This window comes from Mycobacteriales bacterium (assembly GCA_035550055.1).
Classification (GTDB): Bacteria; Actinomycetota; Actinomycetes; order JAFAQI01; family JAFAQI01; genus DASZTV01.
Genome location: DASZRO010000055.1, coordinates 1 through 44,512, shown reverse-complemented (window position 1 = coordinate 44,512; position 44,512 = coordinate 1). Strand labels below are relative to the sequence as shown.

The 44,512-nt window shown below is 69.3% G+C and carries 41 protein-coding genes; 32 read left to right on the top strand and 9 right to left on the bottom strand.

The window, feature by feature from the left end:
* Together atpD and VG899_08850 are read left to right on the top strand one after the other, a co-directional pair.
* Positions 1-859: F0F1 ATP synthase subunit beta (gene atpD / locus VG899_08855; GenBank protein ID HWA66462.1), on the top strand; the 859-nt coding region annotated here is incomplete at its 5' end.
* A 10-nt stretch (positions 860-869) separates the two neighbouring features.
* Positions 870-1,139 (top strand): F0F1 ATP synthase subunit epsilon, encoded by a 270-nt coding sequence (locus VG899_08850; protein ID HWA66461.1) that lies wholly within the window; start codon positions 870-872, stop codon positions 1,137-1,139.
* 230 nt (positions 1,140-1,369) lie between these two features.
* Here the strand turns inward: VG899_08850 and VG899_08845 are convergent, their stop codons facing one another.
* Positions 1,370-1,972, bottom strand: a complete 603-nt coding sequence (locus VG899_08845; protein ID HWA66460.1) for a cob(I)yrinic acid a,c-diamide adenosyltransferase — start codon at positions 1,970-1,972, stop codon at positions 1,370-1,372.
* A 33-nt stretch (positions 1,973-2,005) separates the two neighbouring features.
* On the opposite strand from VG899_08845, the gene murA reads away from it, so the two are divergent.
* The 4 genes from murA (at position 2,006) to VG899_08825 (ending at position 5,549) form a co-directional block, all read left to right on the top strand.
* Complete coding sequence (murA, locus tag VG899_08840) at positions 2,006-3,271, top strand: UDP-N-acetylglucosamine 1-carboxyvinyltransferase (GenBank protein HWA66459.1); 1,266 nt, start codon at positions 2,006-2,008, stop codon at positions 3,269-3,271.
* Between the two features lie 110 nt (positions 3,272-3,381).
* The gene (locus tag VG899_08835; GenBank protein ID HWA66458.1) at positions 3,382-3,714 is read left to right on the top strand and encodes an STAS domain-containing protein; all 333 of its coding nucleotides are present in this window, start codon (positions 3,382-3,384) and stop codon (positions 3,712-3,714) included.
* A gap of 37 nt (positions 3,715-3,751) precedes the next feature.
* Entirely contained in the window at positions 3,752-4,783 is a 1,032-nt protein-coding gene (locus VG899_08830; protein HWA66457.1) for a hypothetical protein, read from the top strand.
* Complete coding sequence (locus VG899_08825; GenBank protein HWA66456.1) at positions 4,770-5,549, top strand: SDR family oxidoreductase; 780 nt, start codon at positions 4,770-4,772, stop codon at positions 5,547-5,549. Before VG899_08830 ends, VG899_08825 begins: the two co-directional genes overlap by 14 nt.
* Here the strand turns inward: VG899_08825 and VG899_08820 are convergent.
* Positions 5,534-6,445 carry an ATP-binding protein gene (locus tag VG899_08820; GenBank protein ID HWA66455.1) on the bottom strand — a complete coding sequence of 304 codons (912 nt, stop codon included), beginning with the start codon at positions 6,443-6,445 and terminating at the stop codon, positions 5,534-5,536. The genes VG899_08825 and VG899_08820 overlap by 16 nt on opposite strands.
* Positions 6,442-8,148 carry a SpoIIE family protein phosphatase gene (locus tag VG899_08815; protein HWA66454.1) on the bottom strand — a complete coding sequence of 569 codons (1,707 nt, stop codon included), beginning with the start codon at positions 8,146-8,148 and terminating at the stop codon, positions 6,442-6,444. Before VG899_08815 ends, VG899_08820 begins: the two co-directional genes overlap by 4 nt.
* An 85-nt stretch (positions 8,149-8,233) precedes the next feature.
* Between VG899_08815 and VG899_08810 the strand changes: the two genes are divergently transcribed.
* The 6 genes from VG899_08810 (at position 8,234) to nucS (ending at position 14,276) form a co-directional block, all read left to right on the top strand.
* Complete coding sequence (locus VG899_08810; protein ID HWA66453.1) at positions 8,234-9,091, top strand: metal-dependent hydrolase; 858 nt, start codon at positions 8,234-8,236, stop codon at positions 9,089-9,091.
* Positions 9,092-9,157: 66 nt separating this feature from the next.
* Positions 9,158-10,237, top strand: coding sequence for a glycoside hydrolase family 6 protein (locus VG899_08805; GenBank protein HWA66452.1), 1,080 nt, complete (start codon positions 9,158-9,160; stop codon positions 10,235-10,237).
* Between the two features lie 45 nt (positions 10,238-10,282).
* A complete protein-coding gene (locus VG899_08800; GenBank protein HWA66451.1) occupies positions 10,283-11,368 on the top strand; it encodes a glycoside hydrolase family 6 protein in 1,086 nt (361 codons plus the stop codon).
* 87 nt (positions 11,369-11,455) lie between these two features.
* Positions 11,456-12,241, top strand: coding sequence for a cyclic nucleotide-binding domain-containing protein (locus tag VG899_08795; protein HWA66450.1), 786 nt, complete (start codon positions 11,456-11,458; stop codon positions 12,239-12,241).
* A gap of 30 nt (positions 12,242-12,271) precedes the next feature.
* On the top strand, positions 12,272-13,513 hold the full coding sequence (locus tag VG899_08790) for a hypothetical protein (GenBank protein ID HWA66449.1): 1,242 nt from the start codon (positions 12,272-12,274) through the stop codon (positions 13,511-13,513).
* A gap of 103 nt (positions 13,514-13,616) precedes the next feature.
* On the top strand, positions 13,617-14,276 hold the full coding sequence (gene nucS / locus VG899_08785; protein HWA66448.1) for an endonuclease NucS: 660 nt from the start codon (positions 13,617-13,619) through the stop codon (positions 14,274-14,276).
* Positions 14,277-14,282: 6 nt separating this feature from the next.
* Here nucS and VG899_08780 read toward each other — a convergent pair whose 3' ends face one another.
* Entirely contained in the window at positions 14,283-16,799 is a 2,517-nt protein-coding gene (locus VG899_08780) for an ABC transporter permease (GenBank protein ID HWA66447.1), read from the bottom strand.
* 10 nt (positions 16,800-16,809) lie between these two features.
* A complete protein-coding gene (locus tag VG899_08775) occupies positions 16,810-17,547 on the bottom strand; it encodes an ABC transporter ATP-binding protein (GenBank protein ID HWA66446.1) in 738 nt (245 codons plus the stop codon).
* A gap of 177 nt (positions 17,548-17,724) precedes the next feature.
* On the opposite strand from VG899_08775, the gene VG899_08770 reads away from it, so the two are divergent.
* From VG899_08770 to VG899_08740, 7 genes are all read left to right on the top strand, one after another.
* Complete coding sequence (locus VG899_08770) at positions 17,725-18,705, top strand: ABC transporter permease (protein ID HWA66445.1); 981 nt, start codon at positions 17,725-17,727, stop codon at positions 18,703-18,705.
* A 7-nt stretch (positions 18,706-18,712) separates the two neighbouring features.
* Positions 18,713-19,639, top strand: coding sequence for an ABC transporter permease (locus VG899_08765; protein ID HWA66444.1), 927 nt, complete (start codon positions 18,713-18,715; stop codon positions 19,637-19,639).
* Positions 19,636-21,747, top strand: a complete 2,112-nt coding sequence (locus VG899_08760; protein HWA66443.1) for an ABC transporter ATP-binding protein — start codon at positions 19,636-19,638, stop codon at positions 21,745-21,747. Before VG899_08765 ends, VG899_08760 begins: the two co-directional genes overlap by 4 nt.
* A 36-nt stretch (positions 21,748-21,783) precedes the next feature.
* Positions 21,784-23,514 carry an ABC transporter family substrate-binding protein gene (locus tag VG899_08755; GenBank protein HWA66442.1) on the top strand — a complete coding sequence of 577 codons (1,731 nt, stop codon included), beginning with the start codon at positions 21,784-21,786 and terminating at the stop codon, positions 23,512-23,514.
* Between the two features lie 94 nt (positions 23,515-23,608).
* A complete protein-coding gene (locus VG899_08750) occupies positions 23,609-25,171 on the top strand; it encodes a 3-hydroxybutyryl-CoA dehydrogenase (protein ID HWA66441.1) in 1,563 nt (520 codons plus the stop codon).
* A gap of 6 nt (positions 25,172-25,177) precedes the next feature.
* A complete protein-coding gene (locus tag VG899_08745) occupies positions 25,178-25,444 on the top strand; it encodes a hypothetical protein (GenBank protein ID HWA66440.1) in 267 nt (88 codons plus the stop codon).
* Positions 25,414-26,142, top strand: coding sequence for a hypothetical protein (locus tag VG899_08740; GenBank protein ID HWA66439.1), 729 nt, complete (start codon positions 25,414-25,416; stop codon positions 26,140-26,142). Before VG899_08745 ends, VG899_08740 begins: the two co-directional genes overlap by 31 nt.
* A 105-nt stretch (positions 26,143-26,247) precedes the next feature.
* On the opposite strand, the gene mce is transcribed toward VG899_08740, so the two are convergent.
* On the bottom strand, positions 26,248-26,679 hold the full coding sequence (gene mce, locus VG899_08735) for a methylmalonyl-CoA epimerase (protein ID HWA66438.1): 432 nt from the start codon (positions 26,677-26,679) through the stop codon (positions 26,248-26,250).
* Positions 26,680-26,753: 74 nt separating this feature from the next.
* On the opposite strand from mce, the gene VG899_08730 reads away from it, so the two are divergent.
* The 5 genes from VG899_08730 (at position 26,754) to VG899_08710 (ending at position 32,260) form a co-directional block, all read left to right on the top strand.
* Positions 26,754-27,938 (top strand): acetyl-CoA C-acetyltransferase, encoded by a 1,185-nt coding sequence (locus VG899_08730; protein HWA66437.1) that lies wholly within the window; start codon positions 26,754-26,756, stop codon positions 27,936-27,938.
* 55 nt (positions 27,939-27,993) lie between these two features.
* Positions 27,994-28,950 (top strand): methylmalonyl Co-A mutase-associated GTPase MeaB, encoded by a 957-nt coding sequence (gene meaB / locus VG899_08725; GenBank protein HWA66436.1) that lies wholly within the window; start codon positions 27,994-27,996, stop codon positions 28,948-28,950.
* A gap of 2 nt (positions 28,951-28,952) precedes the next feature.
* Positions 28,953-29,468 carry a MarR family transcriptional regulator gene (locus VG899_08720; protein ID HWA66435.1) on the top strand — a complete coding sequence of 172 codons (516 nt, stop codon included), beginning with the start codon at positions 28,953-28,955 and terminating at the stop codon, positions 29,466-29,468.
* Between the two features lie 91 nt (positions 29,469-29,559).
* Complete coding sequence (locus VG899_08715) at positions 29,560-31,233, top strand: methylmalonyl-CoA mutase family protein (GenBank protein HWA66434.1); 1,674 nt, start codon at positions 29,560-29,562, stop codon at positions 31,231-31,233.
* A 73-nt stretch (positions 31,234-31,306) separates the two neighbouring features.
* Positions 31,307-32,260 (top strand): tetratricopeptide repeat protein, encoded by a 954-nt coding sequence (locus tag VG899_08710; GenBank protein HWA66433.1) that lies wholly within the window; start codon positions 31,307-31,309, stop codon positions 32,258-32,260.
* A gap of 7 nt (positions 32,261-32,267) precedes the next feature.
* On the opposite strand, the gene VG899_08705 is transcribed toward VG899_08710, so the two are convergent.
* On the bottom strand, positions 32,268-33,056 hold the full coding sequence (locus tag VG899_08705; GenBank protein ID HWA66432.1) for a class I SAM-dependent methyltransferase: 789 nt from the start codon (positions 33,054-33,056) through the stop codon (positions 32,268-32,270).
* Positions 33,057-33,073: 17 nt separating this feature from the next.
* On the opposite strand from VG899_08705, the gene VG899_08700 reads away from it, so the two are divergent.
* Genes VG899_08700 through VG899_08690 form a run of 3 tightly spaced genes read left to right on the top strand, consistent with a single transcriptional unit; the run spans position 33,074 to position 37,535 of the window.
* Positions 33,074-33,853 (top strand): enoyl-CoA hydratase-related protein, encoded by a 780-nt coding sequence (locus VG899_08700; protein ID HWA66431.1) that lies wholly within the window; start codon positions 33,074-33,076, stop codon positions 33,851-33,853.
* Positions 33,854-33,903: 50 nt separating this feature from the next.
* A complete protein-coding gene (locus tag VG899_08695) occupies positions 33,904-35,694 on the top strand; it encodes an ABC transporter ATP-binding protein (protein HWA66430.1) in 1,791 nt (596 codons plus the stop codon).
* A complete protein-coding gene (locus VG899_08690) occupies positions 35,691-37,535 on the top strand; it encodes an ABC transporter ATP-binding protein (GenBank protein HWA66429.1) in 1,845 nt (614 codons plus the stop codon). Before VG899_08695 ends, VG899_08690 begins: the two co-directional genes overlap by 4 nt.
* Before the next feature lie 22 nt (positions 37,536-37,557).
* Here the strand turns inward: VG899_08690 and VG899_08685 are convergent, their stop codons facing one another.
* Positions 37,558-39,084 (bottom strand): helix-turn-helix domain-containing protein, encoded by a 1,527-nt coding sequence (locus VG899_08685; GenBank protein HWA66428.1) that lies wholly within the window; start codon positions 39,082-39,084, stop codon positions 37,558-37,560.
* Between the two features lie 136 nt (positions 39,085-39,220).
* On the opposite strand from VG899_08685, the gene aceA reads away from it, so the two are divergent.
* Entirely contained in the window at positions 39,221-40,501 is a 1,281-nt protein-coding gene (gene aceA, locus VG899_08680; GenBank protein ID HWA66427.1) for an isocitrate lyase, read from the top strand.
* A 111-nt stretch (positions 40,502-40,612) separates the two neighbouring features.
* Here the strand turns inward: aceA and VG899_08675 are convergent, their stop codons facing one another.
* Positions 40,613-40,759: a hypothetical protein gene (locus VG899_08675; protein HWA66426.1), complete on the bottom strand. Its 147-nt coding sequence runs from the start codon at positions 40,757-40,759 to the stop codon at positions 40,613-40,615.
* A gap of 145 nt (positions 40,760-40,904) precedes the next feature.
* On the opposite strand from VG899_08675, the gene VG899_08670 reads away from it, so the two are divergent.
* The 4 genes from VG899_08670 to VG899_08655 form a co-directional block, all read left to right on the top strand.
* Complete coding sequence (locus tag VG899_08670) at positions 40,905-41,684, top strand: electron transfer flavoprotein subunit beta/FixA family protein (GenBank protein ID HWA66425.1); 780 nt, start codon at positions 40,905-40,907, stop codon at positions 41,682-41,684.
* 30 nt (positions 41,685-41,714) lie between these two features.
* Positions 41,715-42,668, top strand: coding sequence for an electron transfer flavoprotein subunit alpha/FixB family protein (locus tag VG899_08665; GenBank protein ID HWA66424.1), 954 nt, complete (start codon positions 41,715-41,717; stop codon positions 42,666-42,668).
* Between the two features lie 29 nt (positions 42,669-42,697).
* Complete coding sequence (locus tag VG899_08660) at positions 42,698-44,083, top strand: hypothetical protein (protein HWA66423.1); 1,386 nt, start codon at positions 42,698-42,700, stop codon at positions 44,081-44,083.
* A 35-nt stretch (positions 44,084-44,118) separates the two neighbouring features.
* Positions 44,119-44,512, top strand: a 394-nt coding sequence (locus tag VG899_08655) for an aminotransferase class V-fold PLP-dependent enzyme (GenBank protein ID HWA66422.1), incomplete at its 3' end; no start/stop codon positions are given.

Here is a 44,512-nt window from a genome sequence, read left to right as displayed (position 1 = left end):
CGGTGTCGGTGAGCGCACCCGCGAGGGCAACGACCTCTACCTCGAGATGGAGGAGGCGGACGTCCTCAAGGACACCGCCCTCGTGTTCGGTCAGATGGATGAGCCGCCGGGCACCCGCCTTCGGATCGCGCTCGCCGGCCTCACGATGGCGGAGTACTTCCGCGACGTGCAGAAGCAAGACGTGCTGCTGTTCATCGACAACATCTTCCGGTTCACCCAGGCGGGCTCCGAGGTCTCGACGCTGCTCGGCCGCATGCCCTCCGCCGTCGGTTACCAGCCGACGCTGGCTGACGAGATGGGCGAGCTGCAGGAGCGGATCACCTCGACACGTGGTCACTCCATCACGTCGCTGCAGGCGATCTACGTCCCCGCGGACGACATCACCGACCCGGCGCCGCACACCACGTTCGCCCACCTCGACGCGACCACCGTTCTGTCGCGGTCGATCTCGGAGAAGGGCATCTACCCGGCCGTCGACCCGCTCGACTCGACCTCGCGGATCCTTGACCCGCGCTACGTCGGTGACGAGCACTACCAGGTCGCGCGCCGTACCCAGGAGATCCTGCAGAAGTACCGCGACCTGCAGGACATCATCGCGATCCTCGGTATCGACGAGCTCTCCGAAGAGGACCGCATCGCCGTCAACCGGGCCCGGCGCATCGAGCGGTTCCTGTCGCAGCCGTTCTTCGTCGCCGAGCAGTTCACCGGCATCCCCGGCAAGTTCGTGCCGCTGGCTGAGACGATCGACTCCTTCAAGCGGCTCTGTGACGGCGAGTTCGACGAGCAGCCGGAGCAGGCGTTCTTCATGTGTGGTGGCGTCGAGGACGTCGAGGCCAACGCCAAGAAGCTATCCGAGTAGGTCGAGCTAGATGGCAACGATGCAGGTCGACCTCGTCGCTCCCGACCGGATGGTGTGGTCGGGGGAGGCGGAGTTCGTGCGCGCGCGCACGATGGACGGCGAGATCGGCATCCTGCCGCGGCACATCCCGCTGCTGGGGGTGCTGGTCGAGGCTCCGGTGACCATTCGGCGCAGCGGCGAGGGCGAGCTCGTCGCCAACGTGACCGGCGGCTTCCTGTCGGTCAGCGCCGACGGGGTGAAGATCCTCGCGGAGTCCGTCGAGGTCAGCGGCGAGTCCTGACCGTTGGCTGACCGTTCGGTCAAAAGCAAGAAGCAGCATTGACTGGGATGGCTCCCGGCGGGGGTTGCGTTTCGCTGCCCACTTGCTTCTTGCGGTCACAAATCAACCGTTTCGGCGTCTTGAAACCGTTCATTTGCGACCGTTCGACGCAACCGGCGGCTGGAACGCGACCAAGCAGCCCAGCCGGCCTCCAGTCATCGCTGGTTTCGACTTTGACTTTGACCTGACGCCTAGCGCCGACCGGCCTGAGGGGTCCACTTCACGTCGCCGGTTGTGAGGTTGGCGACCCGGGCGAGGATGAACAGCAGGTCTGACAGGCGATTGAGGTACGTCGCGGTCAGCGCGTTGGTGAGCTCGGGCTCATCGGCGAGCAGCGTCCAGACCGCGCGCTCGGCGCGTCGGGCCGCCGTGCGTGCCACGTGCAGCAGCGCCGCCCCCGTCGTACCGGCCGGCAGCACGAACGAGTCGAGCGGTGCCAGCCGGGCGTTGTGTTCGTCGCAGGCGGCCTCGAGCCGATCGATATAGGAAGCGTCGATCCGCAGCGGCGCCCACTTCGGCTCGGGGTCGATCGGCGTACACAGGTCAGCACCCACGTCGAACAGGTCGTTCTGCACTTCGGTGAGCAGCGCGACCACCGCGGGTTCGAGGTCGCCGAGGGCAAGCGCGACGCCGATCGCGGAGTTCGTCTCGTCGACCTCGCCGTAGGCCACGACCCGTGGGGCGGTCTTCGGCACCCGGCTCATGTCGCCGAGGGCGGTGGTGCCGTCGTCCCCCGTCCGGGTGTAGATCCGCGTGAGGTGGACCGTAGACGTCTTCCGCTCGCGAGGGCTCACGTCTCGACCCTATTCGGCAACTACCCTTCGCTCGTGGAGCAGTTCGAGGTCGTCGGCGGCGCCAGGCTCGCCGGCGAGGCCACCGTGTCCGGGGCGAAGAACAGCGTCCTGAAGGTGATGGCCGCGTCGTTGCTGGCGACCGGCACCACTCGGCTGTCCAACGTGCCCGACATCGGCGACGTGCCGATCATGGCCGAGGTGCTGCACGGGCTCGGCGCGGAGGTGTCCGGAATGGCGCCTGACATCGCGATCGCGGTTCCCGAGACGCTCGGCTACGAGGCCGACTACGAACACGTACGCCGCATCCGCGGCTCGGTCTGCGTGCTCGGCCCGCTGATCGCACGTGCCGGTCGCGCGAGGGTGGCGTTGCCCGGCGGCGACGCGATCGGTTCCCGCGCCCTCGACCTGCACGTGATGGGCCTCGAGCGGCTCGGGGCGGTGTTCGACAACACCCACGGCTATCTGGTCGCGGAGGCGGCGCAGCTGTCAGGGGCGCAGATCTGGCTCGACTTCCCGAGCGTCGGTGCGACCGAGAACATCCTCATGGCAGCGGTTCTCGCGAAGGGGACGTCCGTCATCGACAACGCCGCCCGTGAGCCCGAGATCGTCGATCTCTGCGACATGCTGGTCGCGATGGGCGCCCAGATCGGCGGCATCGGCACCTCGACCCTGGAGATCGACGGCGTCGACGAGCTGCGCCCCGTCGAGCACCGTGTGGTCGGCGACCGGATCGTCGCCGGCACCTGGGCGTTCGCCGCGACGATGACGCAAGGGGACATCCGGGTGCGCGGCGGCAGTCACGAGCACCTCGAGCTCGCCTTGGACAAGCTCGCACAGGCCGGCGCGCAGATCACGACGTACGACGACGGGTTCGCCGTCTCGTGTCAGACGCGGCCGCGCGCCGTGGACATCGTGACCCTTCCGTACCCGGGCTTCCCGACCGACCTGCAGCCGATGGCGATCGCGATGAACTCCGTCGCCGAGGGCGTCGCCTTCGTGACCGAGAACATCTTCGAAGGCCGCTTCATGTTCATCGACGAGCTGGTACGTCTGGCAGCCGACGTCCGCACCGACGGGCATCACGCGATCGTGCGTGGCCGCGAACGGCTCTCCGGAGCACCGGTTCGCGCCACTGACATCCGGGCGGGGGCGGCGCTCGTCCTTGCCGGCGTCGTCGCAGACGGCGTCACCACGATCTCCGACGCCTTCCACGTGGATCGCGGCTACCAGTGTTTCGTCGAGACACTCACCGGTCTCGGCGCGAACATCCGCCGGGTGCCGGACGACACCCTGCTCTGAACCGGTTTCGCCGATCGAGGCAACCTTCGCGGCCGCTGGCGCGTCTTAGTTGACGAAGGGGGACGACCTCGGCGTGAGAGGGCTGATCCGTGCAAGTGGTGCAGGACCGAGTGACCCCCCGAGGCGGGTCCGCTCACGTCGTCGTGTCACTCGACGAGGCGGGCAGGTCGGTGTCGATCTCCGGCTGGGTGGCCGCCTCGACCGTTGCTGAGGTGCGTCAGGTGCTGATGGCGGCCGCGGAGAACGGCACCGGCGACCTGGTCGTGGACCTCGGGGGCGTGGAGCGCATCGACGCCAGCGGCCTCGGGGTCCTCGTCGGAGCCCATCGTCTTGCGATGCGCCAGGACCGTCGTCTCGTGCTCCGCAGCGTCCCGACGCGCATCGAGCGGATACTCGCGGCGACCAGGCTCAACCGGGTGCTGACCGTCGAGGCGGCCGGATAGCCGCCCAACGAGGCGGTATGCCCGCTACGGTCACGGAGTGGGCAAGAGATTGCGCAGTCTCGTCGGGCTCCTGGCGCTCGCCGTACCGGCCGTCGTAGCCGGCGCGTCCGGCGGCGCGGCCGCCGCCGCCGCTCATCACATCACCGTCGGTGCGGCGAAACCGATCCCGCACGCGTTGACGCTGTTCGACCTGAGCTGTCCCAGAGGGCATGCGGTGACGCACACCGTCTGCGGCGTGGCGCTGCAGACGGACTACAACCCGTACGGGCTCTCGCTGGTCCGCAACGGGGTCCCCGGGCCGGCGCGGGTCGTGCCGCCGAACGGCATCGCGATCGCCTGCCCGACCACGTCGACGTGCGTGCTGGCCGACCGCGGCGGTGTCGGCTGGGTGGTCGACGGGAACTCGGCGGGCATCATCGCGCTCGGCGGCATGGACGTCCTCAACGCGATCGCCTGCCCTGAGGTCAGCCGCTGCATCGCGGTCGGCAACTCCGGGTCGGCGGACAACCAGCACGCCGTCTATGCGGTCCTCGACCGCGGATCCGAGGTCGCCAACGCGAGAAGAGTCGCCGGGGCGAGCTTCCTCAACGCCATCTCCTGCCTCGGTGGTCGCTGCATCGCGGTCGGACAGAGCGGCCAGGCCACCGGCACCCAGCACGGGGTGGTCGTCGGGTTCGCCGGCGACGCACCGCAAAAGGTACGTACGGCGCGGTCGCTCACGACGTTGGTCGACGTGTCGTGCGGTGGCCGAGCCACCTGCTACGCCGTCGGCAACAGCCTGCAGAAGGGCGCGCAGGTGCCCTACGTGCTCCCGATCTCGCACGGGAAGCCGGGCAAGCCTGCTCGCGACGCGGCCGGGGTGACCGCTTTGTCGTGCTGGGACGCGACGGACTGCCTCGGCATCAACAACCAGGCGGCCGCGCGCCTGCACAGCGGCAAGGTGGTGGCCACGAAGCGCATCAAGGTGCCGAGTCCGGTGCAGCACGTCGCCTGCCCGACAGCGGCAGGCTGCCTGGTGTCCGGCGGCAGCTACAGCGGCAAGCAGGACGTCGCGGTTGTCCGCCCCTGACGCGCAGGCCGTGTCCTTCGACCTCGCCGGCAAGCTGGCGGTCGTCACGGGCGGCAGCCGTGGCATCGGGCGGGCGATCGCGGCCGGCTTCGCGGCCGCGGGTGCCGACGTGGTCATCGCCAGCCGCAAGCTCGACGCGTGTCAGCAGGCCGCGGCCCAGATCGCGGAAACGACCGGCAGGCGCACCCTCGCGGTGCAGTGCCACGTCGGCGACTGGGACTCCTGCAGCGCGCTGGCCGACGCGGTGTACGCCGAGTTCGGGCACTGCGAGGTGCTGGTCAACAACGCGGGCATGTCGCCGCGGTACGACGGCCTGCCCGCGGTGAGCGCCGAGCTGTACGACAAGGTTCACGCGGTCAACGCGCGCGGCCCGTTCCGACTGTCAGCGTTGTTCGGCGAACGGATGGCTGGCGCCGACGGCGGCTCGATCATCAACGTCTCGACGGCTGGGTCGCTGCGTCCGACCGCGGTGGAGCTGCCATACGCGATGGCCAAGGCCGGGCTCAACGCGCTCACCCTCGGCCTGGCAGGGACGTGGGCGCCGAAGGTGCGGGCGAACGTCATCCTGCCGGGTGCGTTCGAGACCGACATCACGCTCGCCTGGCCCGCCGGCTTCAAGGAGCAGGCGGCGGCGATGAACCCGATGGGCCGCATCGGCGTACCCGGCGACCTGGTCGGTCTCGCGGTCTTCCTCGCAAGCGACGCGTCGAGCTACATCAACGGCGCCCAGATCCTCGCCGACGGCGGTCTCTACCGGTCGCTGTGAGCGGCGGGGTACGGCGTCGGCGCGGCACCGGCCGACTGCGCCACGAGCTCGGAGTTGATCCACTCCCGTAGCGCGAGGACCTCTGCGCCGACCGCTGCCGCCTCGATCTCGCTCTGCGTCGCCAGCCGGGCGAGCAGCGCGCTCAGCTCGGCGAGGGCCCCTGCTTCGGCCAACGTGGTCCGCAGTGCCATCGCATACCGCTGTTTGCCTTCGGCCGCGGCGTTGAACGCCTGTTGCCGGCCGACCAGGCGCGGTCCGGCGGAGCGGTCCAGCAGCGCGTGGAGCTGGTCACGATCCGCCGCGTCGAGGCGAGCGCGGTCGAGCTGGAGCTCGCGGACGAGCTCATCCACCTGGATGCCGCTGGCGATCGCTGCGCGCACCGGCATGTCGATGAGCCGGAGCGTGAAGGCCGGCGCCGCACGCTCGCGCTCGACGATCTCCACGATGGGAGCCGTCGGCTCCTCGGGTTCGTCCGACGACACCTCGAACCAGATCGTCTTGGCGACGTCGGTCGTGAAGTAGCCCCAGCGGCGCGCGATGGCGGCGACCAGGATCAGCCCACGCCCGGTGATGCCGGTGTCCAGCGGCTCGAAGGAGTCCGGCACGACGACGGGCAGCCGCTCGGGCCGGTCGTCTTGGACGTCCACCCGGGCGCCGGAGAGGCTTCTGCGGATCGAGATCGTGAAGGTTCCGCGCGAATGCAGGATCGCGTTGGTCGCGAGCTCGGTGGCACACAGCGCCGCATCCTCGGCAAGGTCGGCGACACCCCAGGCTCGCAGCGCATCCACGACATGGTGCCGTGCCATCACTGCGCTCTCCGGCGTCGCGGGCAGCCGCAGCGGCCGGATCGTCGAGGCGAGGTCGCGAGCGGCGCCGGCGACGGATGGCTCGCTCACTGCAGTGCCGCCGACGAGGCGCCCACCCGGCGTACGACGACGACCGCGACGTCGTCACTGCGGTCCGGCGTGGTCAACGCCTCGAGGATGCGATCAGCGAGGGCCTCGGGGTCGCCCGGGCCAACATGGCGGCAGACCTCGATCAGGGCAGCGGTGCCTTCGTCGACGTCGCGTTCGCTGCTCTCGACGAGGCCGTCGGTGTAGAACACGACCGCCGCGTCGGCGGGAAGCACGCCGTCCCACTCGACCGCGGGCGTCGCGGGTGCGCCGAGCGGCGGCACCGGTTCGACCGCGACGACGAAGGCATCGTCCGCCTCGACCACCACCGGTGGGGGATGCCCCGCCGAGGCCAGTCGTAGTCGTCCCGATGCCGGTTCGAACCTCGCGAACACCGCGGTGGCGAGACGATCGAGATCAAGGTGTTGCCAGACCTGCTGGACGGCATCGAGCAGAGCCGCCGGACCGTCGGTCTGGATCGCCCGGCAGACGCTTCGCAGCTGTGCCATCTGGGCGGCGGCGACCATGTCGTGGCCTGCGACGTCGCCGACCACGAGCGCCACCTCGCCGCCCGCCAGAGCGGCGTAGTCCCAGAAGTCGCCGCCGACCTCGGCGTGGCGGGTACCGGCCAGGTAGCGGACCGCCACCTGCATGCCTGGTACGGCGAGCTCGTGGCGCGGCAGCAGGCTGGACTGCAGCAGGTGGGAAGCCTCGCGCTCTCGGTCGTAGCGGCGTTCCTTGTCCACGACCAGAGCCATGCGCGTCGCCAGGTCCTCGGCGAGCCGGAGGTCTTCGACATCGAAGACGCGCTGCGATCCGGACGAGACGAACGTCACCGCACCGAGCACCTGGTCCTGCGCGATCAGCGGGACGGCCATATAGCTGTGGAACTCCAAAGCGCCGAGCACCTCGAGATGCTCCGCATTGCGAGTAGTGGCTGCCAGGAAGTCCTCGGCCATCTCGGTCGACCAGTGCGACCGTCGCTCACGCATCACCACGACACTCGGATGATTGCCCTCCGGATCCGGTGGCCAAAACCGAAGCCGGTCGGCGAGCGCCCGGCGGCTGGGATCGGCGTGCACCGCCGCCATCCGGGCCACCCCGCCGGAGTCAACGGCCACGTCGATCAGGCAGAGGTCCCCGAGCGTCGGCACCGCGACCTCGGCGAGCGCCTGCAAGGTGTCGGAGAACCCCGAGGTCCTGGCGAGCGCGTCGGCGGCGCGGAGCAGGAAGCGCTGGGATCGCTCGGCGGCCGCGAGCTGCTCGGTCAGCGCCTCGCGTTCTCGTTCGACTGCCCGGCGAGCCGTCGCGTCGTGCATATACCAGACCCGGCCCAGATAGGTGCCGTCGTCGTCGACCAGGCCGTCGGCATACCCCTCGAGGGTCCGTCCGTCGGTGAGGTGCAGCTCCAGGGTCTGCGACATCGTGGGATGGTCGTGCCCCCACTGCAGGGCCGCTTGGTAGGCCTCGATGTCGGCGATCAGCCGGCGCTGGTCGGCGGTGAAGACGGGTGAGATCTCGCCGATCTGGACCGCCGAGTCCGGCAGTGACCACATCTGCTGGAACCGGCGGTTCACCGCCAGGATGCGGCGGTCGGGAGACACCGCGATGACGGCGTCGGGCGAGGCTTCGACGATCGCCTGCAGGAAGCTCGACAGGATCAGGCCGGGACGTCGGCCTGGCGCCGGCTGGTCGGGCCCCGTCATGGGCCGAACCTACAAGGCAGCCGCGAGGCGTCGTGTGACGCACCTGACGGTGACAGTGCGCTGCCGGTCGTGACACCGTGAGCGGATGACGACCTCGGTCCCGGTACGCCGTCTTGCCCTCGAGCCGACGTTCGCCCACGTCCCGCGCCACTTCGGCGCGGGCGGGGATCTCATCTCGAGCCACATCATCGCGGCGCTGTCGGCGGTCTTTCCCGACGGCGAGGACTTCTTCGTCCGGTCGGTTCGCCACTATCGCGAGCAGATCACCGACCCGGTGCTCGCCGAGCAGGTGTCGGGTTTCATCGGCCAGGAGGTGACCCACGGCCGCGAGCACCGGGCGTTCAACACGCGCCTGGACGAGATGGGCTACCACACGAAGTTCGTCGAGCGGTTCGTCCGGCGGGCGATCGGGTTCCGCGAGCGCCACACGCCGGCGATCACGAACCTCGCGGCGACGGCGGCGCTCGAGCATGTGACCGCGACGCTCGCCGAGCTGGTCCTCACCAGCAGCGAGACGCAGGAGTCCTTCGGTGACGAGGCGGTCCGCAACCTGTTCATGTGGCACGCCCTCGAGGAGAGCGAGCACAAGGCGGTCGCCTTCGACGTCTACCGGGCGGTCGGAGGCAGCGAGCGGATGCGCATTTTCACGATGAAGATCGCCCGCTGGGGGTTCGCGATCTCGACGGCCATCCAGGTGATCGCCTCGCTGGCGACCGACCGTGCGTCGTACCGGCCGGGAGCGCTGAGCAAGAGCTGGCGGTACGTCCGCACTCAGCCGTTCATGAGCAAGGAGGTCTGGCACCGGCTCAAGGCCTACGAACGCCGGGGCTTCCATCCCAGCGACGTCCCGAACGACGATCTGGTCAGCGAGTGGCGGGAACGGCTTTTCGGCACCACCGGCCTCATGGTCGACACGCTCAAGGGACCGGCGCTCGCGTCCTGAGCCAGCCCTGGAAATAGTGCTTTTGAGCCATTTTCGCGGCGGCTCGGGCTGGGTTCACTGGATCGTGTGCATCCGGTCAAGGCCCACCTGCGGCGGCTTGCGGTCCTCGGGCTGACGCTCGCCACCCTCACTGCGATCGCGCTGCCCGCCGGCGCAGGTACGTCGGTGAGCGACCCGGTCGCGGGAACGCGCTGGGGCATCTACCAGGGGTCGGGTGACGGCTTGTGGCCGGCCTACCAGCACTCGACCGGTACGACGCACGCGTTGCTGGGCCGGATGGCTCTTCATGCGCGGGTCCGGTCGTACGGTTCGTGGATACCGACCGGGGACGTTCGCGAGCTGATCTCGTCCGACATCGCGCAAGAGCAGGGCGGCAACCCGAACGTCCTCGTCTGGATGGCGATCTTCCGGCTCTGGCCGCACGAGGAGGCCGCCAACCACGTCCCGATGACCGTCGAGCAGCAGCAGGCGTATCGCAACTGGGTCGACGCAGCCATCCGCGGCATCGGTACGGCGAAGGTCGGTGTCGTGCTCGAGCCGGACCTGCCGCTGACGCTGGTCAGCTGGGGGCCGAAGGTGCGGGCCGGACTCGTCCGCTACGCGGCACAGCGCCTGTCGAGCCTGCCGAACGCGAGCGTCTACATCGACGGTGGTTCTGCCGACTGGCTGAGCGTCCCTGACCTCGTGAAACTGCTCGAGTCCGCCGGGATCAAGTACGCCCGCGGAGTCAGTCTCGGTGCGTCTCACCACGACTCGACCGGCTCAGAGGTCCGCTACTGCCGCCTGGTCGGCCTCGCGCTCGCGCGGGACGGCTACCCCGGCAAGCACTGTGTCATCGACACGTCCGACAACGGCCATCCGTACACGAACAAGCAGTTCTACGAGAAGTACCCGCGTGGCGAGTACAACGCGGACAACCCTCCGGCGTGCACGAGCAAGACGCAGCGGGTCTGTGTGGCACTCGGCATCCCGCCGACGACCGACGTCTCAGATCCGAAGTGGGGCCTGCCCACCGGTGTGGCGAAGATGGCGGCGCACTGGGTCGATGCCTATGTCTGGACCGGCCACCCGTGGAAGGTCGACAACGGACACGACTTCGATCTGCAACATGCGATCGAAGCCGCCAGCACCGATCCGTACCTGTAACCCACGTCGGTTTACTGCGGCCGCCCCGCGGCCAGACAATGACGTGTGCCCAAGGTCTCCTCCTTCGTCCGACGCTGCGCGGTTGCCGGCGCGGCGCTTGCCGCAACCGCTGCGCTCACCGTCCCCGCGTTGCCTGCAGCCAACGCGACCGCTGCCAACCCCGTCGCCGGCGTGCCGTGGGGCATCTACGAGGGCAACGGGGACGGCCTGTGGCCGGCGTACGAGTCCTCCACCGGGACCGACCGCGCGCTGCTCGCGAAGGAGGCGCTCAACCCGCGCGTGCGGTCGTACGGATCGTGGATCCCGACCAACCAGGTCGCCGGGATCATCTCCAAGGACATCGCTCAGGAGCAGGCGGGCAACCCGAGCACGCTGGTGTGGATGGAGCTGTTCCGGCTCTATCCGCACGAGGAGGCCAACAACCGCCAGCCGCTGTCGAGCGCTGACCAGCAGGCCTATCGCGACTGGATCAACGCGGCGATCCAAGGCATCGGCTCGGCGAAGGTCGGCATCGTGCTGGAGCCGGATCTGCCGCTGACGCTGGTCAGCTGGGGTCCGAAGGTACGCGCAGCCCTGACCCGCTACGCCGCACAGCAGCTCGCGGCCGTGCCGAACGCGACCACCTACATCGACGGCGGGTCGGCGGACTGGCTGTCCGTGCCGGCCCTGACGAAGCTGCTCATCTCGGCAGGCATCCAGTACGCCCGCGGGTTCAACCTCGGCGCGTCTCATCACGTAGCGACGGCGTCCGAGATCCGCTACTGCGCCGCGGTCGGTCGGGCGCTTGCGCGCCGCGGGTTCCCGGACAAGCGGTGCGTCATCGACACGTCGGACAACGGTCACCCGTACACGAACAAGCAGTTCTACGCCAAGTACCCGCGCGCCACGCACAACGCCAACAACCCGCCCACCTGCCGGACGAAGACCCAGCGGGTCTGCGTTGCGCTCGGCATCCCGCCGACGACCGACGTCACCAACCCGCGGTGGAAGCTTCCGGCGCCGGTGGACAAGCTAGCCGCGACGTGGGTCGACGCGTACGTGTGGGACGGCCACCCGTGGAAGATCAACAACGGGCACGACTTCGACATGTCGGCCGCCCTCAACGCCGCCCGCACGGATCCGTTCTTCTAGGAACGCGCGCCTGCGCCGCGTCGAACATCGTGTGAACACACGGCGCAGGAGGGTTTGCGCGGCTGGCCCGCCGCTAAGTTCGGCGACGTGACGACGGCATTCACCAAGGAAGCCGGCGTGATGCCGCTCGGCTTGGTCAGCTACCTGCGACTGCATCACGTGGTGACCGTCTCGACGTCATCGTTCACCGGGATGCCGCACGCCGACACGGTGGTCTACGCCAACGACGACCGCCGGATCTACTTCCACGTCGCGCCCGACACGCAGATGCACCGCAACATCAGCGACAGCCGTCACGTGTCGGTCACGATCGACGACTACACGACGGACTGGCGCAAGGTTCGCGAGCTGCAAGGGGTGGGGCGATGCGGCCTCGCCACCGCCGAAGAGCAGCAGCAGGCCGAGCGGCTGTTCGTGCAGAAGTTCGGCCACCATCACCTCGCCCCGAATGGCGCGCTCTACCGGATGACGCCTTCCGAGCTGCACTTCGTGGACTACGAGTACGCGACGGTCGCCGGCGCCAAGGGTCCGTTGGAGCAGACCTTCGATCTCGGTGGGGCGGATGCGTCGCCGGCCACGGCGGCGGTGGCGACGAACCTCGACCGCTTCACCTTCCAGCCCGGTGAGGTGATCTTCCAGCCCGGCCATCGAGCCGGTCAGTTCTTCGTGGTGCTCGAAGGCCTGGTGGAGATCCGCGGCGAGGGGTTCGGCGTGGACCAGACCGTCGTACGCGCCGGGCCCGGCGAACTGTTCGGCGACCAGGCCGCGCTGCGCGGCCAGCGCGGGGCGCTGACCGCTCACGCCGTCGAGCGCACCACAGTGTTCGGCGTGGCTCGTTCGGCCCTGCGCGATTTGGCGATGACCGCTTCCTGATCGCCCCGCCCGGTCGCGTACGTTACGGGCGTGGACCGGGGGAGGCGATGGGCGGTCGCGGCTGCGCTTCTCGCCGGGGTTGCGGCGTCGCCGGCCGTCGCCGCTCCTGCTCGCGCTGTCCACGCCGCTCGCATCGAGTCACCGAGCACAGCGGTCGCGCAGAGCGAGCCGGTCACCGTCGTACCGTCGGCGGGGCTGCCGGCGAAGGTTCAGGTCAACCGATCCAACGCCAACCTCGCGGTGGCGCGCTACCGGGGTCGTTACTTCCTGGTCTTCCGGACCGCCAAATGGCAGATCTCGGACGACAACACCCGCCTGTACGTCGTGAGCAGCCGCGATCAGGTCCACTGGCGCTACGAAGGCGTGTTCCGCTACGGCCGGGACCTGCGAGAGCCTCGGTTCCTGGTGTGGCGAGGCCACCTCTACCTCTACTTCGCTCTGCTCGGTCAGAACGCGGCCGCCTTCCAGCCCGGTGGCGAGCTGGTCAACAGGTACCGCTCGCCGGGGCGTTGGAGCAAGCCCGTCAAGGCGATGCCACAGCCGGACTTCATCGCCTGGTCGTTCAAGACCTACGACGGCACGGCGTACATGACCGGCTACACCGGCGGCGGAGACACCTTCACCCCGAACCCCGCACCGAAGCTCGTCTACTGGATGACCTCGCGCGACGCGATGCACTGGCATCCGGTGCATCGCGGCACGCCGGTGGTCTACCGCGGCCAGTGCGGTGAGACCGACTTCGCATTCCTGCCCGACGGCGGCCTGGTGACGGCCTGCCAGACCGAGGAGGTCGACAAGCTGGGCTGGGGCGCGAAGGTGTGCACCGCGCCGGCGGCGGCGACCTGGCGCTGGACGTGCCGCGGTGATCGCCGGCGCCTGGACTCGCCGTACGTGTTCGTCGATCGCGGCCGGGCATACGTCCTGGCGCGTCGGCAGGTCGCGTTCGGCGGCAACTACGACTTCCTCGGGTCGAATCTGGCGATGACGAACACCCAGTTCGCGTTGTACGACGGGACCTACGCCGCGACCACCAAACGCTGCTCGCTGTGGCGCATCGACCTGAGCACCCGTGACTTCACGCCGATCGCCGACGTACCGGGGACCGGCGACACTTGCTACCCGCAGCTCGTCCCGCTGGGCGGCCACCGCTACTTGGTCTACAACTACACCTCGCCGTTCGGCAGTGACCCGCCCTGGGGCACCGCCCTGTTGACGGGCAGGACGCTGATCTATCGCGAGACGCTCCACCTCCCCGCCCCCCGTTCGAAGTAGCACACAAGTGGGCCCCGAAATCGGGCACTCGGCGGCGAATGGGGCATTTCGCGGCGACTTGTGTGCTACTTCGAACCGGGGAGGGATCGAATAGGTTGGCGCGGTGAGGCTGGTCATCGCGCGATGCTCCGTCGACTACTCGGGGCGGCTGACGGCGCATCTGCCGATGGCGACGCGGCTGCTCGTGGTCAAGGCCGACGGATCGGTTCTCGTGCACTCCGACGCGGGTGGTTACAAGCCCCTAATGTGGATGACGCCTCCGTGTTCACTACGTGAGGACGAAGGAAGCTGGACCGTCACCAACAAGGGCGGAGAGCAGCTCCTCATCACCGTCGAGGAGGTGCTCTCGGAGTCGAGCGCCGATCTCGGCATCGACCCCGGTCTGGTGAAAGACGGAGTCGAGGCGCATCTTCAGGTCCTGCTGGCGAGCAACTGCGCGACCCTCGGCGAGGGGTTCACGCTGGTACGCCGGGAGTACCCGACCGACATCGGGCCGGTGGACCTGCTGTGCAAGGACGGCGCGGGACACACGGTCGCGGTCGAGATCAAGCGACGTGGGGAGATCGACGGCGTCGAGCAGCTCACCCGTTACCTGGAGCGGCTGGACCGCGACCCGCTGTTGCGGCCGGTCCGCGGCATGTTCGTGGCGCAGGAGATCAAGCCGCAGGCGAAGGTGCTGGCGGCAGATCGCGGCATCCTGTGCCTGGAGGTCGACTACGACGAGCTGCGTGGACTGGACAACGCCGAGGACCGCCTCTTCTGAGCGAGGTCAGTCGGTCGCGATCGCGGCGAGTACGTCGAGCCGTGCCGCGCGCCGCGCCGGGAACGTCGCGGCGAACAGGCCGAGCAGCGCTGCCAGCACGAGGAACCCGATCAGCTCCGGGACCGGGACCGAGGTCTCACTGATGCCTTGGGAATGCAGCGACGACACGAGCGCGATCCCGAGACCGGTCCCGATGACGATGCCGATCAGTGCTCCGAACAGTGCCAGGATCACCGACTCGACCCGCACCATCGACCTGATCTGCCGCCTGGTCATCCCGACCGCGCGCAGCAACCCGATCTCACGAGTGCGTTCGAAGACCGAGAGCATCAAGGTGTTGACGATCCCGATCAGCGCGATGATGACGGCGAGCGCGAGGAGCGCGTAGACCAGGCCGAGCAGCTTGTCGACCTGCTGCTTCTGCGACTTCTCGAACTCCGCGCGCGACTGCACCTGCACGTTCGGGAAGTCGGACAGTGCGCTCGTGACCGCCTGCTCGCTGGCGGTGCCGCCAGTGGTACGGGCGAGTACGGCGATGGGCAGCGTCTGGTCGAAGTGCGACAGGAAGAAGTCGTTGCTGACGACGTACGAGCCGAGCAGCGCGTTGGTGTCGAACACGCCGCCGATGCGCATGTCGACGACGCCGGTCTTGGCGAACTTCACCGGCAATGTGTCACCGACAGACAGATGCTTCGACGACGCGGTCGTGTTGTCGATCAGCAGGTCCCCGGCAGACAGCGACGCGGCGCTGCCCGACTCCATCCGCAAGATGACGGTCTGCGCCAAGCTGCCGGTCCCGATCGCGGTCAGGTCTTTGAGGCTGTCGCCCACCTCGACCTGGCCGTCGTACGCCGTGTCCGTCACGGTGACGCCAGGCACCTTCCCGACCAGACCGGCGATGGCGTTGCTGATGCCTGGCTGCGACTGGCTCGAGTTCGTGATGATCAGATCGGCGCTGATCGCCTGGTCGACGGCGCTCGTCGCGGACTTGGACAGCGAAGCTCCGAACACGGTGATCGCCGACACCAGGGCGAGTCCGATCATGAGCGCCGATGCGGTCTGCGCGGTACGCCGGGGGCTGCGCATCGAGTTCTCCCGACCGAGTCGGCCGGACACCTTGAACCACCGTGCCAGGGGCCGGCCGATCACGCTCGACACCGGACGGGCGAACACCGGCGCGAGCATCGCGGCGGCGAGGAAGATCGCTGCCGCACCGACACCCACCAGGGGCAGCTTCGACGCGCCGAGCCCGATCGCGAGCAGCACGATCCCCGCCACGCCGAGGAAGCCGCCGCTGGAGAGCCGGCGGCGGCTGGAGATCTCCACCCCGGTCTGGTGGGAGCTGATCGCTTCGATCGGCGAGATGCGTACGGCGCGCCGGGCCGGGCTGATCGCAGCGACGACCGTGACGCCCACTCCGACCAGCAGCCCGATGACGGCGGTCCGCGGACGGAACACCAATGACGCCGAGGGGAAGGAGATTCCGAACACGCGCAGCAAGCCTTCGAGCCCGACGGCTGCGCCGATGCCGACGCCGAGCCCGATGATGGATGCAACCAGACCGACGAGTGCCGCTTCGGCGAGCACCGAGCGGAAGACCTGACGGCGGCTCGCTCCGACGATTCGCAGCAGCGCGAGCTCGCGAGTGCGCTGTCCCACGATGATCGAGAACGTGTTGAAGATAGTGAAGGCGCCGACGAACAGCGAGATGAAGGCGAACACCAGAAGCGCTGTGTTGAAGATGCCCAGCGCCTGATCGACCGAGTCGGTCTGCTCGTTCGCGACCGTCTGTCCGGTGACGACCTGGACTCCGGACGGCATCGCCGCTTCGATCGCACGCTGGACGGCCGCCTGGTCGGTGCCGGACTTGGTGAGGACGTTGATGTCGTCGAGGTGCCCGGGCTCGTCGAGCACCTGCTGCGCGGTCGGCAGCGCGAACGCCGCAATGGAGGCACCGGCGATGTTGTCGGCCGTGCCGAACTTCACGATGCCGACCAACGTCATGGTGCGGGTGGGCCCTGCCAGCAGCACCTTCACCTGCTGTCCGACCGAGAAGTGGTACTTCTTCGCGGTCCCGGCGTCCATCACGACGTCGTCCGGTCCGGTCGGTGCCCGGCCGGACACGACGTGGAGCGAGCTCAGGTCCGGGTTCGGGTCGAAGCTCAGCCCGATGCTTCCGGCGTTGCCGCTGATGGCCTTGCCCTCGGGCGAGACGAACTGGGCGTAGCCGGTCAGGCCACCCTCGGCGGACTCGACACCCGGGACGGCGCGCACGGTCGACAGCAGTGACTCGGGGATCGGGTTACGGGTCGCGGTCTCCCCGATGCTGGTGTGGTTGAACTGCGCAACGCCGCGGACCTGCAGGTCGACCTTCGCGTAGATGTTCCCGATCAGGTTCGAGAACGTGTTGTGCAGCGTGTCCGTGAGCACGAACGTGCCCGTCACAAACGTGACGCCGAGCACGATCGCAAGCGCGGTCAGCGTCAGGCGCAGCTTGTGCGCCAGCAGGCCTTTGAGGGTCACTCGCCACATGTCAGACCCCGAGGGTTCGCATCCGCTCGAGCACCTTGTCCGGTGTCGGTTTGGGGAGCTCGCCGACCACGCGGCCGTCTGCCAGGAAGACGACCCGGTCGGCGTACGACGCGCCACGCGGGTCGTGGGTGACCATCACGATCGACTGGCCGAACTCGCGGACCGACTGCTGCATGAAGGCGAGGACCTCGGCGGAGGAGTTCGAGTCGAGGTTGCCCGTCGGCTCGTCGGCGAAGATCAGATCCGGCCGCCCGACCAGCGCGCGGGCGCAGGCCACGCGTTGCTGCTGTCCGCCGGACAGCTCGGTCGGCCGGTGGGTCAGCCGGTCCCGGATGCCCAGCTGGTCGACCAGGTAGCCCAGCCACTCCTGGTCGACCTGCTTGCCGGCGAGGTTCGCCGGCAGCGTGATGTTCTCCTCGGCGGTCAGCGTCGGCACGAGGTTGAACGACTGGAAGACGAACCCGACCCGGTCCCGGCGAAGCTGCGTGAGGCCGGTGTCGTCGAGGCTGCCGATCTCGTGCTCACCGACGAAGGTCTGACCGGAGCTCGCCCGGTCCAGACCCGCCATGCAGTGCATCAGCGTCGACTTGCCCGAGCCGGACGGGCCCATCACCGCGGTGAACTCGCCGCGCGGGAACGTCACGTCGACGCCGGCGAGGGCGTGTACGGCGGCGGCCCCTGACCCATAGGTCTTGCGGAGATCGATCGCGCGAGCGGCTGGTATGGAAGCTTCGTCCACTTTCGTCACGACTCCCAATACTTGCACAGCGGTAGGAAGTGTTGCGGGATCGTGAGGCGGTCGACGCATGCTTCGCGATTCGCAGTGGCACGATGGTTTCTGGAGATCCCCAACGGTTCTCCGAGGCTTCACGGCGATGTGGCTGTTCGTTCAACCCGCTGAGAGCGAGGCGAGTGCGTGGCGAAGTTCCTGCTGCGGCGCTTCGTCAACTATCTGGTCCTGGTGTTCGTGGCGACCTCGATCGCCTATCTGCTCGCCGCGGTCAGCCTGCATCCCGCGTCCAACTACACCGCCCGCGCCCACCCGCCGTCTCCGGCGGTGATCACCGAGAAGCTGAACGAGCTGAACTCGAATCCAGACGTTCCGCTGCTCGACCGTTACGGTCACTGGCTCGACGGGGTCATCCACGGAAACCTCGGCCTCGAGGTGCAGGGCGGCACCGTCAACTCCGACGTCGGGCGCCGGCTGTGGGTGAGCGGTCAGCTGCTGCTGATCGGCACGGTGCTCGGCGGTGTGATCGGGATCGCGATCGGGGCCATCGCGGCGGTCAAGCAGTACAAGTGGCCGGATCGACTGTTCTCCGGGATGTCGTTCGTGATCCTCGCGCTGCCGACGTTCGTGATCGCACCGACACTCGAGCTGATCGCGGTGCGGATCAACGACGCCAGCGGCCATCAGGTGATCCAGTACACCGGCCAGTACGACCCCACGATCACCGGCGGGTGGGCGCAGATCGGGAATCGCCTCAACCATCTGATCCTCCCGACGATCACGCTCGTGCTGATCGTCGCGGCAGCCATCTCGCTCTATCAGCGCAGCGCAATGCTCGACGTGATGGGCAGCGACTACGTGCGCACGGCTCGCGCCAAAGGGCTGTCCCGTCGCCGCGCGCTGACGACACACGCCCTGCGTACCGCTCTGATTCCCGCGATCACGATCTTCACCTACAACGTGGCGCTCATCTTCACCGGCGCGACGGTTGTCGAGATCATCTTCGGCTGGCACGGCATGGGCGAGCTGCTGATCACGGCGATCCAGAGCAACGACATCAACGCGACGGCCGCTGTGACGCTGTTCGTGGCGGCACTCGTGCTGCTGGCCTCCACGCTGCAGGACTTCATCATCGCCCTGCTCGACCCGCGGGTCAGAGCGAGTTGAGGGCGTCATGACGTCAGCCGCAGGAGAGCTGCTGCTTCAGGGCGGGAACAACGACCCGTCCGGCACCGTGGACGAGACGGCGGTGCCCTCTCGTTCGCGCGTCGTGTTGCGGCGGTTCCTGCGCAGCCCGGTGGGCCTGATCGGGCTGGTGTTCGTCGTCATCCTGGTGCTGCTCGCGTACGTCGGGCCGCTGTTCGACCACTGGAAGTGGAACGAGATCGACCTCAACGCGCCCTACGCAGTCGCGCCCAGCTCGGCGCACTGGTTCGGCACGGATGCGGTCGGTCACGACATCTTCGCGACGACCATGCGGGGCGCGCAGAAGTCGATCCTGATCGGCCTGCTGGTGGCGCTGCTCGCCACCGGGATCGCCGCAGTCGTCGGAAGTGCGGCGGGGTACTTCGGCGGGTGGGCAGATCGCGTCCTGATGTGGTGCGTCGACCTGCTGCTGATCCTGCCGTCGTTCCTGATCATCGCGATCATGTCCGGCCAGTTCGACAACCACTGGTGGCTGCTCGTCGTACTGATCGGGATGTTCATCTGGCAGATCACCGCACGGATCGTCCGCGGGCAGACGCTGACGCTGAAGGAGCGCGAGTACGTCCTGGCGGCGAAGTACATGGGCGTGCCGAGGTGGCGGATCATCGGCCGCCACGTCCTGCCGAACCTGGCCTCGCTGCTGATCATCGACGCCACCGTCAACGTCGCGACCGCCATCCTGACCGAGGCGTTGCTGTCGTTCTTCGGCTTCGGGATCCAACCACCCGATGTCTCGCTCGGAACCTTGATGGCGGACGGCCAGAACGCCGCGCTGACCCAACCGTGGCTGTTCTACTTCCCGGCCGGCTTCCTCGTGTTGTTCGTGCTCGCGATCTTCCTGGTCGGCGACGGCCTGCGTGACGCGATCGACCCGTCGTCAGGAAAGTCGCAATGACCGGCCTCGAGGTGACCCCGGCACCTCCGTCGCGCCCCGCTGAGGACGGCGAGATCCTCACGGTCTGCGATCTGTCGGTGACATTCCCCGGCGGTGCCGGGCCCGACGTGCTGGCCGTCCGTGGGCTGTCCTTCGGGCTTCGCGCCAACGAGGTCCTCGCAATCGTCGGCGAGTCCGGCAGCGGCAAGTCCGTGACGTCGCTCGCGGTGATGGGCCTGCTTCCCACCGACGCCCAGGTCAGCGGCTCGGTGACCCTCGACGGCCGGGAGCTGATCGGGCTCGACGACCGCTCGATGTCGAGCATCCGCGGCCGCGACCTCGCGATGATCTTCCAGGAGCCGCTGTCCGCGCTGACACCCGTCTACACCGTTGGCCAGCAGATCGCCGAGGCGTTGCTGATCCACCAGGACATCTCCAAGGAGCAGGCAAAGAGCCGGACGGTCGAGCTGCTGGACCTCGTGGGGATCCCGAACCCGCAGCAGCGGGCGAACGCGTTCCCGCACGAGTTCTCCGGCGGGATGCGCCAGCGCGTGATGATCGCGATGGCGATCGCCAACGACCCCAAGGTGATCATCGCCGACGAGCCGACGACCGCGCTCGACGTGACGATCCAGGCGCAGATCCTCGACGTGCTGCAGACCGCCCGGCGCGAGACGGGCGCCGGGATCCTGATGATCACCCACGATCTCGGAGTGGTCGCCGGTCTCGCCGACCGGGTGATGGTGATGTACGCCGGCAAGCCGGTCGAGGTCGGTACGACGGACGACATCTACTACCAGCCGCGCATGCCCTACACGATGGGCCTGCTCGGCTCGATTCCCCGCCTCGACGCCCGAGGCGTGACGGCGCTCACCCCGATCGAGGGCAGCCCGCCGTCCCCGGCCGCGTTGCCGCATGGCTGTCCGTTCACGCCGCGCTGTCCGCTGGCGATCGACCCGTGCCGCCAGCAGGAGCCCGAGCTCGAGCGAGTCGGCGCGCCGAGCCACGTCGCCGCCTGTCACCTCAAGCAGAAGATCGAGCACGAGGCAATGTCGATCGCCGAGGTGTTCCCGACACCCGAGATCGCCGTGTCCGACGTCGAGCGCGTGCCGCGTGACCAGCGGCCGACCGTTCTGCGGCTGAGTGCGCTCGAGCGGCACTACCCGTTGCTAAAAGGGGCGGTGATCAAGCGTCAGGTCGGCGTGGTGCGCGCCGTGGACGGCATCGACCTCGACATCCGCGAGGGCGAGACGCTCGGTCTCGTCGGGGAGTCGGGATGCGGCAAGACCACGACGCTGATGGAGGTGTTGGAGCTCGCCGAGCCGCAGCACGGCGAGATCGAGATCGCCGGGAAGACCACCGGCAACCTGACGCGCGCGGACCGTCGCCGGCTGCGCGGCGACCTGCAGGTCGTCTTCCAGGATCCCCTCGCCTCGCTGGATCCGCGGCTGCCGGTCAGCGACATCGTGACCGAGCCGCTTCGCGCTCAGGGAATGTCACGCGGCGAGGCCGGGCAGCGGGTGGCTGGGCTGCTGGAGATGGTCGGGCTCGACCGATCGATGGCCGGCCGGTTCCCGCAGGAGTTCTCCGGCGGCCAGCGTCAGCGCATCGGGATCGCGCGCGCACTTGCGTTGGAGCCGAAGCTGCTCGTGCTCGACGAACCGGTGTCGGCGCTCGACGTGTCGATTCGCGCGGGTGTGGTCAACCTGCTCATGCAGCTGCGCAACGACCTCTCGCTGTCCTACCTGTTCGTGGCTCACGACCTGTCCGTCGTACGCGTCATCGCGAACCGAGTCGCGGTGATGTACCTCGGCAAGATCGTCGAGATCGGTGACGTCGACTCGGTGTACGACCGTCCGTCGCACCCGTACACGCAAGCGCTGCTGTCGGCCGTCCCCATCCCGGATCCGGCGAAGGAGCGGCAGCGCGAGCGGATCCTGCTGAAGGGTGACTTGCCGAGCCCGACCCACGTTCCGTTGGGATGTCGCTTCCGCAGCCGCTGTTTCAAGTACGAAGCTCTCGGCGATCATGACCGCAAGCGCTGTGAGGAGGAGGTGCCACCGCTCTACCCGCAAGGCGACGACCACGCCGCGGCATGTCATTACGCCGAGGCGGTACAGGTCGTCTGAGATGCAGAACCGAACCAACAAGGAGGACGCGTGAAGATGCATCGTGGCGGTGCCGCCTTCTCGGTGTCGATGCTGGTGGTCGCGATCGCCGCGAGCGCCTGCGGAGGATCGAGCAGCGGTGGCAACCCAAGCAACGGAAGCACGGCGTCGACCGGCCCGAGTGGGCAGGTCAGCGGTCTCGTCCAGGAGGACATCAACCCGCAGCCGGTATCGAATCTCAAGCAGGGCGGCACGCTCACCTACAGCCTCGACGAGTTCGCGACGAACTGGAACTACAACGAGGTCGACGGCACCGAGTCGTCGATCAACAGCGTCCAGCTCGCTGTCATGCCGCAGCCGTTCATCTCCGACGAGAAGGGCAACGTCTCAGCGAACCCGGACTACATCACGTCCGCGACTGAGACGAACACCAACCCGCAGACGATCGAGCTGAAGCTCAACCCGGACGCGAAGTGGTCTGACGGCTCGCCGATCACGGAGAAGGACTACGCCACGCAGTGGCAGGCGCTCAACGGCAAGAACAAGGCCTACCAGGTCTCCAGCTCGACCGGCTACAGCCAGATCAAGAGCGTCTCGGAGGGCTCCGGCGGGCAGTTCGACGTCGTCGTCGTCTTCTCCAAGCCGTTCGTGGACTGGAAGGCGTTGTTCACGCCGCTGTATCCGGCGAAGTACCAGAGCTCGCCGAAGCTGTTCAACACCGGCTACGTCAACGCCTTCCCGCTCACCGGTGGGCCCTTCGGGAACGTCACCTTCAACAAGTCGGCGCAGACCGTCACGGTGACACCCAGCTCCAACTGGTGGGGCGACAAGCCGCTGCTGTCGAAGATCGTCTACCGCGCGCTGACGTCGGACGCCGCCAACCAGGCTTTCGTCAACGGCGAGCTGAACTACGACTTCGACGTGGCGGTCGACACGGCCGACTACGACACGGTCAAGAAGGCGAAGGACGGCGACGTCACGCTCGCGGTCGGGCCTGACTACCGCCAGATCACGGTCAGCAGCAAGCACGGCTTCATGAGCGACGAGAAGGTCCGCCAGGCGGTCGAGATGGGCATCAACCGCGACACGCTGATCAAGTCCGACCTCAACGGCATCCCGTGGCCCGTCGTACCCCTGGACAACCACTTCTTCATGAACGTCCAGACCGGCTACCAGGACAACACCGGTGACCTCGGGACCTACAACCCGACGGGTGCGGAGCAGCTGCTGCAAAGTGACGGGTTCACGAAGGACAGCAACGGCTACTACGCCAAGGGCGGCAAGGAGATCAACCTCGACTTCATGATCCCGGCTGGCATCCAGTCGTCGAAGAACGAGGGCGAGCTCACCCAGGCGATGCTGAAGCAGGTCGGCATCAAGGTGCACATCAACTCCGTGCCGGTCAACGACTGGTCGGACAAGTACCTGGTGCCGGGCAACTTCGACCTCGCGCCGTTCTCGTGGCTCGGGACGCCGTTCCCGATCTCGAGCAGCGTGTCGATCTACTCCTCGCCGAAGAACGGCGGCGGGCAGAACTTCACCGGTACGTCGAACCCGACGGTCGACAAGCTGCTCAAGCAGGCGATCACGGAGACCGACCCGACGCAGGCGATCTCGGTGACGAACGAGGCCGACAAGGACCTGTGGCAGGAGGTGCACACCATCACGCTGTTCGAGCGTCCGCAGATGTGTGGTGTGACCAAGGGTCTGGCGAACATCGGGTCGTTCGGCTTCGCCACGCCTGACTTCACCAAGATCGGATGGATGAAGGGGCAGCCGAACGGCTGACGCCTCGCGCCACGTGGGCCCGGCCGGGCGAGTCTGCCGGCCGGGCCCACCGCTGTCTTCGGCACTCCGCGCGCGGTAGGACAGACTGGCCGACGTGGAGATTCGCACTGCCGGAGTGGTCGGACTCGGCACGATGGGCGCCGGCATCGTCGAGGTGTTCGCGCGGGCCGGTCTGGACGTCATCGCCGTCGAGGTCGACGAGCCGTTGCTCTCCGCCGGCCGGAAGCGGGTCGAGACCTCGCTCGACAAGGCGGTCGAGCGCGGCAAGCTCGACGGCGGCGAACGAGACGCCATCCTCGGCCGCCTGACCTGCACGACGGACCGCGCCGACCTGGCCCGGGCCGATCTGGTGACGGAGGCCGTCCCGGAGCGGCTGGACATCAAAGCCTCGCTGTTCGCCGAGCTCGACCGGATATGCCCTGCGCACACCGTCCTGGCGACGAACACGTCCTCGCTGCCGGTCACCAAGATCGCGACGTCGACCACCCGGCCGTCGCGGGTCGTCGGGCTGCACTTCTTCAACCCGGCACCGGTGATGAAGCTCGTCGAGGTCGTCCACACCGTGCGGACCGACCAGGAGGTCACCACCGCGGTCCATGACCTCGCCAAGCGGTGTGGCAAGACGCCGGTGGTGGTCGGCGACCGCGCCGGGTTTGTCGCCAACGCTCTGCTGTTCGGATATCTCAACGCCGCTGCTCGCGCCGTCGAGACCGGACAGGCCGCGGCAGGCGACCTCGACGCCGCGATGGTCGCCGCGTGCGGGCTGCCGATGGGTCCGTTGACGTTGATGGACCTGATCGGGCTCGACGTCTGCCTCGACGTCATGGAGACCATGTTCGACGAGAGCCGCGACCAGCGGTACGCCCCCGCGCCCCTGCTGCGCCGGCTGGTGATGGCCGGCGACCTCGGCCGCAAGACCGGGAGCGGGTATTACCAGTACGGCGACGGCGGGGCGGCGCAGTGGCTGCCGGTACCCGAGTTCGCGACCGGCACCGCCCGGGCCTCGACGACCGTGGTCGCGGTCGGGGAAGGGTCCTCACGCGTGTTCGACGCCTTGCCCGGAGTGCCACGCGTCGCCCCATCCGAGGTCGGCGACGCCGACGTCGTACTCGTCGACGGCGGATCGCGGGGTGCGTCGGCCGACCTGCTCGCGCGCGTGGCGCGGGCCGCGAAGCCGGACGCGGTGCTCGCCGTCGCCACCACCGACGAGGCGCCGGTCGCTGCGCTGCTGGCCGGGATCGAGCGCGCCCGTGACGTGGTCGGCGTCCACGTGCCGCGCACCCCGCGGGCGGGTGTCGTGGAGGTGGTGGCGACGGTACGCAGCGACCCCGCTGCCGTCGCGACCGTGGTCGACCTGGTGCGCGGGGCGGGGCAGACCGCGTTGGCCTGTCGCGACCGGCCGGGCCATGTCGTCGACTACCTGTTGCTGCCGCATCTCGGCGACGCCGTGCGCATGGTGGACGACGGGTACGCGTCGGCCGACGACGTCGACGTCGCGATGCGGCTCGGCTGCGGCTACGGCGACGGCCCGTTCGCGATGCTCGCTGCCGTCGGTCCCGATGAGGTCCGTTCGGTGCTGTCGCACCTGGCCGCCGCGACGCACCTGCCGTCGGTGGCCCCGTCGCCATTGCTGGACGAGCTCGCCGCGCTGGGCTAGTGACCGATGAGCCCACGCAAGTCCCGTCGCCGCGACGAGACGCCGCCGCCCCTTCGTACCGGTGGTTGGGCGGTCGCGGAGTCTCATCCTGACGGGGAGTGGATGGTGCGCCCGATCTCCGCGGACGCAGCGGTGAAGGAGTACCGCTGTCCGGGTTGTCAGCAGGAAGTCCGCCCCGGCCTGGCCCACATCGTCGCGTGGCGTCCGGGCGAGGAGTCCCACCGCCGACACTGGCACACGCCGTGCTGGCGGGCGAGGGCGCGACGGCGGTGAACCCGATCCGGGCGAACACCGTGCTGCCGGCGCGCCGAGAGCCGGTCAGCCTGCGCACTGCCGACGGGCTCTCCCTCGTCGGTGAGCTGGCACTTCCGGCGGCGACGCCGCCCATCGCCACGCTGGTGTTGCTCCATCCGCTCCCCACCATGGGCGGGATGATGGACAGCCACCTGTTCCGCAAGGCCTCCTACCGGCTGCCGGCCCTCGCCGACCTGGCCGTGCTGCGCTTCAACAGTCGTGGGACCGAAAGCGAAGCAGGTCGCAGCGAGGGCGCCTTCGACAACGGCGAGGGGGAGCGGTACGACGTCGCGGCGGCGCTGGAGCTGGTTGAGTTCCGCGAGCTGCCCTCGCCGTGGCTGGTGGGCTGGTCATTCGGGACCGACCTCGCATTGCGGCACGGGTGCGACCCGACGGTGGTCGGCGCGATCCTGATCTCACCGCCGTTGCGGTTCTCGACGTCGGCCGACCTGGCGACCTGGGCGGCCTCCGGCAAGCCGGTCGTGGCGATCGTCCCGGAGCTCGACGACTACCTGCGTCCGGACGAGGCGCGTGACCGCTTCGCGGCGATCCCGCAGGCGCGGGTCGTCGCCGTACCTGGCGGCAAGCACCTGCTGGTCGGACGTACCGAAGAGGTGCTCGACATCATCGTGGACACCGTGGCGCCCGGGCGCGCCCCGCTACCCCGCGCCTTCTGACCGCCCCAAGAAAACACAAACGTTGCGGGAGTCACATTCTCGCGAGCGGACCGTCTGCCGAGAACGGGCATCCGCAACGTTTGTGTGTTCTTCGGTACAGCCGGTTCAGTGGGTCGTTTGGACGAGCTCGGTGAGTACGCCGCCGACGCTTTTCGGGTGAAGGAACGCGATGGAGGCGCCGAGAGAGCCGTGACGGGGCCGCTCGTCGATCAGCCTGATGTCCTTGCCACCGAGATCCGCGAGCGCCGCGGTGACGTCGACGACGCCATAGCCGATGTGGTGCACCCCCTCGCCGCGCGAGTCGAGGAACTTCCCGACCGGGGTGTCGGGCGAAAGCGGCTCGAGCAGCTGAACGTACGACGCGCCGCCCGGTGCGTCGGCGACGTGCAGCATCGCCTCCTTCACCCCCTGCGTCTCGTTCGTCTCGCGTCCGGCGACAACGAGACCGAACGTCGCGACGTAGAACTCGATGCTCGACTCGAGGTCCCGGCAGGCGATGCCGACATGGTCGATACGGGTGAGCAGGGGTGCGTCCATGCGACACATCCTCCACCTCGCGCGGCGCTGGCCTGTCGCGGTGGCTGCGCCGGTGCGAGATTAGGGTGTCAGCCATGCCAGGTTCGGTAATCGTGTCGGGCGCTCGTACGCCCATCGGCAAGCTGCTCGGCTCGCTCGCGGACTTCTCGGGCGCAGACCTCGGCGGCATCGCGATCGAGGCTGCGCTGGCTCGCGCGGGCGTACCCGGCGACGTTGTCGACTACGTGGTCATGGGCCAGGTGCTGCAGGCCGGCGCCGGCCAGATCACCGCGCGGCAGGCCGCGGTCAAGGGTGGCATCCCGATGACCGTGCCGTCACTGACGATCAACAAGGTGTGCCTGTCGGGTCTCGACGCCATCGCCCTCGCCGACCAGCTGATCTCGGCAGGGGAGTACGACGTGGTGGTGGCCGGCGGCATGGAGTCGATGACCAACGCGCCGCACCTGCTCCCGAACTCCCGCAAGGGGTTCAAGTACGGCGACACCGCGATGGTCGACTCGATGGCCTACGACGGCCTGTTCTGCGCGTTCGACCAGTGCGCGATGGGCGAGTCGACCGAGGCGCACAACGCGAAGCTCGGCATCGGCCGGGCCGAGCAGGACGAGTTCGCGGCGCGGTCGCACGAGCTGGCCGCCGCGGCGCAGAAGAACGGGCTGTTCGACGACGAGATCGTGCCGGTGATGATTCCGCAGCGCCGCGGCGAGCCGGTCGCGTTCACCGCCGATGAAGGGGTGCGTGCCGAGACGACGGTCGAGGGGCTCGCGCAGCTCAAGCCGGCGTTTGCGAAGGACGGCACCATCACGGCCGGCTCGGCCTCGCAGATCTCCGACGGAGCGTGCGCCGTCGTCGTCATGTCGCGGGAGGCCGCCGAGCGTCACGGCGCGACTGTGCTGGCCGAGATCGGCTACCACGGCGTCGTCGCCGGCCCGGACGCCTCCCTGCAGGCGCAGCCGGCGAACGCGATCAACAAGGCGCTCGGGCGGGCGGGCCTCGGCGTCGCCGACCTCGACCTCGTCGAGATCAACGAGGCCTTCGCCGCGGTGGGGGTTCACTCCGCCAAGCTCCTCGACGTGGCGTGGGACAAGGTCAACGTCAACGGCGGGGCGATCGCGCTCGGCCATCCGATCGGCGCCTCGGGTGCTCGGCTCGCGCTGACGATGGCGCTCGAGCTGCGCCGGCGTGGTGGCGGCCTCGGTGCCGCCGCGCTTTGCGGCGGCGGCGGGCAGGGTGACGCGCTGCTGCTTCGCGTGCTCGCCTAGAGCGCATGGCACATGCGCATCGCGATAGCGACACCTATGTGACATCCGCCCGCGGATGAGCGTTGACGTCGACGGCCTGGTCGCCCGGGCGCGCGAGGGCGACCATCGCAGCGTTGCTCGGCTGATCACGCTCGTCGAGAACGCCGCCCCGGAGCTTCGCGAGGTGATGGCCGCCCTCGTCCCCTCGTCCGGCAACGCCCGGCTGCTCGGCATCACCGGCTCGCCGGGCGTGGGCAAGTCGACGACGACCTCCGAGCTGCTGGCGGCGTACCGCCGGCGCGGCGAGCGTGTCGGCGTCCTCGCGATCGACCCGACCTCGCCGTTCTCCGGCGGCGCGTTGCTCGGTGACCGGGTCCGGATGCAGGACCACGCCACGGACGCCGGCGTGTACATCCGCTCCATGGGCACCCGCGGCCACCTCGGCGGGTTGTCGTGGGCCACGCCGCAGGCGGTGCGCGTCCTCGACGCGGTCGGGTGCGACGTCGTCATCGTGGAGACGGTCGGGGTCGGCCAGGCCGAGGTCGACATCGCCGCGCTCGCCGACACCACCGTGGTGATGCTCGCCCCGGGCCTCGGCGACGGCATTCAGGCGGCGAAGGCCGGCATCCTCGAGATCGCCGACGTACTCGTCGTGAACAAGGCCGACCGCGACGGCGCGACGCAGACGGTTCGTGACCTCAAGGCGATGCTGGCGCTCGCCGGTACGCCGGCACCCGGTGACTGGCGCCCGCCGGTGCTGAGCACCGTCTCGGTCAAGTCGGAGAACATCGACCAGCTCGTCGAGGAGCTCGACCGTCACCGCGACTGGCTCGGCGCGTCTGGGCAGCTCGAGGTACGCCGGCAGCGGCGGGTCGTCGAGGAGATCGAAGGCCTCGCGGTCGCCGCGATGCGCAACCGCATCGCAGAGCTACGGGGTGGCGCCCTGGTGACCGACCTCGCGGCAGAGGTGCTGCGAGGGACCACTGACCCGTACGCCGCGGCTGACCGGCTCGTCGCGGCGGTCGACCGCTAGCCGTGTCGCGCGAACCGCTGGACCTCCCGTTCGACCCGATCGCGCGGGCGGGCGCGATCTGGGAGACCAAGTTCGGGCCGGCGGCCGCGATGCGAGTCGCCACCTCGGTCATGCGCGCGCAGCAGCTGCTGCTCAGCCGCTTCGACGAGATCCTCAAGCCGCACGACCTGACGTTCGCCCGCTACGAGGCGTTGGTCCTGCTGCACTTCAGCCGCGCCGGCGAGCTGCCGCTGTCGGTGATCGGGCAGCGCCTCATGGTGCACCCGACAAGCGTCACCAACATCGTCGACCGGCTCGTGGCGCAGGGCTTCGTCGAGCGCCGGCCCAACCCACGTGACGGCCGTGGCGTGCTCGCCCGGCTGACCGCGCCCGGGCGCCGTACGGTCAAGCGGGCCACGACCGACCTCATGGCCGACGGGTTCGGCCTGGCCATGTACGACGAAGCCGACCTCGGCACCCTCTTCGACCAGCTCCGCCGCCTTCGCGTGGCCGCCGGAGACTTCCAAAACCCCGCGTGATCTTGACGCTTTCGGCCTGAAGACGCCGCCATCAGGCCGAAAGCGTCAAGATCACCGAGGATTTAGTAGGACGTCCTAGTAAACTGGCGGTATGACGCCCGAGGAGATTGCAGCGGGTCGCGCCCGCTGGCAGGCGCGGTTCGAGGCGTCGAAGGTGCGCGACGCCGACTTCACGACGCTTTCCGGCGTCGAGGTGGCGCCGGTCTACGGGCCGCCGGAGGGTACGGCGGACCCGCGCTTCGAGCGCATCGGCTGGCCCGGCGAATACCCGTTCACCAGGGGTCTGTACGCCACTGGCTACCGCGGCAAGGCCTGGACGATCCGCCAGTTCGCCGGCTTCGGCAACGCCGAGCAGACCAACGAGCGCTACAAGATGATCCTCGACGCCGGCGGCAACGGTCTGTCCGTCGCGTTCGACATGCCGACGCTGATGGGCCGCGACTCCGACGACCCCCGTTCGCTCGGCGAGGTCGGCCACTGCGGCGTCGCCATCGACTCGGCGGCCGACATGGACGTGCTCTTCGCCGGGATCCCGCTCGGTGACGTGACGACGTCGATGACGATCTCCGGCCCGGCCGTTCCCATCTTCTGCATGTATCTCGTGGCGGCCGAGCGCCAGGGCGTGGATATCGCCACCCTCGACGGCACGCTTCAGACCGACATCTTCAAGGAGTACATCGCCCAGAAGGAGTGGCTCTACCCGCCCGAGCCGCACCTTCGGCTCATCGGCGACCTGATGGAGTACTGCGCCTGCGAGATCCCGCGTTACAAGCCGCTGTCCGTGTCCGGCTACCACATCCGCGAGGCGGGGACGACCGCCGCGCAAGAGCTCGCCTACACCCTGGCCGACGGCTTCGGCTACGTCGAGCTCGGCCTGTCGCGCGGGTTGGACGTCAACGTGTTCGCGCCAGGTCTGTCGTTCTTCTTCGACGCCCACATCGACTTCTTCGAGGAGATCGCGAAGTTCCGGGCGGCTCGCCGGATCTGGGCGCGCTGGCTGCGCGACGTGTACGGCGCGACCGACGAGCGCGCGCAGTGGATGCGGTTCCACACCCAGACGGCGGGTGTCTCGCTCACCGCGCAGCAGCCTGACAACAACATCGTGCGCACCGCGATCGAGGCGCTTGCGGCGGTCCTCGGCGGCACGAACTCGCTGCACACCAACGCCCTCGACGAGGTGCTCGCGCTGCCGAGTGAGAAGGCGGCCGAGATCGCGCTTCGCACCCAGCAGGTGCTGATGGAGGAGACCGGCGTCATGAACGTCGCGGACCCGCTCGGCGGCTCGTGGTACGTCGAGGCGCTCACCGACGAGATCGAAGCCGAGGCCGAGGCGATCTTCGAGCGCATTCGCAACATGGGCTCGGACGGCTCGATGACCTCGGGCATCCTGCGCGGCATCGAAGACGGCTGGTTCATGGCAGAGACGGCCGACTCCGCCTTCATCTACCAGACGAAGCTGGAGAAGGAGGAGAAGAAGGTGGTCGGCGTCAACATCTACGCCGACACCGTGGCGACGGACCTCGAGATCCTGCGGGTGTCCCATCAGGTCGAGCTCGACCAGGTGGCCGAGCTGGAGCGTCGCAAGGCAGGTCGCGACAACGCGGCGATCGAGGCCTCGCTCGCCCGGCTGACCGAGGCCTCGCGCGGCGAGACCAACCTGGTGCCGCTGATCCTCGACGCCTGCCGGCTCGAGGCCACGCTCGGCGAGGTCTGCGGCGCCATGCGAGAGGTCTTCGGCGAGTACCGGGAGCCGGCCCGGTTCTGAGCGGCCATCCGTGTCGGCGACCGCCGCAGCGACCGAAGGCACCGACTCCTCCGCCTAGGCTGGCGTCGTGCAGATGAGGCCGAACGACATCAGGCTGCCCGGTGCGGTCGACCTGTCGGCGCTGAAACGGCCGCCGGCGTCACCCAGCCCCGGCGCCGGCACCGGTCCCGCCGGCGACGCGGGCGGCGACTCCGCCGCCTCAGCCGCTATTCCCGGCCTGGTGTTCGACGTCACGGAGGACCGCTTCGAGTCCGACGTCGTCAACCTGTCCATGCAGGTGCCGGTTGTCCTCGACTTCTGGGCCGAGTGGTGCGGGCCGTGCAAGCAGCTGTCCCCGGTGCTCGAGCGGCTGGTCGTCGCTGACAACGGCAAGTGGGTCCTTGCCAAGGTCGACGTCGACGCGCAGCAGCGGCTCGGCGCCGCCTTCCAGATCCAGAGCATTCCCACCGTCATCGCGGTCATCGCCGGCCAGCCGGTGCCGTTGTTCCAGGGCGCGCTGCCCGAGGCCGACGTCCGCAAGGTCCTCGACGAGGTGCTGCGGGTCGCCGCCGCCAACGGCGTCACCGGCTCGGTCGATCCGGCCGGTGGCGGGGCCGCGCCGGAGCCGCCCGCACCCGATCCCGAGTACGCCGAGGCGCAGGCGGCCCTCGACCGCAACGACCTCGACGGGGCGCTCGCGGCCTACCGGGCGTTGCTCGAACGGCGACCGGGCGATCCGGAGCTGACCCTCACCATTGCGCGTTGCGAGCTGCTGGCGCGCACCCGCGGGGTCGACCGGCAGGCGGTCGAGCAGGCGGCCGCCGCACGCCCGGACGACGTTGCGGCGCAGGCCGCGCTCGCCGACATCGAGATGGTCCTCGACCAGGCCGACGCCGCGATCGGTCGTCTCGTCGGGCTCGTCTCACGCACCGCCGGGGAGGACCGCAATCGGGCGCGCGAGCATCTGGTGTCGTTGTTCGCCGTGCTGAGTCCGGACGACCCGCGGCTGGCCGCCGGTCGGCGCGCGCTCGCGAACGCGCTCTACTGATCCAGCGCTACGACGAGGACAGCGTCGCGATGACGTAACGGCTCGTCGCGCGAAACCCGTCCGGATCCTCGTTGACCTCGCGCAGCGCCGCCACCGCGCGGGCGCGCATCTCGGCCGCGCTGCCGCCGAGCTCGTCGAGCCTCGCCACGGTGTCGAGCCAGGTCGGGTGGCTCTCGGCGTCGCGGTCGACGTGCGCCTGCGGCGATTCGGCGCGCATCACCAGCGACAGCTCGTCCATGGAGACCTCCAGCCCCAGCGGCGCGGCCAGCGACGCGAGCGCGGAGCGGTCGTGCCACGCGAACGGCGGTGGCGCGACAGCACCGAGCTCGGCAAGGTAGGCCGCGACCGCGCCGTACGCGCATCCGACGCCGTACCCGGGAATCCAAGCCGTCAGCACGATGCGTCCGCCAGGTTCGAGCACCCGCACCATCTCTCGGAGCGCGGCCTCGGGGTCCGGCGCGAAGATCACCGCGAAGACCGACACGATCGCCGCGACCGAGTCGTCTGGAAGCGGGATCGCGGCGGCTTCGCCCTGACACACCTCGACGTCGAGCCCGGCGGCGGCGCTGCGTGCGCGCGTCACCTCCACGAGCCGCGCCGCCGGGTCAACCGCGACGACGTCGGCTCCGGTGCGGGCCAGCGCCAACGCCGCGTTGCCGGTGCCGCAGCCGAGATCGAGCACGCGTTCACCGCGAATCACGCCTACCCGCTCCGCCACGAGCTCGGCTACCGGCTCCAGCGCCTCGGCGATCACCTCGTAGCGGCCCGTTCCCCAGTCGAGTCCCATGGGTGCCATCTAACTAGGGTTTGGTCATGGCTGAGTTCGTCACCCTGACCGTCGACGGCGGCGTCGGCACCATCCGGCTCGACCGCCCGAAGATGAACGCCCTCAACACCCAGGTGCAGGAGGAGATCCGGGAAGCGGCACGAGAGGCCACCGAACGCGACGACGTGCGCGCCGTCGTGGTGTGGGGCGGCCCGAAGGTCTTTGCCGCGGGCGCGGACATCAAGGAGATGGCCGAGCGCTCCTACCCGCAGATGGTCGATCGCAGCGCCGCGCTGACATCGGCGTTCACCAGCGTCGCCCGGATCCCGAAGCCCGTGGTGGCGGCGATCAACGGGTACGCGCTCGGCGGCGGCTGCGAGCTGGCGCTGTGCGCCGATCGCCGCATCGCCGCGCAGGACGCGACGCTCGGCCAGCCGGAGATCTTGCTCGGCATCATTCCCGGCGCCGGCGGCACGCAGCGCCTGCCGCGGCTCATCGGAGCGGCAAAGGCGAAGGACATCATCTTCACCGGCCGCTTCGTCAAGGCCGACGAAGCACTCGCCATCGGGCTCGTCGACGAGGTCGTGCCGGCCGAGCAGGTGTACGACGCGGCGCTGAAGTGGGCCACTCAGTTCACCGGCGCCGCCGCGCTCGCGCTGCGCGCGGCGAAGGAGGCGATCGACTACGGCGGGGAGCTCGACCTCAATACCGGCCTGGAGATCGAGCGTCAGCAGTTCGCAGCGTTGTTCGCGACCGAGGATCGCACGATCGGCATGACGTCGTTTGTCGAGAACGGACCCGGCAAGGCGCAGTTCGTCGGCCGTTAGAGCGGCGCCGGCCCGATATTCGGTTGGCGGCCGAGGCTACGGTCGTCTATATGGCCAGGGTCGACTCGAAGGGGGAAGCGGAGGGGCCACCGCACAGTCGACTCGCCGCGGAGCGAATGCGCTTCGCGGCGCTGTGGCGACTGCGGACCTACGTGCGGCCGTGGCGCACCCGCGTCGCGATCAGCTTTCTCGCGGCGCTGCTCGGGGTTGCGGCCAGCACTCTGGTGCCCCTGGTCATCGAGGCCATCGTCAACGGCCCGATCAAGCGCCACGACACGGGCGCTCTCGTCCCGTGGTTCCTCCTCGTCGCCGGATTGGGGGTCGCCGAGGCCGGGCTGATCGTCGTACGCCGTGAGCTCCAGTGGGATGCCGTGCTCACGGTCGAACGCAACATCCGCGACGACGTCTACGCCCACCTCCAGCGGCTGGCCGTCGGCTTCCACGACCGCTGGGGGACCGGCCAGCTGCTCTCCCGCGCGACGAGCGACCTGTCCACCATCCGGCGGTTCTTCGGCTTCGGTGCGATCTATCTGATCGTCAACTCGATGCAGTACGTCGCGGTGCTCGCGCTGCTCATCGCGACGTACTGGCCCCTCGGCGTGGTCGTCGCGGTGTCGACGTTGCCGGTCATCGCGTTGGCGCGACGGTTCGGCGCGCGCTACGCGGTCGTGTCCCGTCGCCTCCAGGACCAGCAGGGGGATCTCGCGACGCTGGCCGAAGAGGCCGCCAGCGGCATCCGGGTGACGAAGGCCTTCGGGCGCGGACCTTGGCTGTCCGCGGGGTACTTGGCGTCGGCCCGCCAGGTGCGCGGCACGCAGTTGGAGATGGTGGGGTTCGTCGCGACGTTCTGGTCGCTGCTGCAGCTCATTCCCAGCCTCACGATGGCCGTCGTCGTCCTGGTCGGCGTGCTCGCCGTCGCGCACGGCGCGATGACCCTCGGCGCGCTCGTCGCATTCGTCACGTTGCTGGTGATGCTGCAGTGGCCGGTCATCGACATCGGCTGGATCCTCGCGATGGCCGAGGAGGCGGCGACCGCGGCGGCGCGCGTCACCGAGGTCCTCGACTCCGTCCCCGAGATCGCCGACCGTCCCGGTGCCGTCGACGTGGTGGCCTCGCGCGGCCGGCTGCGCTTCGACGCTGTCGGCTTCCGGTTCTCCGATGCCGACGAGGAGCTGCTGCACGACGTCACCCTCGACATCGCGCCCGGCGAGACCGTCGCGATCGTCGGCGCGACCGGCTCCGGCAAGACGACGATGTCCGCGCTGCCGTCTCGGCTGTACGACGTCACGTCCGGGCGGATCACGCTGGACGGGGTCGACGTCCGCGACATCCAGCTGACCTCGCTGCGCCAGCAGGTGGCGACGGTGTTCGAGGATCCGGTGCTGTTCTCCATGAGCGTCCGGGAGAACCTGTTGCTCGGCAGGCCGGACGCCACCGACGACGAGATCGATGCGGCGCTCGCCGTGGCGCAGGCGGGCTTCGTCCGCGACCTGCCGTGGGGGCTGGACACCCGGGTCGGGGAGCAGGGGATGTCGCTGTCGGGTGGCCAGCGTCAGCGGCTCGCGCTCGCCCGGGCGGTCGTGGCGCGACCGTCGGTGCTGGTGCTCGACGACCCGCTGTCGGCCCTGGACGTCCACACCGAGGCGCTCGTCGAGGAGGCGCTCGCGTCGGTGCTGGCGGACACCACCGCGCTGCTCGTCGTCCATCGACCGTCGACGGTCGCACTCGCCGACCGGGTCGCGCTGCTCGAGAACGGCACCCTCGCGGCCGTCGGTACCCACTCGCAGCTCATGGCCGTGCCGTCGTACGCCCGGATCCTCTCGGTCGAGGACGCGGCATGACAGAGGTCATCGACGACGTCGACCTCGAGCGGTGGCGTGGGGTCAAAGCCGAGGACGACGAAGAGATCCCGAGCTCGGTCACGGCGTTGCTGCAGCGGCGCAACCGGCGTCTGCTTGCCGACCTGTTGCGCCCTCACCTGCAGTCGGTCCGGGTGTTCGCCGTCGCGATCGTGGTGGCGACGGCGGCACAGATGGCGATTCCCGCCCTCGTCGGCTACGGCATCGACCACGGCCTGTCCCGCTCCGGGCACACCCACGTCGCGACCCTCGTCGCGGTGTTCGGCGCGATTGTGTGCTGTGCCGTCGTGCAGGGCGTGCTCACCCGGGTCTTCCTGCTCGGGGCGGGACGGATCGGCCAGGACGTGGTGCTCGAGCTGCGACGGCGGGTCTTCGAGCACTTCCAGGAGCTGAGCCTGTCCTTCCACGAGCGGTACACGTCGGGTCGGATGATCAGCCGGCTCACCTCGGACTTCGATGCCATCAACGCCCTGCTCGAGGCCGGGCTCGACACACTGATCCGCACGACGCTGACCATCCTGTCCGTCGGGGTCATCCTGCTCGTGCTCGACTGGCCGCTGGCGCTGGTCTCGCTTTTCTCGCTGCTGCCGCTGTTCTTCCTGTCCCGCTGGTACCAGCGGCGTTCGACCGTCGCGTATCGCAGGACACGAGACGCGATCGCGTTGGTGATCGTGCACTTCACCGAGTCGTTGCGCGGGATCCGTGCCGTGCAGGCGTTCCGGCGCGAGCCTCGCAACGACGAGATCTTCCGTGGCCTCGACGACCGCTACCGGCGTACGACGCAGGGCTCGTTCCAGCTGCTGTCGGTGTACTGGCCGGGCATCCTCGTCATCGGCAACCTCACCACCGCCGCCGTGCTGCTCTACGGCGCGGACCGGGTGATCCACGGGGACATGGGTGTCGGGGTGCTCGCGTCGTTCGTCCTCTACCTGCGCCAGTTCTTCGAGCCGATGGCCGAGGTCAGCCAGTTCTACGACGCGTTCCAGGCGGCGACCTCGGGGGTCGAGAAGCTCGCCGGCGTACTCGACGAACGGCCGTCGGTGCCGCTGCTCGCGACCTCGCGCGACGCGCCGGCGGGCCTGTTCCGCGGTCTGGTGGAGCTCGGCCATGTCTCGTTCGGCTATCGAAGCGGGCGGGAGATCCTGCACGACCTGACGCTCACCATTCCGGCCGGCCAGACGGTCGCGCTGCTCGGCGACACCGGTGCCGGCAAGAGCACGGTGGCCCGGCTGTTGACCAGGTTCTACGACCCCCTCAGCGGCAGCGTGCGGATCGACGGCATCGCGTTGCCCGACCTCGCTGAAGCCGACCTGCGACGGGCGGTCGCAATGGTGACGCAGGAGTCGTTCCTGTTCACCGGTTCGGTCGCCGACAACATCGCCTTCGGCAAGCCGGAGGCGACCCGCGCCGAGATCGAGGAGGTCTCCCGTGCGGTCGGGCTCGACGTCGTGGTCGCGCACCTGCGCAACGGCTACGACGAGAGCGTGGGCAAGAACGGTTCGCGGCTGTCCGCCGGCCAGCGCCAGCTCATCGCCTTTGCCCGGGCACTGCTCGCCGACCCCGCCGTACTCATCCTCGACGAGGCCAGCTCCTCACTCGACGCCCCGACGGAGCGGCTGGTGCAGCGGGCCCTGCGTACCGTCCTCGCCGACCGGACCGCGCTGATCATCGCCCACCGGCTCTCGACGGTCGGGATCGCCGACCGGGTGCTCGTGATGAGCGACGGGCGGATCGTGGAGGACGGCACTCCGGGGCAGCTGCTCGCCGAAGGCACCGGCGAGTACGCCGCCCTGGCGAGAGCCTGGCGCGAATCCCTGGTGTAGAGCGCACGGCACATCGGTACAGCTAGGGCAGTGCCGGTGTGCCATCCGCTCCGGCGGTGGGCGCGTGGCGCTCCAGGAAGTCGTACACGCTGGTCGTGTCCACCCCGGGAAAGGTGCCCTGGGGGAGCGCTGCCAGCAGGTGGGAGTGGGCTCGCGCGGATGGCCACGCCTGGCCGGCCCAGCGCGCTTCGAGCTCGGCGGGTGGGCGCCGGCAGCAGCTCGGCGCGGGGCAGGTCGAGCGGGCCCGATGCTGGGTGCCCGAGGCGCGGAACCACTTGGAGTGCTGGAACGGCACGCCGACGGTGACCGCGAACTCCCCGCCCGGCCCGGGCTGGACGTGCGCCGTGCAGAAGAAGGTGCCGCCCGGGGTGTCGGTGTACTGCGCGTAGATGCTGTAGCGCTCCGGGGCGCCGAACACCCGGCGCGAGGAGTACTGGCGACAGGCGAGCTGCCCCTCGATCGCTCCCGTTGCATCGGTCGGGTAGGCGAGTCCGTCGTTCTCGTACGCCTTGTAGATCGTGCCGCTGGAGTCGGTACGCGTGAAGTGCACCGGAAGGTCCAGGTGGTGGGTGGCCAGGTTGGTGAACCGGTGCGCCGCGGTTTCGTGGGAGACCGCGAACACGTCGCGCAGGTCCTCCATGTCGATCGCGCGATCACGCTTCGCGTTGGACAGGAAGGCGACCGCGGCATCCTCCGGCACCAACGCGGCGGCCGCGAAGTAGTTCGCCTCGACGCGCTGGCGCAGGAAGTCGGCGAAGTCGTTCGGGTCGGTGTGCCCGAGCGCGAAGTGGCCGAGGGTCTGGAGCACGACGTAGCGCGGGTCGTGACCGGCCGGCTGCTGCGGAAGGTAGATCCGGCGATGGGCGAGATCGGTCACCGACCGGGTCGACTCCGGCAGGTCGGTGACGTTGTGCAGGCTGAAGCCGAAGTGGCCGGCGAGCTCGGTGATCAGTCGCTGCGGCACGGCGCCGCCGCTGTAGCCGACGGCGGCCAGGGCCTGCGCGGCGCATCGTTCGATCTCCGGGAAGTAGTTGTCGACGCTGCGCATGTGCTTGCGCAGCGCCACGTTCGCGGCGCGCGCAGCCTCGGGGGTCGCGGCGAAGCGGGCGTCCCGGCGGCGCAGCTCGTCGTGGAGGGCGACGACGTGCTCCAGGACGTCGGTGGGAATCCGCGGGCTCGGGCGCAGCGCGGGCAACCCGAGCGAGGCGTACGACGGCTCCCGCTGGGCATGTTCGAGAGCGATCTCGAGCGCGGCACGACGGGACGGAGCCTCGGTGCGCAGCAGGTCTTCGACACCGACGTCGAGCGCGGCGGCGATGTTCTGCAGCAGGCTCAGCCGTGGCTCCCGGCGCCCGTTCTCGATGGTCGACAGCGCGGAGCTGGCCGCACCCACTCGCGAGGCGAGCTCGGCGAGGGTGAGACCGCGGGTCCGGCGCAGGTGACGGATCCGCTGGCCGAGGGTCAGGGCATCGATCGATTCGCGGGGCGCGGGGACCAGGCCCGCGGCCGCGGCGCCCGGTTCGGCGGGATGCCCGGTGATGTCGGCCACGATCTTCACGATACGTGAAGATTTGCATTTCTTCTACGGCGACACGCAGTTACCGCCGGGTACGCAGGCGGCATAGTGTGAACACAGCAGGAAGTTCACTCGAACACTGTCAACGATGACATCAGAGGAGCGATCCGTGAGCACCAACCTCACCGAGCAGGCCGCAGCCCTGGCGAAGGAATGGGAGACCAGCCCGCGCTGGAAGGGCGTCGAGCGCAACTACAACGCCGAGGCCGTCGTACGGCTGCGCGGCTCGGTCCAGGAGGAGCACACGCTGGCCCGCCGCGGCGCGGAGAAGCTGTGGAACCTGGTCAACTCCGAGGACTACATCAACGCCCTCGGCGCGCTGACCGGCAACCAGGCCGTGCAGCAGGTGCGCGCCGGCCTGAAGGCCATCTACCTGTCCGGCTGGCAGGTCGCCGGTGACGCGAACCTGTCCGGGCAGACCTACCCGGACCAGAGCCTCTACCCGGCCAACTCGGTGCCCGCCGTCGTACGCCGGATCAACAACGCGCTGATGCGCGCCGACCAGATCACCTGGTCGGAAGGCAAGACCGACGTCGACTGGTTCGCGCCGATCGTCGCCGACGCAGAGGCCGGGTTCGGTGGCGTGCTCAACGCCTTCGAGCTGATGAAGTCGATGATCGCCGCCGGCGCGTCGGGCGTGCACTGGGAGGACCAGCTGTCCTCGGCGAAGAAGTGCGGCCACCTCGGCGGCAAGGTGCTCATCCCGACCAACCAACACGTGAAGGTCCTCAACGCCGCGCGGCTGGCCGCGGACGTCGAGGGTGTGCCGACGCTGGTCGTCGCCCGCACCGACGCCCAGGCCGCGACGCTGATCACCAGCGACGTGGACGAGCGCGACCAGCAGTACGTCACCGGCGAGCGGACCGCTGAGGGCTTCTACCGGGTGACAAACGGCATCGACCCGTGCATCACGCGCGGCCTGGCGTACGCGCCGTACGCCGACCTGCTCTGGATGGAGACCTCCACCCCGGACCTCGAGCTCGCCCGGCAGTACGCCGAGGCGATCAAGAAGGAGTTCCCGGACCAGCTCCTCGCCTACAACTGCTCGCCGTCGTTCAACTGGAAGCAGCACCTCGACGACGACACCATCGCGAAGTTCCAGCGCGAGCTCGGCGCCATGGGCTACAAGTTCCAGTTCATCACCCTCGCCGGCTTCCACGCCCTCAACTACTCGATGTACGAGCTGGCCAAGGGCTACTCCAGCCGCGACATGTCGGCCTACGTCGAGCTTCAGGAGAAGGAGTTCGCGGCTGAGGCCGACGGCTACACCGCGACGAAGCACCAGCGCGAGGTAGGCGCCGGTTACTTCGACCTGGTCGCCACCGCGATCGACCCCGACGCGGAGACCCTCGCACTCAAGGGCTCGACCGAAGAAGAGCAGTTCCACTAGGTCTTCTCAAAGACCCAGTGTCGCAAGAGCGAATCCAACAAGATCCAAGGGGGATCTGATGCGTAGATGCAATGGACGGCTCTTCGACGGAAGCGCCTGCAACAACATGCTTCACGAGTGCTCGGGCTGCCACAACGTCGGCTGCCACGGCGACGGCTGCGACTCGCAGCTGTTCACCGGCGCGGCGTGCGACTGCGGGGCGTCGTTGATCTCGCCCGCGCAGATCGCCGCAGCTGCGGCGTCCGCCGCCTGATTCACGCTCGTAGCGCAAGAAACCCCCGCCGGTTGGCGGGGGTTTCTTGCTTGCTAGAGTTTGCGTCCGGAGCACGGACACACAGTGTTGGATCCAGCACAGGGTGCCGTGACACAGAGGTCCCTTATCTCAGGAGGTCGGCCGCCGGCCATGAACATCGTCGTGTGCGTCAAGCAGGTGCCTGACACCTACGAGGAAAAGAAGCTCAGCGACGCCGACAAGACCCTCGACCGCGAGGGCGTCGAAGGCGTCATGAACGAGCTCGACGAGTACGCCGTCGAAGAGGCGCTGCGCCTCAAGGAGGCGAACGGCGGCGAGGTCACCATCCTCACGATGGGTCCGGAGAAGGCCGTCGAGACGATCCGCAAGGCGCTGTCGATGGGTGCCGACTCCGCGGTCCACGTCGTCGACCCGGCGCTGCACGGCTCCGACGCCCTCGCCACCTCCTACGCCCTCGCCAAGGCGCTGGCGACGATCCCGCACGACCTGGTCATCCTCGGCGTGGAGTCCACGGACGCGCGGATGAGCGTCATCCCGGCGATGCTCGCCGAGCGCACCGGCGCCGCCCAGCTCTCCTTCGCCCGCAAGGTCGAGGTGAGTGGCTCGACGGTGAAGATCGAGCGCCAGACCGACACCGGCTACGACGTCGTCGAGGCGCAGACGCCCGCGATCGTGTCGGTCGTCGAGAAGATCAACGAGCCGCGCTACCCGTCGTTCAAGGGGATCATGGCGGCCAAGAAGAAGCCGCTGACCACGCTGACGCTGGCCGACGCCGGCATCGATGCGGCCAACGTCGGCCTGGCCGGCTCCGGCACCTCGGTCGCCGAGTTCGCCGCCCGCCCGCCGAAGCAGGCCGGGACGATCGTCAAGGACGAGGGCGACGGCGGCGTGAAGCTCGCCGAGTTCCTCGCCACCCAGAAGTTCATCTGAGACCAGGCTTGCTGAGGAGAAGAACACGTCATGGCTGAGATCCTGGTCCTGGTCGAGCACGTCGACGGGACGCCGAAGAAGGTCACCCTCGAGCTGCTGACCCTCGCTCGCGCGCTGGGCGAGCCTTCCGCCGTCTTCGTCGGCGCGGGCTACGACAACGCGAAGGCGACCCTCGCCGAGTACGGCGCGCAGAAGGTGTACGTCGCCGGTGACGCCGAGCTCGACGGCTACGTCGTCGCCCCGAAGACCGAGGCGCTGGCGCAGATCGTCGGCAGCTCCTCGCCGGCAGCCGTGCTCATTCCCTCATCGCCTGAGGGCAAGGAGGTCGCGGCGCGGCTCGCGGTCAAGCTCGACTCCGGCGTGATCACCGACGCGGTCGGCGTGAGCAGCGACCTCGTCGCCGACCAGTCGATCTTCGGCGGCGGCTACACCGTCAAGTCAAAGGTCGCCAAGGGCACCCCGATCATCGCGGTCCGGCCCAACTCGACCGCGCCCGAGCCCTCGCCGGCCTCGCCGAGCGAGGAGCAGGTGTCGGTTGCGCTGTCCGATGCCGCCAAGAAGGCCAAGATCCTCGAGCGGGTCAGTGAGAAGAAGGGCGGACGCCCGGAGCTCACCGAGGCCGAGATCGTCGTCTCCGGCGGTCGTGGTCTCGGTTCGGGCGAGCACTTCGCGCTGATCGAGAAGTTCGCCGACTCCCTGGGCGCGGCCGTGGGCGCCTCGCGCGCGGCGACCGACGCCGGTTGGTACCCCCACCAGAACCAGGTCGGGCAGACCGGCAAGACCGTGTCTCCGCAGCTCTACATCGCGGTCGGCATCTCCGGGGCGATCCAGCACCGCGCCGGCATGCAGACCTCGAAGAACATCGTCGCCATCAACAAGGACCCCGAGGCGCCGATCTTCGAGCTCGTCGACTTCGGTGTCGTGGGCGATTTGTTCGAGGTTGTCCCGCAGGTGACCGAGCAGATCGAGGCGCGCAAGGGCTGACGTCCGGTTCGCTCCGGTAACTTCGGCACGTGGCAACGCCCCAGTCCCGGCACACCCCCGCCTCGCTGGCGGCGTTGCAGGACCAGCTCGTCGCGGCGCAGGTGCGCGACTCGATCGCTCCCTTCTCGCCGTTGTGGCGCCGGCGCTTCACCGAGCTCAACCGCCGGCCGTCCTCGATCCGCACGGTCGCGGACCTGGCGACGGTCCCCGCGATGGGCGAACGCGACGTCAGCCCCACCGGCGATCCTGCCGCGATGGCCGCGTTGGTGCTGCAGGCCGGCGAGGCCGGCTTCGCGCTGCACGCGACGGGGCCCGCGCTGCGCCGGGCGATCCGGCTGCGGGCGCTGCGCCCGGACGCCTACCAGCGCGTGGTCGATGCCGACACGCGCGCGACCTCCTACGTCTTCGCCGGCAGCGGGATGCGCTACCCGATCGCGTCGACCCGCGCCGACCTCGACACCGTCACCCGCGCCGGGGCGCGCCTGTGGTCGGTGCTCGGCCTGACCCGCAACGACGTGCTGGTCTCCGCTGTCGAGCCGACCGCCACGACCGAGCACGTCGCGCTCCAGTACGCCGCCCTCGGCTCCGGCGCGCCGGCGCTGTTCCCGGGTGGTCACCGTGACGACCTGGCAGCCGCGATCCGGCTCGCCCCGCCGACGGTCCTGGCGTTGCCGACCGAGCGGGCGGTGGAGCTGCTCGAAGGCCTGCCGCACCTCGACTCGCTGCGCACCGTCCTTCTGGTCGGCGCACCGAGCGACGCCGAACGCTCGGCGGCGACGCACGCCGCGCGCCGTGCGGTCGGCGCCGGCGATCTCGCGGTGCTCGCCGTCCACGCGCCGGCCGGCGCCCGCCTGCTGTGGGGCGAATGCCGCGAGTCCGGCGGCACGAGTGGTCTGCATGCCTACCCCGACCTCGACGTCCTGCAGGTCGTCGACCCCGACACGGGCGAGCACGCGACCGGTGCCGGCGAGCTCGTCCTCACCCAGCTCGGGATGCGCGGCAGCGCGTTGTTCCGCTGGCGGACGGCTGATGTCGTCTCCGAGGTCACCACAGCGGCCTGCCCGTCCTGTCACCGCGTCGTGCCGCGGGCCGAAGGCCTGCAGCGCCATGCGCTCGTCACGCCGATCGCCGGTGAGGAGATGCTCGACCTGCGCGCCGTCGCGTCGGCTCTCTCCGGCCGGCACGACATCCGGGACTGGCGGATCGTCGTGGGGCGCCGCGGGCGGGACGGCGCTCCGCGGGTCGTCGTACGCCTGGCTCCGGAAGGGGCGGACGTGGCGGGCGTCGCCATCGGCACGGCAGGGGACATCCGCGCCCTGGCCGGCGCCCTCCCGACCCAGATCGTGCTGAGCGACCCGTACGAGCTGGCCGGGCTGCGCGGGCGCCAGCGCTCGGCGCGCATCCTCGCGGAGTAGGAAGATTTCGGCGCCCGCCTACGCTTACTAGGCAAATGGCATACCTCGACCACGCGGCGACGACGCCGATGCTTCCCGAAGCGGTCGACCGGATGGCCGAGCTCCTCGGCCAGGTCGGCAACGCGTCGTCGTTGCACGCCACCGGCCGGCGCGCCCGTCGGATCGTCGAGGAGTCGCGTGAGAGCGTCGCGGCCGCGTTGGGTGCCCGGCCGAGTGAGGTCGTGTTCACCAGCGGCGGCACCGAGAGCGACAACCTCGCCGTCAAAGGTCTGTTCTGGTCGCGGCGTTCGGCCGACCCGCGCCGCCGGCGGGTGCTGGTCTCGGCGGTCGAGCACCACGCCGTCCTCGACCCGGCCGTGTGGCTTGCCGAGCACGACGGCGCGGAGCTCGTCCTCCTCCCGGTCGACTCCCTCGGTCGCACCTCGCCCG

Excerpts from the sequence above, each read along its gene's own strand:
- VG899_08705 (HWA66432.1), bottom strand. The coding sequence starts at position 33,056 with ATGGCACCCATGGGACTCGACTGGGGAACGGGCCGCTACGAGGTGATC.
- VG899_08710 (HWA66433.1), top strand. The coding sequence starts at position 31,307 with ATGAGGCCGAACGACATCAGGCTGCCCGGTGCGGTCGACCTGTCGGCG.
- VG899_08695 (HWA66430.1), top strand. The coding sequence starts at position 33,904 with ATGGCCAGGGTCGACTCGAAGGGGGAAGCGGAGGGGCCACCGCACAGT.
- VG899_08850 (HWA66461.1), top strand. The coding sequence starts at position 870 with ATGGCAACGATGCAGGTCGACCTCGTCGCTCCCGACCGGATGGTGTGG.
- VG899_08755 (HWA66442.1), top strand. The coding sequence starts at position 21,784 with ATGCATCGTGGCGGTGCCGCCTTCTCGGTGTCGATGCTGGTGGTCGCG.
- VG899_08745 (HWA66440.1), top strand. The coding sequence starts at position 25,178 with ATGAGCCCACGCAAGTCCCGTCGCCGCGACGAGACGCCGCCGCCCCTT.
- VG899_08815 (HWA66454.1), bottom strand. The coding sequence starts at position 8,148 with ATGACGGGGCCCGACCAGCCGGCGCCAGGCCGACGTCCCGGCCTGATC.
- VG899_08810 (HWA66453.1), top strand. The coding sequence starts at position 8,234 with ATGACGACCTCGGTCCCGGTACGCCGTCTTGCCCTCGAGCCGACGTTC.
- VG899_08700 (HWA66431.1), top strand. The coding sequence starts at position 33,074 with ATGGCTGAGTTCGTCACCCTGACCGTCGACGGCGGCGTCGGCACCATC.
- VG899_08690 (HWA66429.1), top strand. The coding sequence starts at position 35,691 with ATGACAGAGGTCATCGACGACGTCGACCTCGAGCGGTGGCGTGGGGTC.
- meaB (HWA66436.1), top strand. The coding sequence starts at position 27,994 with ATGAGCGTTGACGTCGACGGCCTGGTCGCCCGGGCGCGCGAGGGCGAC.
- VG899_08730 (HWA66437.1), top strand. The coding sequence starts at position 26,754 with ATGCCAGGTTCGGTAATCGTGTCGGGCGCTCGTACGCCCATCGGCAAG.
- VG899_08670 (HWA66425.1), top strand. The coding sequence starts at position 40,905 with ATGAACATCGTCGTGTGCGTCAAGCAGGTGCCTGACACCTACGAGGAA.
- VG899_08665 (HWA66424.1), top strand. The coding sequence starts at position 41,715 with ATGGCTGAGATCCTGGTCCTGGTCGAGCACGTCGACGGGACGCCGAAG.
- VG899_08715 (HWA66434.1), top strand. The coding sequence starts at position 29,560 with ATGACGCCCGAGGAGATTGCAGCGGGTCGCGCCCGCTGGCAGGCGCGG.
- VG899_08760 (HWA66443.1), top strand. The coding sequence starts at position 19,636 with ATGACCGGCCTCGAGGTGACCCCGGCACCTCCGTCGCGCCCCGCTGAG.
- mce (HWA66438.1), bottom strand. The coding sequence starts at position 26,679 with ATGGACGCACCCCTGCTCACCCGTATCGACCATGTCGGCATCGCCTGC.
- VG899_08765 (HWA66444.1), top strand. The coding sequence starts at position 18,713 with ATGACGTCAGCCGCAGGAGAGCTGCTGCTTCAGGGCGGGAACAACGAC.